This window comes from Marinicella pacifica (assembly GCF_014636635.1).
In the GTDB taxonomy this organism is placed as follows: Bacteria; Pseudomonadota; Gammaproteobacteria; order Xanthomonadales; family Marinicellaceae; genus Marinicella; species Marinicella pacifica.
This window is the reverse complement of sequence record NZ_BMEO01000010.1, coordinates 1-57,671: the sequence shown is the minus strand read 5'-3', so window position 1 is coordinate 57,671 and position 57,671 is coordinate 1. Positions and strand designations below refer to the sequence as shown.

At 45.3% G+C, this 57,671-nt stretch carries 51 protein-coding genes (1 of these 51 running past the window's edge); 29 read left to right on the top strand and 22 right to left on the bottom strand.

Annotated features, from left to right (window positions below; genetic code table 11):
• Together bioA and yaaA are read left to right on the top strand one after the other, a co-directional pair.
• Positions 1-267: the end of an adenosylmethionine--8-amino-7-oxononanoate transaminase gene (gene bioA, locus IEV16_RS10705; protein WP_229728328.1), read on the top strand. 1,020 nt of this gene lie to the left of the window's left edge; the window shows 267 of its 1,287 coding nt (coding positions 1,021-1,287); the start codon falls outside the window, past its left edge; the stop codon is at positions 265-267.
• Entirely contained in the window at positions 264-1,040 is a 777-nt protein-coding gene (gene yaaA / locus IEV16_RS10700) for a peroxide stress protein YaaA (protein WP_188365702.1), read from the top strand. The genes bioA and yaaA overlap by 4 nt, the downstream gene beginning before the upstream one ends.
• Here the strand turns inward: yaaA and IEV16_RS10695 are convergent.
• Together IEV16_RS10695 and gloB are read right to left on the bottom strand one after the other, a co-directional pair.
• Positions 1,030-3,633: an EAL domain-containing protein gene (locus IEV16_RS10695; RefSeq protein ID WP_188365701.1), complete on the bottom strand. Its 2,604-nt coding sequence runs from the start codon at positions 3,631-3,633 to the stop codon at positions 1,030-1,032. The genes yaaA and IEV16_RS10695 overlap by 11 nt on opposite strands.
• 60 nt (positions 3,634-3,693) lie before the next feature.
• Positions 3,694-4,461: a hydroxyacylglutathione hydrolase gene (gene gloB, locus IEV16_RS10690; protein WP_188365700.1), complete on the bottom strand. Its 768-nt coding sequence runs from the start codon at positions 4,459-4,461 to the stop codon at positions 3,694-3,696.
• Between the two features lie 78 nt (positions 4,462-4,539).
• Between gloB and rnhA the strand changes: the two genes are divergently transcribed.
• The 3 genes from rnhA (at position 4,540) to serS (ending at position 7,048) form a co-directional block, all read left to right on the top strand.
• Positions 4,540-5,001 carry a ribonuclease HI gene (rnhA, locus tag IEV16_RS10685; protein ID WP_229728327.1) on the top strand — a complete coding sequence of 154 codons (462 nt, stop codon included), beginning with the start codon at positions 4,540-4,542 and terminating at the stop codon, positions 4,999-5,001.
• Positions 4,998-5,672, top strand: coding sequence for a DNA polymerase III subunit epsilon (gene dnaQ / locus IEV16_RS10680; protein WP_188365698.1), 675 nt, complete (start codon positions 4,998-5,000; stop codon positions 5,670-5,672). Before rnhA ends, dnaQ begins: the two co-directional genes overlap by 4 nt.
• 98 nt (positions 5,673-5,770) lie before the next feature.
• Entirely contained in the window at positions 5,771-7,048 is a 1,278-nt protein-coding gene (gene serS, locus IEV16_RS10675; RefSeq protein ID WP_188365697.1) for a serine--tRNA ligase, read from the top strand.
• 799 nt (positions 7,049-7,847) lie between these two features.
• Here the strand turns inward: serS and IEV16_RS10670 are convergent.
• Positions 7,848-8,783 (bottom strand): transposase, encoded by a 936-nt coding sequence (locus IEV16_RS10670; RefSeq protein WP_188365696.1) that lies wholly within the window; start codon positions 8,781-8,783, stop codon positions 7,848-7,850.
• Between the two features lie 186 nt (positions 8,784-8,969).
• On the opposite strand from IEV16_RS10670, the gene IEV16_RS10665 reads away from it, so the two are divergent.
• From IEV16_RS10665 to IEV16_RS10615, 11 genes are all read left to right on the top strand, one after another.
• Positions 8,970-9,698, top strand: coding sequence for a crotonase/enoyl-CoA hydratase family protein (locus tag IEV16_RS10665; RefSeq protein WP_188365695.1), 729 nt, complete (start codon positions 8,970-8,972; stop codon positions 9,696-9,698).
• 187 nt (positions 9,699-9,885) lie between these two features.
• Positions 9,886-10,686: an FHA domain-containing protein gene (locus tag IEV16_RS10660; RefSeq protein ID WP_188365694.1), complete on the top strand. Its 801-nt coding sequence runs from the start codon at positions 9,886-9,888 to the stop codon at positions 10,684-10,686.
• A 96-nt stretch (positions 10,687-10,782) separates the two neighbouring features.
• Positions 10,783-11,586, top strand: a complete 804-nt coding sequence (locus tag IEV16_RS10655) for an enoyl-CoA hydratase-related protein (protein ID WP_188365693.1) — start codon at positions 10,783-10,785, stop codon at positions 11,584-11,586.
• A gap of 2 nt (positions 11,587-11,588) precedes the next feature.
• On the top strand, positions 11,589-13,055 hold the full coding sequence (locus IEV16_RS10650; protein WP_188365692.1) for a 3-hydroxyacyl-CoA dehydrogenase: 1,467 nt from the start codon (positions 11,589-11,591) through the stop codon (positions 13,053-13,055).
• Positions 13,052-14,263 carry a 3-oxoadipyl-CoA thiolase gene (gene pcaF, locus IEV16_RS10645; RefSeq protein ID WP_188365691.1) on the top strand — a complete coding sequence of 404 codons (1,212 nt, stop codon included), beginning with the start codon at positions 13,052-13,054 and terminating at the stop codon, positions 14,261-14,263. The genes IEV16_RS10650 and pcaF overlap by 4 nt, the downstream gene beginning before the upstream one ends.
• A 55-nt stretch (positions 14,264-14,318) precedes the next feature.
• On the top strand, positions 14,319-15,287 hold the full coding sequence (gene paaA / locus IEV16_RS10640) for a 1,2-phenylacetyl-CoA epoxidase subunit PaaA (protein WP_188365690.1): 969 nt from the start codon (positions 14,319-14,321) through the stop codon (positions 15,285-15,287).
• A complete protein-coding gene (gene paaB, locus IEV16_RS10635; RefSeq protein ID WP_188365689.1) occupies positions 15,284-15,556 on the top strand; it encodes a 1,2-phenylacetyl-CoA epoxidase subunit PaaB in 273 nt (90 codons plus the stop codon). Before paaA ends, paaB begins: the two co-directional genes overlap by 4 nt.
• Positions 15,557-15,571: 15 nt before the next feature.
• On the top strand, positions 15,572-16,324 hold the full coding sequence (gene paaC / locus IEV16_RS10630; RefSeq protein WP_188365688.1) for a 1,2-phenylacetyl-CoA epoxidase subunit PaaC: 753 nt from the start codon (positions 15,572-15,574) through the stop codon (positions 16,322-16,324).
• On the top strand, positions 16,324-16,800 hold the full coding sequence (gene paaD, locus IEV16_RS10625) for a 1,2-phenylacetyl-CoA epoxidase subunit PaaD (RefSeq protein ID WP_188365722.1): 477 nt from the start codon (positions 16,324-16,326) through the stop codon (positions 16,798-16,800). Before paaC ends, paaD begins: the two co-directional genes overlap by 1 nt.
• On the top strand, positions 16,793-17,845 hold the full coding sequence (locus IEV16_RS10620; RefSeq protein WP_188365687.1) for a 2Fe-2S iron-sulfur cluster-binding protein: 1,053 nt from the start codon (positions 16,793-16,795) through the stop codon (positions 17,843-17,845). Before paaD ends, IEV16_RS10620 begins: the two co-directional genes overlap by 8 nt.
• 5 nt (positions 17,846-17,850) lie before the next feature.
• Positions 17,851-19,104, top strand: a complete 1,254-nt coding sequence (locus tag IEV16_RS10615; RefSeq protein WP_188365686.1) for an arginine deiminase — start codon at positions 17,851-17,853, stop codon at positions 19,102-19,104.
• 2 nt (positions 19,105-19,106) lie between these two features.
• Here the strand turns inward: IEV16_RS10615 and mgtE are convergent, their stop codons facing one another.
• The 3 genes from mgtE to IEV16_RS10600 are packed head-to-tail and all read right to left on the bottom strand — an operon-like array spanning position 19,107 to position 23,918.
• Positions 19,107-20,462 carry a magnesium transporter gene (gene mgtE / locus IEV16_RS10610; protein ID WP_188365685.1) on the bottom strand — a complete coding sequence of 452 codons (1,356 nt, stop codon included), beginning with the start codon at positions 20,460-20,462 and terminating at the stop codon, positions 19,107-19,109.
• A gap of 12 nt (positions 20,463-20,474) precedes the next feature.
• A complete protein-coding gene (locus IEV16_RS10605) occupies positions 20,475-22,853 on the bottom strand; it encodes a zinc-dependent metalloprotease (RefSeq protein ID WP_188365684.1) in 2,379 nt (792 codons plus the stop codon).
• Between the two features lie 27 nt (positions 22,854-22,880).
• A complete protein-coding gene (locus IEV16_RS10600) occupies positions 22,881-23,918 on the bottom strand; it encodes a GGDEF domain-containing protein (protein WP_188365683.1) in 1,038 nt (345 codons plus the stop codon).
• A gap of 133 nt (positions 23,919-24,051) precedes the next feature.
• On the opposite strand from IEV16_RS10600, the gene ggt reads away from it, so the two are divergent.
• Entirely contained in the window at positions 24,052-25,740 is a 1,689-nt protein-coding gene (ggt, locus tag IEV16_RS10595; protein ID WP_188365682.1) for a gamma-glutamyltransferase, read from the top strand.
• 15 nt (positions 25,741-25,755) lie between these two features.
• Here the strand turns inward: ggt and arsB are convergent, their stop codons facing one another.
• The 7 genes from arsB to IEV16_RS10560 form a co-directional block, all read right to left on the bottom strand.
• A complete protein-coding gene (gene arsB, locus IEV16_RS10590; protein WP_188365681.1) occupies positions 25,756-26,766 on the bottom strand; it encodes an ACR3 family arsenite efflux transporter in 1,011 nt (336 codons plus the stop codon).
• 14 nt (positions 26,767-26,780) lie between these two features.
• Positions 26,781-27,206: an arsenate reductase ArsC gene (locus IEV16_RS10585; protein ID WP_188365680.1), complete on the bottom strand. Its 426-nt coding sequence runs from the start codon at positions 27,204-27,206 to the stop codon at positions 26,781-26,783.
• Positions 27,206-27,541: an ArsR/SmtB family transcription factor gene (locus tag IEV16_RS10580; protein WP_188365679.1), complete on the bottom strand. Its 336-nt coding sequence runs from the start codon at positions 27,539-27,541 to the stop codon at positions 27,206-27,208. Before IEV16_RS10580 ends, IEV16_RS10585 begins: the two co-directional genes overlap by 1 nt.
• Before the next feature lie 502 nt (positions 27,542-28,043).
• Positions 28,044-30,275, bottom strand: coding sequence for a DNA internalization-related competence protein ComEC/Rec2 (locus IEV16_RS10575; RefSeq protein WP_188365678.1), 2,232 nt, complete (start codon positions 30,273-30,275; stop codon positions 28,044-28,046).
• A gap of 59 nt (positions 30,276-30,334) precedes the next feature.
• Positions 30,335-31,027, bottom strand: coding sequence for a lipoprotein-releasing ABC transporter ATP-binding protein LolD (lolD, locus tag IEV16_RS10570; RefSeq protein WP_188365677.1), 693 nt, complete (start codon positions 31,025-31,027; stop codon positions 30,335-30,337).
• Entirely contained in the window at positions 31,020-32,264 is a 1,245-nt protein-coding gene (locus tag IEV16_RS10565) for a lipoprotein-releasing ABC transporter permease subunit (protein ID WP_188365676.1), read from the bottom strand. Before IEV16_RS10565 ends, lolD begins: the two co-directional genes overlap by 8 nt.
• 117 nt (positions 32,265-32,381) lie before the next feature.
• A complete protein-coding gene (locus IEV16_RS10560; protein WP_188365675.1) occupies positions 32,382-32,861 on the bottom strand; it encodes a YtxH domain-containing protein in 480 nt (159 codons plus the stop codon).
• Between the two features lie 168 nt (positions 32,862-33,029).
• Here IEV16_RS10560 and IEV16_RS10555 point away from each other — a divergent pair, with 168 nt between their 5' ends.
• Positions 33,030-34,862 (top strand): ExeM/NucH family extracellular endonuclease, encoded by a 1,833-nt coding sequence (locus IEV16_RS10555; protein WP_188365674.1) that lies wholly within the window; start codon positions 33,030-33,032, stop codon positions 34,860-34,862.
• A 28-nt stretch (positions 34,863-34,890) separates the two neighbouring features.
• Here IEV16_RS10555 and IEV16_RS10550 read toward each other — a convergent pair whose 3' ends face one another.
• Positions 34,891-36,090, bottom strand: a complete 1,200-nt coding sequence (locus IEV16_RS10550) for a DesA family fatty acid desaturase (protein WP_188365673.1) — start codon at positions 36,088-36,090, stop codon at positions 34,891-34,893.
• Positions 36,091-36,168: 78 nt separating this feature from the next.
• Between IEV16_RS10550 and IEV16_RS10545 the strand changes: the two genes are divergently transcribed.
• The 4 genes from IEV16_RS10545 to pdxH are packed head-to-tail and all read left to right on the top strand — an operon-like array spanning position 36,169 to position 39,471.
• Positions 36,169-36,888 carry an ABC transporter ATP-binding protein gene (locus IEV16_RS10545; protein ID WP_188365672.1) on the top strand — a complete coding sequence of 240 codons (720 nt, stop codon included), beginning with the start codon at positions 36,169-36,171 and terminating at the stop codon, positions 36,886-36,888.
• Positions 36,881-37,645, top strand: a complete 765-nt coding sequence (locus tag IEV16_RS10540; RefSeq protein WP_188365671.1) for an ABC transporter permease subunit — start codon at positions 36,881-36,883, stop codon at positions 37,643-37,645. The genes IEV16_RS10545 and IEV16_RS10540 overlap by 8 nt, the downstream gene beginning before the upstream one ends.
• Entirely contained in the window at positions 37,642-38,820 is a 1,179-nt protein-coding gene (locus IEV16_RS10535) for a motility-associated ABC transporter substrate-binding family protein (RefSeq protein WP_188365670.1), read from the top strand. Before IEV16_RS10540 ends, IEV16_RS10535 begins: the two co-directional genes overlap by 4 nt.
• A gap of 15 nt (positions 38,821-38,835) precedes the next feature.
• Positions 38,836-39,471, top strand: coding sequence for a pyridoxamine 5'-phosphate oxidase (gene pdxH / locus IEV16_RS10530; protein WP_188365669.1), 636 nt, complete (start codon positions 38,836-38,838; stop codon positions 39,469-39,471).
• On the opposite strand, the gene IEV16_RS10525 is transcribed toward pdxH, so the two are convergent.
• Complete coding sequence (locus IEV16_RS10525; protein WP_229728325.1) at positions 39,468-41,132, bottom strand: SulP family inorganic anion transporter; 1,665 nt, start codon at positions 41,130-41,132, stop codon at positions 39,468-39,470. The genes pdxH and IEV16_RS10525 overlap by 4 nt on opposite strands.
• Before the next feature lie 207 nt (positions 41,133-41,339).
• On the opposite strand from IEV16_RS10525, the gene sstT reads away from it, so the two are divergent.
• Positions 41,340-42,566, top strand: coding sequence for a serine/threonine transporter SstT (sstT, locus tag IEV16_RS10520; protein WP_188365668.1), 1,227 nt, complete (start codon positions 41,340-41,342; stop codon positions 42,564-42,566).
• On the opposite strand, the gene IEV16_RS10515 is transcribed toward sstT, so the two are convergent.
• From IEV16_RS10515 to IEV16_RS10485, 7 genes are all read right to left on the bottom strand, one after another.
• Positions 42,567-43,937 carry a M12 family metallo-peptidase gene (locus IEV16_RS10515; protein WP_188365667.1) on the bottom strand — a complete coding sequence of 457 codons (1,371 nt, stop codon included), beginning with the start codon at positions 43,935-43,937 and terminating at the stop codon, positions 42,567-42,569.
• Between the two features lie 141 nt (positions 43,938-44,078).
• Entirely contained in the window at positions 44,079-44,753 is a 675-nt protein-coding gene (locus IEV16_RS10510; RefSeq protein WP_188365666.1) for a choice-of-anchor J domain-containing protein, read from the bottom strand.
• Between the two features lie 210 nt (positions 44,754-44,963).
• On the bottom strand, positions 44,964-45,617 hold the full coding sequence (locus IEV16_RS10505) for a glutathione S-transferase (RefSeq protein WP_229728324.1): 654 nt from the start codon (positions 45,615-45,617) through the stop codon (positions 44,964-44,966).
• A 4-nt stretch (positions 45,618-45,621) separates the two neighbouring features.
• Positions 45,622-45,813, bottom strand: a complete 192-nt coding sequence (locus IEV16_RS10500; protein ID WP_188365665.1) for a YwbE family protein — start codon at positions 45,811-45,813, stop codon at positions 45,622-45,624.
• Between the two features lie 21 nt (positions 45,814-45,834).
• The gene (locus IEV16_RS10495) at positions 45,835-46,551 is read right to left on the bottom strand and encodes an SDR family NAD(P)-dependent oxidoreductase (RefSeq protein ID WP_188365664.1); all 717 of its coding nucleotides are present in this window, start codon (positions 46,549-46,551) and stop codon (positions 45,835-45,837) included.
• Positions 46,536-47,444 (bottom strand): TIGR01777 family oxidoreductase, encoded by a 909-nt coding sequence (locus IEV16_RS10490; RefSeq protein ID WP_188365663.1) that lies wholly within the window; start codon positions 47,442-47,444, stop codon positions 46,536-46,538. Before IEV16_RS10490 ends, IEV16_RS10495 begins: the two co-directional genes overlap by 16 nt.
• A gap of 62 nt (positions 47,445-47,506) precedes the next feature.
• Entirely contained in the window at positions 47,507-48,391 is an 885-nt protein-coding gene (locus IEV16_RS10485) for a DMT family transporter (RefSeq protein ID WP_188365662.1), read from the bottom strand.
• Positions 48,392-48,663: 272 nt separating this feature from the next.
• Between IEV16_RS10485 and IEV16_RS10480 the strand changes: the two genes are divergently transcribed.
• From IEV16_RS10480 to IEV16_RS10455, 6 genes are all read left to right on the top strand, one after another.
• Positions 48,664-51,870 (top strand): amidohydrolase family protein, encoded by a 3,207-nt coding sequence (locus tag IEV16_RS10480; protein WP_188365661.1) that lies wholly within the window; start codon positions 48,664-48,666, stop codon positions 51,868-51,870.
• Positions 51,863-52,522 carry a maleylacetoacetate isomerase gene (maiA, locus tag IEV16_RS10475; RefSeq protein ID WP_229728323.1) on the top strand — a complete coding sequence of 220 codons (660 nt, stop codon included), beginning with the start codon at positions 51,863-51,865 and terminating at the stop codon, positions 52,520-52,522. The genes IEV16_RS10480 and maiA overlap by 8 nt, the downstream gene beginning before the upstream one ends.
• Entirely contained in the window at positions 52,523-53,746 is a 1,224-nt protein-coding gene (locus IEV16_RS10470; protein ID WP_308611187.1) for a BaiN/RdsA family NAD(P)/FAD-dependent oxidoreductase, read from the top strand.
• A gap of 142 nt (positions 53,747-53,888) precedes the next feature.
• Complete coding sequence (locus tag IEV16_RS10465) at positions 53,889-54,710, top strand: rhodanese-like domain-containing protein (RefSeq protein ID WP_188365660.1); 822 nt, start codon at positions 53,889-53,891, stop codon at positions 54,708-54,710.
• Positions 54,701-55,570, top strand: a complete 870-nt coding sequence (locus tag IEV16_RS10460; protein WP_188365659.1) for a transglutaminase-like domain-containing protein — start codon at positions 54,701-54,703, stop codon at positions 55,568-55,570. Before IEV16_RS10465 ends, IEV16_RS10460 begins: the two co-directional genes overlap by 10 nt.
• Before the next feature lie 90 nt (positions 55,571-55,660).
• The coding region (locus IEV16_RS10455) for a hypothetical protein (protein WP_188365658.1) at positions 55,661-57,671 on the top strand (2,011 nt) is incomplete at its 3' end.

Here is a 57,671-nt window from a genome sequence, read left to right as displayed (position 1 = left end):
AAACGCCTGGAAAAACAGTTAACCCGACAACTGGCTGCCTGTGCTGATTTAAAAGGTGTGAAATCAGTACGTGTTCTGGGAGCCATTGGCGTGATTGAATTGCATCAAGAACCTAATTGGTCAGATGTTCAAAACCAGTTAGTGACAAATGGCGTGTGGCTCAGGCCGTTTAAAAATTTGCTTTATACCATGCCACCTTATATCATTAATGAACAACAACTGACCTATTTAACCGAAACCATTTATAAAACACTGAGTCAATTATGATTACTTTATTGTCACCTTCTAAAGGCCAAAATTTTGATCCATCTGAAGTAACAGCACACAGTCAGCCACAACTGTTGTCTCAAAGCAAAAAGCTGATGGTGGCATTAAAAAAAATGTCGCCATCTGAAATTCAATCCCTGATGTCGGTCAGTGAACGCCTGGCGGAATTAAATTATGAACGTTTCCGGCAATTTAGTACACCCTTTAAATTGGGCGCGGCCAAACAAGCGGTGCTGGCGTTTCAGGGCGATGTGTATAGTGGCTTAAAAGCCGAAGATATGGATTATGATGACCTTGAGTTTGCGCAGAATCATCTGAGGATTCTGTCCGGTTTATACGGTTATTTAAACCCCCTGGATCTGATCATGCCTTACCGGTTGGAAATGAAAACCCAATTAGCGGTCAACGGCCATGAAAATTTATACCAGTTTTGGGGCGATATCATCACAGATTGTTTGAATACTGAGTGCTCAGATAAGGATACGGTCATTAACCTGGCATCCAATGAATACTTTAAAGCCGTTAAACCAAAAAAACTGAACAGTAAAATAATCACCATCAACTTTAAAGACACCAAAGACGGTAAAACCCGGGTGGTGGCCATTTATGCCAAAATTGCCCGCGGTGCCATGGCGCGTGCCATCATTAAAAACCGGATTAATCAGCCTGAGGACATCAAGCAGCTGGTTGTGGATGACTACCGATTTCAAAAAGATTTATCAACAGACGATGCATGGGTATTTATCCGTAAACAGCCCAAACCTAAGACTTAAATCGCAACTGAGAAGAGGGTTTTGCAAAATAAAAACCCTGATAAAAATCACAATCCAGCGACTGTAAAAATTCATATTGTGACCGGGTTTCGACACCCTCGGCCACAACATCCAATTGAATAGCTCGGGCCATGGCGATAATGCTTTTGATCATGGCCGTATGTTCTGTGTTATTGGGTACATCTTCAATAAATGACTGGTCAATTTTTATTTTGTCAATCGGCAGTTGTTTTAACTGGGTAAAAGAAGAATAACCGGTTCCAAAATCATCGATGGCAATCCGAATACCCATTAATTTAAGTTGGTTTAAGATGTCAGCGGCCTGTTTACTTTCATACATGGCAATCGACTCTGTTATCTCAAGTTCCAGCATCCCGGGTTTAATGGCGTACTGGTTAATTAATCGGCTGATGTTGTCAATAAACCGGCGGTCTTTTAATTGACTGACGGATAAATTGGCGCTGATATAAAAAGACTGACCGGAATGACTGGTATGATGTTGCTGAATGGTCTGACAAACCCGTTCAAACACCCAATAGCCGAATTCGGGCATCAGTGAAGATTGCTCAATGATGGGAATAAACGTATCGGGCATCAAAAGCCCACGTTTCGGGTGCTGCCACCGCGCTAAAGCCTCCCATCCGTTACAATTATTTTCGCTGAAGGTGACAATGGGTTGGTAAACCAGTTTAATATCATCATTTTTTAAGGCCTGGTGAATATCTGTTTCTAAAGTATGCCGTTCTTTGACCGCCTGTTCCATGTATTGATGGAACACCCTAATGCGACTGCGGCCACGGTTTTTTGCTTCATATAATGCGGTGTCTGCCCGTTGCAACAACAACGAAACCCGGTTACCGTCACGCGGATAGAGACTCAAGCCGATACAAGCGGTAACGTGATAGGTTTTGTTATGATACACAATGGGTTCTGAGATGCGTTCGCAGATAACTTCAGCGCATTTTACCGCTTTGTTTTGAGCCATTTCAGCGTTTTCATTCAGGTTGGAAAGATGAACCAGAAAAACATTGCTGCTGAGACGTCCCACCAGATCGTTGGTTCGCGCTAAATTTGACAGGCGTTCAGCCACTGTTTTTAAAATGATGTCACCCAGACGGTGCCCTTGCGCATCGTTTAGGGTTTTAAAATGGTCAATATCAATAAACAGCAGTGCGCCATGACAGCTTTTATCAGCACATTCATCAATCCCTTGCTGTAAGTGCTGACGAATCAGGTTAATGTTGGCCAGCCCGGTTAATTCATCGTGTTCAACCAAGTGTTTAATCTGATGTTCAAAATTCCTGATATCGGTCATATCGACCGCTACTGTCAGGAGTAGCCGTGATTTTCCGGTGTCATCACTGAGCCAGGTTTTAGAAACCATTAAGTTTCTCATTTGCTCCTGGTCATTGACGACCTTGACATCATTATAAACAATATTGGACGCGGAGTCGTTTTCAATTAAGCCTTTGTATTTTTGGTTTTGGGCAACAAACTGGTAAATATTTAAAGGCCCTGTATCCATAATGGCTAAGCCGAAAAATTCAGATGCACTGTGATTGATAAGCAACACATCGCCCTGGTTGTTGTGCAAAAAGATAAGGTGCGGCATGTGGTTTATAATCTGCCTTAACTGTTTGCGCTGCGCCATAATTACCGCGGTGGATTTATGAAATTTATGGTGGTATAAAACGGCGGCAATGAGGGCGCCCAAGGCCACCAGCAATACTGAAAACAGGCTGTAATACAGCCATTGGGGCAGTGGTTTATCAGATGCGACGTCCAGCCATTTTTGTCGGGTTTTATAGTAAAAGGAATCCGGGTCTTTTTTCCATTCCTGCAAGCTGCGGTCATACAATGCTAAAAAAGCACGGTGACTGTCGGTATTTTGGGTGATAAATACTTTAAACGGATTAAACATAATATTACTGGCAAAAAAGTCATATTTTTTGGCCATATAAAGTCCATAGACATTGTTTGCCACAACCGCATCCGCTTTACCCGATGCCAACAGGTTGAACACTTCATCATAGGAGTTGCTGTAAACGGACTGGACGCTCACTTCAAATTGATTACAATGCCGTAAAAAATTTTCACCATTGATGCCGCCGTTTAACATGGCCACTGTTTTACCGTTCAGGTCCAGAATACTTTCGACTTTTGAATTAATGGGCAAAAAAACCTGTCCCCACACATTGGCAAATGATTCGTTGCTGTAAATAAGTGAGCGCGCCCGTTCTTTTGTGAAACCGAGACCAGGTAAGATGTCGATGGCGCCTAATTTAGCGGCATTCAGTAAATCGGGGAATTCACCATATTGCCATGTGATATTAAGTTTGTGTTGTTGGGCAATATGATTCAACAAGTCAACAATAAAGCCGTCGGGTTGATTTTTTTCATTCAGAAAACCCAAAGGTGGTGCGTGAAAAAAGCCGATGGTCCAATGTTGTTTTTCTAACGCGGTCGATGCAGTGACGTGATTGTTGCTGGAATCTGATGTCTGAGTGAGGGTTGTTTGTTGTTGCGCAAGTGCGACACTGCTTAACCAAAAGCCGAATAAAAAAAGCTTTCGAATGTGCAAAATTCTGCGCACGTTAACCTCATAAGTTCAATTTAATATCATAACCGATTTAGTCATGAAATTGTGGAATTTCTAAAATTCATCTTTCCATTGTCGCAAATGCGCAAAACAATCGACTGCATTGTTAATGGGTCTGTTTAATTGTGACTCAAGCTGTTGCCGAAATATGGGGTTGTGGCAGCGTAAAAACGGATTGATTTTTTTTTCGGTACCCAGTTGAGACGGTAAACTGGGTTGATTACTTTTTCGGATTATATCAACCCTGCGACAAAAATCTGCCAATGCTATGGAGTCAGGTTCCACCGCACGTGCAAAACGTCCGTTGGACTGGGTGTATTCATGTCCGCAATAAACGTTTAAATGATCGGGTAAAGCCATGATTTTATCCAGTGATTCAACAAACATGGCCGGATGGCCTTCGAACATGCGACCACAACCCAGCGAGAATAAGGTGTCACCGCAGAACAGCCAATCATCGTTATAAAAAGCAATGTGACTTAAAGTATGACCGGGAATAAATAAAATTTGCAATCGACGATTCAAAGTATCCATATCAACCCAGTCTGCTTCGCTGAGTCGCCGTACATCGCCGTCAATACGATCATCATCCGGACCCCAGGCCGGACAGTTATGCTGATGTTGTAATTCAACGAGACCACCGACATGATCATGGTGGTGATGGGTGATTAAAATACCCGATAGTGTCAATTGTTTATTTTCTAAATACGCATTCACAGGGCGTGACTGACCCGGATCGACCACATAACAGTGTTGGTCGTTGTGAATTGCCCAAATATAATTATCATTGAAAGCTTCAAGCGGTGTTATCTGAATCGTCATGTTATGATTTTACTTTTTGACAGCGACCTTTATAATGCTCCTAATCTCATCTGCTTGCAAGCCACAGATATAATCGTTTTGAGCGCCTCACTTAAACACATCAGTATTTTTACCGACGGATCCTGCCTTGGAAACCCGGGACCCGGTGGCTGGGCCGCGCTGTTAAAATACAATGGGCATGAGAAATTAATCAGTGGTGGTGAAGAGAATTCCACCAATAACCGCATGGAATTGACAGCCGTCATCCAGGCCCTAAAAAAATTGCGTCATGCCTGTGACATTCAGCTCCACACTGATTCTAAATACGTTATGGATGGCGCCACCCGCTGGATTCATAACTGGCGCCGTAACGGCTGGCGAAACAGCCAGAAAAAACCGGTAAAAAATGCCGAATTATGGCAACAATTAGATACACTGTGTCAAAACCACCAAATCCAGTGGCATTGGGTCAAAGCCCATGCGGGCCATGAATTCAATGAACAGGTTGATGAAGCCGCCAGACAGCAAGCCATGCAAATTCAGCAAAAATCACAATCATGACTGAAAAAAGACTTATTATGCTCGACACCGAAACCACCGGGCTAAAACCCGAAGCCGGTCACCGGGTCATAGAAATTGGTGCGGTTGTATTGGAAAACCGTCAGTTAACAAGACATACGTACCATCAATACCTCAACCCTGAATTTGCAGTCGATCAGGGCGCTCTGGAAGTGCATGGTATCAGCAATGATTTTTTGCAGGATAAACCTTGTTTTCATGAAGTGGTGAATGATTTTATAGCATTTATCCACGGCGCCGTGTTGGTGATGCACAATGCCCCTTTCGACGTTAAATTCTTAAACAACGAACTGAAATTGTGTGGTTACGGACAACAATTAGAGCAGGTGGCTGAGGTGGTTGACAGCCTGGTGATTGCCAAACAAAAATACCCCGGTGCCCGCAATAGCCTGGATGCCTTATGCAAACGCTATGGCATCAATAACGCACACCGCACCTTACACGGCGCGTTGTTGGATGCACAAATTTTGGCGCAAGTTTATTTGGCCATGACAGGTGGCCAAACCAAGTTGGATTTATCGATGCAGCAGGAAGATGCCGCGCAGCAACTCAAATTTAATTTAGCCGACCTGCCGCCATTGGTCACTGTTGAGCCCAGTGCCGAAGAACTGCAACAGCACCAAGCCTGGTTACAAAAACACATGCAAAAATAACCTGACCATCGGCCCGAATTCATGAATGCCTTTTCGCAGGTGTATTTCATCAAATATTCAGGTTAAAATAGAGCGTTTATTTTAACCTGATTAAACACATGTTAGACCCACAATTACTGCGCGACAATCTCCCCGGCGTGGCCAAAAAATTAGCTGACCGCGGCTATCAGTTAGACGTTCAAGCCTGGCAGTCATTAGAAGACCGCCGCAAAGCCCTGCAGATTGAAACTGAATCCTTACAAAGTCAACGTACCCAAATCTCAAAATCCATCGGTCAGGCCAAAGCCAAAGGCGAGGACATGCAGCCCTTACTCGATCAGGTTGCCGGTCTGGGTGACCAATTAGATCAGTCAAAAGCCGCCTTGCAGGACATTTTCGCCGAAATGGAACAGGTAACCCTGTATCTGCCAAATCTGGCGCAGGAAGATGTGCCGGTGGGACAGGATGAAGCGGATAATGTTGAAATCCGCACCTGGGGCACGCCACCGACTTTTGATTTTGCAGTCAAAGACCATGTGGACTTAGGGGCCGTCAGTGGATTTATGGACGCCGAAGCCGCCGCCACCTTATCCGGTTCCCGCTTTACCGTATTATCCCGGGACCTGGCTCGACTGCAGCGGGCGCTAACCCAGTTTATGCTGGACACCCACATTAACGAACATGGTTATGATGAATTTTATGTGCCTTATCTGGTTAATGACCAGGCCATGCTCGGCAGTGGTCAGTTGCCCAAATTTGCTGACGATGCCTTTATCACCGAAGATGGCCGCTTCCTGATTCCCACCGCTGAAGTGCCGCTCACCAATTTAGTGGCCAACCACATTTTGGACAGTGATGCCTTACCGATTAAAATGACCGCCCACACCCCGTGCTTCAGACGCGAAGCCGGCAGTTACGGTAAAGACACCAAAGGCATGATTCGCCAACATCAGTTTGATAAAGTGGAAATGGTACAAATCGTCCATCCCGAAGAATCCAACCAGGCGCTGGAAGACATGACAAACCACGCCGAAAATATCCTCAAAGCCCTAAAATTACCCTACCGTGTCATTATTCTGTGCACCGGCGACATGGGTTTTTCCGCTGCCAAAACCTACGACATCGAAGTCTGGGTACCGGCCCAAAACACCTACCGCGAAATTTCCTCCTGCTCCAATTGCGAAGACTTCCAGGCACGCCGCATGCAAGCCCGCTTCCGAACACCTGAGCAAAAGAAACCACAACTGGTACATACTTTAAATGGTTCGGGTTTGGCCGTTGGGCGAACATTATTAGCCGTGATGGAAAATTATCAAAACCAAAACGGCAGCATCCGCGTACCCGAAGTTTTACAACCCTATATGGGTGGTGAACAAGTGATTAACCGGGCTGAATAACACACACGCAGCAGACAATTGAGTCCTGAGTGGCACGACCTGCCGAGCTAATTAAGGCGGGCGAATGAAATCATATAGTGTTACAAAGAAAAAAAGTTGTCTGCAATTTAAATGTCAGGATTGATTGGGTTTGACGACCTTAATAACCAAAGAATACGGTGAAAAGGTCAAAACGCTGAGTTATGATGCTTTTATTCGTCTCCTCCATGAGACTCCCCCTTTCAAGGCTGGCGATTTTTTGGTAAACCGAGAAACGGAATAAATAATCATGAACAATAATCATGGACAGTCATCATATGAAGGTCGTAAAACGAGCCATGATGCTAAATTTTGACGCAAAATAATACCTGAAACTGGGTGTTTTTGGGGTGTTTAGTTTGATTAAGGTTTGGAATGCCTTGAAAAAATATTATTAGGTGGTTTTCTCTAACAATAATCATGGACAGTCATCATATGAAAACTAATCGGGGACAGGCATCACGATAGGGTGTAAGTTTATAAGCTATGATAAACATGGACAGTCATGATAAACATGGACAGTCATCCGATGATAAACATGGACAGTCATCCGATAAAAATGCGATAAAAATGGACAGTCATCAGTTGAAGGTCGTAAAACGAGCCATGATGCTAAATTTTGACGCAAAATAATACCTGAAACTGGGTGTTTTTGGGGTGTTTAGTTTGATTAAGGTTTGGAATGCCTTGAAAAAATATTATTAGATGGTTTTCTCTGATTCAAGCCGAGCGGCATGGCTTCACGAACGTGAAGTGATGTAAACAAGATGTAGAATTCAGTCTATTCCAAAGCAGGTTTTAGTCGAATTCCAACTGACCATTTGCGCTTGGTTCTGGACGAGTATTCTTTCAACTGATTAACTGTTCCAACGGCAGAGTAGCCCACTGATTTAAAGCCCTTTAATTCATCAATCCATGTATCCGGATTGAGTTCTAATTCGGTCAGCGCAGAGCCTAATTTTTGAGAGATATAACCTGACTTATCCTCTCGTATTACACGCCCAGTTTGGTCAACTAAATCTATATAGCTTGAGAGGTAATAGGGAAGGTCATTATCTTCCTTTCCGAAAGGCAAGAGATCAGTCGATTGAGCTTCAATCCGTTCTTTAATAGAGGTAAATTCAGAATCACCCAAAGACTTCGCCATACAGGCTCTAATTGGATTTAAATCCACATATGCCATACAGGTCAAAAGAGCTCGCTCGTCTAACAATGCTTGACTTTTGAACCTACTTTCCCAGAAATGACCAGTGCATTGATCTTCTTCGTTAGCTTTTCGTGCAATGTGTTCATTAATTGCTTTCATATACCATGATATTGAACACAAACGTTGCCGGTATTCAGTAGCACACTTTTGAACCAGACGCATTGATGAACCATCCAGTTCGTCACCTCGTAAATAGCGCTGACACATCACGGGTAAAGAGTATAAAGATTGCCATGTGATAAGCACCTGTTTATCCGTCCAATTATCATTAGCCCCAATTTTTAAAACCAAGTGAAAATGATTATTCATAATCACATAAGAACAGACATCGATGGCGAATATTGATGTAACCTTTTTGATGCGGTCAATAAGCCATTGTCGGCGGTGCTCAAAGGACCTCCCGGTTAAGGCATCTTCACCACATAAAAAGGCTCTACGGACACATCTAGAAACGATATGATAATAGGGCGTATCTTCAACACAAATTTGCTGGCTTCTTGCTACGGTCATACAATTCTCCAAGTAAAAACACCATTTTGCGGCGTTAAAACTCAAAAATCTGTAGCAATATTCTGATGGCGTGTACGAAAATGACTATAATGAGGTGACTGTCCTCGATTATTGCTGTGTTTTTGGGTAAATGACAGCGTGTCGGGTTTGGGATACAATAAATCCACTTAAATCTGAAGTTTTACTATGTCTCAACTTGTCACCTATGTGATACATCAGGGTATCGCGACCATTACCATGGATGATGGTCATGCCAATGTGGCTTCGCCGGATTTTCTGGATCAGCTTAAGCAGGCCCTGGCTGCGGCTGAGGCTGAACAGTGCGCGGTTATTTTGACCGGGCGGGCTGAGGTGTTTTGTGCCGGGTTTGATTTGAATGTATTGCGCAGCGGGGTGGGGCCGGCGTTTAAGATGTTGATGGGTGGCTTTTGGTTGATCCATCGGTTGATGGCTTATCCGCACCCGGTGGTGGTGGCTTGTAATGGGCATGCCGTGGCTTTGGGTGCGTTTATCTTGTTGGCAGGTGATTATCGTTTAGGTGTGGCCGGTGAGTATAAAATTGTGGCCAATGAAGTGAAGAACGGTCTGACCATGCCCCATTGTGCGCTGGTCTTATGTCGCTATCGCTTGAACCCTTCCCATGTTCAGCGTGCCATGCTGCTGTCTGAGGTGTTTAATGCAGAACAGGCGGTTGAGGCCGGGTTTTTGGATGCGGTTGTGGCGACCGATAAATTGTTACCAAGCGCTGAGCGTTTGGCGAAGGAATACCTTGCACTGAATCAAGCAGCGCACAGTGACAGTAAATTACGCATGAGAAAATCACTTTTGCGCCGGCTCAAACGTGCCATTAAGGCAGACCGACGCGGCTTTGTGTTGATGGGTTTACGGCGTCTGTTGGTGAAAACTAAAAAGTAGTCAAGCCAGGGATTTTAATGAATGCAGCCAAAAGCGTTAAATAATAACAGAAGTGACTAAGGCGGTTTGTTGGACCCGGTTGCACAGATGTGAAGCAGTGTGCTTTTATTGAAGCTCTATGCTTTGTTTTGTTGCTTGATGCCCGGTGTTTGCATATAATAAATATCGACTTATACGGTAAATGATTATGAAACTGCACTTTCCGCACGGCGAACACCCCGACGTTATGTTGGAAAACGGACAATACACCATTGGTGGTGATAATGCCGCTGATATTACCATTGAAGACAAGGGCCTGGCTAATATTCATTTAACCATTACGGTTAAGGGGTCGGATTATTCCGTGTCCATTCCCGGAGAAGCCAGTTTGGTCTCCATCAACGGTAAGTTGGTCAAGGATGAAAAGGAAGTGCGGGCCGGTGACTTATTGATTGCTTCTCAGGTGCATATGAAGCTTATGGATTCTGTGGAAAAAGCGTCTCATGCAGATGACGGTAAAACCCGCATTCGCATGGCCTTACCGCAGTTTATTTTACGCGGGGTGTCGGGGGCTTATTTTGGGAAAACCTATCCGCTGCGCGGTACCACCACCATCGGCCGTCATTCTGACTGTCATATTTGTGTCAATGCCGAAGGTGTGTCACGGCGACATATGCAAATTGATGCCGATGCCACCGGTCTGGTGATCAAGGATTTAGATTCTTCCAATGGTACTTTTGTTAACGGCGAAAAAATTAAGACGCGAGAGTTACAGGTGGGTGATGAAATTCGTATCGATAACATCCGTTTCCTGGTACAGACCCCGGGTATGGGTGATCCCACTTTAGATCAGGGTGGCGGAAAATCCAAACCCAAACCCAAAGCGACTGCGGTAGAACAAGACAATTCGGGAAGTGGTGCCGTTAAATGGCTGGTAACCATCGTGATTTTGGGCGGTGCTGTTGCGGCAGCCTGGTATTTCGGTTACCTGGATGGCCTGTTAAAATAATTCTCAGGGTTACCGATGAGGGCCCTTTTTTTGTTTCAATCTATTTTGCCGATGACTTGGTCGTTTCTGTGAGCAAGTCAAGGCAGTGACAAACTTATGACAGATACCTTAGAAAATTTTGAGACCATTGCGTTGTCTGTGGACGGAGCGGTGGCCCGAATTTATTTGAATCGCCCCGATAAACTCAATGCATTTAATGCACAAATGCATGAAGAACTGCAAACCGTTTTGGCTGAACTGGCCCATAAGGATGACTTGCGTTGTGTGTTACTGAGTGGTCACGGGCGTGGTTTTTGTGCCGGTCAGGATTTGGCGGAACGTCAAACCCATGGGGATAAAAAACTTGATTTAGGCGACACCCTTGATCAGGGGTTTAACCGCAGCATCCGGTTGCTCAAACGCATCAAAGTGCCGGTAGTCTGTGCGGTCAATGGGGTGGCAGCCGGTGCCGGTGCGAACCTGGCTTTGAACTGTGATATTGTGGTGGCCAAGCAGTCGGCGCGGTTTATTCAGTCTTTTTCATCCATCGGACTTATACCCGATTGTAACGGTACCTGGGCTTTACCTAAACTGGTGGGATTGGCGCGTGCCAAAGCCATCACCATGCTGGCAATGCCTGTGGATGCTGAGCAGGCTGAAAGCTGGGGCATGATTTATGCATCGGTTCGCGATGAGGTATTTGATGAGTGGGTGGAAGCGCGTGTGCAGGAACTGGCAAAACGACCGACCAAAGCATTAAGTCAGATTAAAAATTTGCTGGATGAATCTTATCAGAATGATTTTGATGCGCATCTTGAACGGGAGCGTAATGCCCAGCGTTTGTGTGGTTTGAGTCATGACTTTCGAGAGGGGGTGGCTGCTTTTAATGAGAAAAGAAAACCACAATTTAAGGGTCATTGATCATGCGTTTTAACCTGGCTGTTTTGGGTGCCGGCACCATGGGCATCGGTATTGCAGAAGTGGCGGCGGCCCATGGTTGCCGGGTGAAATTGTATGACATTGATTCAAATGCTGTCAAAGCGGCCATCGACGGCTTGTCATTGCGGCTGGATAAACGCATTGAAAAAGGCAAAATTGATGACGCCGATAAACAAGCGGTGTTGGGCCACATCACTTCGGTAAATGATTTGGCTGAATTAAAAGGTTCTGAGCTGGTGATTGAAGCGGTGGTGGAAAGCCTGTCGGTTAAACAAGATCTGTTTAAACAACTGGAACAAATATGTGATAAAAATACACTGCTGGCTTCTAACACCTCTTCAATCTCTATCACGGCAATTGCCGCTGTTTTAACGCACCCTGAACGGGTGTTGGGCTTGCATTTTTTTAATCCGGCACCGGTTATGAAACTGGTGGAGGTGGTGGCCGGCTTAAAAACAGATCAGGCGGTGCTCAAGCAAGCCACTGAGTGGATGCGCGAATGGGGTAAAATTCCGGTCCGGGCCCAATCCACACCGGGCTTTATCGTTAACCGGGTGGCCCGGCCTTTTTATGGGGAAGCCTTAAAAATTAAACAAGAACAACTGGCAGATGTACATCACCTTGATGCCGCTTTGAAAGAAGCCGCCGGTTTTCGTATGGGGCCTTTTAGTCTGATGGATCTGATCGGCATTGATGTGAATTATCAGGTCAGTCAGACCGTTTACAAAGCGATGTTTAATGACCCGCGCTACCGGCCGTCTTTACTACAATCTGAAATGGTGGCAGCCGGTCTGCTTGGGCGTAAGTCAGGGCGGGGGTTTTATTCATATCATCAAAAGGATAGCGAGCAAGCCTCACCTTTTTTATCATCTCAGAAACAGCTGCCGAATCAAATTCAGCTCAACCCGTCAGAACATCCTTTTGAGCAATTACTGAGCCCATTCAAAACGGTCTGTGCGGTGACAAGCGGTTCGTTGAATCAAGTGGGTGAGACGGTGTTGTTTCAGACCGTTGGTCACCGGGCTGAATCCTTAGCGCAGCAACTTAAAAAACCCGTGTGCCTGGTGGATTGGTCATTTGATTACAGCCACGCAGAAGCGGTGAATCTGTGTTTTAGCACCGACGTGAGTGACAATGATAAAAATCACATCATGGCTTTATTCCAGCACATTGGAAAACAGGTGTTGGTGACCGAAGATTCACCCGGTATGATCAACGCCCGGGTGATGTCGATGTTAATTAACGAAGCCGCCGATGCGGTTTTTAATGGTGTGGCCTCAGCGCAGGATGTGGATCTGGCCATGCGATATGGCACCAACTACCCACAAGGACTGATTGATTATGCCGGCCAAATCGGTTGGCAAAATCCGGCATCGGTGCTGACCGAACTGTATCAATGGTTTGGTGACGACCGTTATCGGTTGTCACCGTACATCCGGAGACAATTATGACACCCGTTTATTTATGCGATGGCATTCGCACGCCGATTGGACGATTTGGCGGCGCTTTAGCATCGGTGCGACCCGATGACATGTTGGCGTACGTGATCAAAACAGTTTTAGACAAAAATCCAGACTTACCTAATGATCAGATTGATGATGTCATCGCAGGTTGTGCCAACCAGGCCGGTGAAGATAACCGTAATGTGGCCAAGATGTCGGCACTTTTGGCCGGTTTACCGACCAACGTACCGGGTGTGACTGTTAATCGACTCTGTGCTTCGGGATTGGATGCGGTTGCGATGGCGGCGCGTACCATCGCCTGTGGCGATGCCGAAGTTATTATTGCCGGTGGTGTTGAGTCTATGTCACGGGCACCGTGGGTCATGGCCAAACCCGAGCAGGCTTTTTCACGACAACCTGAAATCTATGACACCACCATTGGCTGGCGGTTTATCAACCCGAAATTACAGCAACAGTACGGCACCGATTCAATGCCTGAAACCGCTGAAAATGTGGCCAAAGCACATAACATCAGCCGGCAAGACCAGGATGTGTTTGCTTATAACAGTCAACAAAAAACCCACCGGGCGCAACAAAACGGCTATTTCAATGATGAAATCGTGCCGGTGCGTATCCCGCAGCGCAAAGGTGATGATAAAATTGTTGCGCAGGATGAACACCCCAGAAGTGACACCCGGTTAGAAAAACTGGCCCAATTACGCACACCGTTCCGGGACAATGGCTGTGTCACCGCCGGTAACGCTTCCGGCGTCAATGATGGTGCGGCAGCCCTGCTGATTGCATCACAACAGGCAGTAGAACAGTATGGTTTAAAACCGATGGTGAAAATCTGTGGTGCCCGGGTGGCCGGGGTGGAGCCGCGGGTGATGGGTATGGGCCCGGTCCCGGCCACTGAACAATTGCTCAAGGCCCACGGCTTGAGCATCAATGACATGGATGTGATTGAACTCAATGAAGCCTTTGCGGCGCAGTCTTTGGCGGTTTTAAGGGCTTTGGGTGTGGCCGATGACGACTCGCGGGTGAACCCCAACGGTGGTGCCATAGCACTGGGACACCCTCTGGGTATGAGTGGTGCGCGTCTGGCGCTGACCGCAGCTCGCCAGTTACAACTGGTCAATGGCCGATATGCGCTGGTGACCTTATGCATTGGTGTCGGACAAGGTATGGCTATGCTGCTTGAACGTGTGATTGACTGAAAATAGACCGCCGTTCTGTTAAAATATATCACCTCATTAATTAGGGTTATTTTTTATGTATTCACAAGGTTTACAAGATGCCAAAGGCGGCCCGGAACCGGAGGGCTTGTTAAAAGCCTTTCAAAAACGCATTGATAATGAAGAAAAAATTGAGCCCCGGGATTGGATGCCCGAAGCCTACCGCAAAACATTAATCCGCCAGATGTCGCAACATGCCCATTCGGAAATTGTCGGGCAACTGCCTGAAGGTAACTGGATCACCCGGGCGCCGACCTTAAAACGAAAAATGATTTTACTGGCCAAAGTTCAGGATGAAGCCGGCCATGGGTTGTATATTTATTCAGCCACCGAAACTTTGGGTATCACCCGTGAAGAAATGACCCGTCAGTTACTCAGCGGTGAAGCCAAATACTCGAGTATTTTCAATTACCCGACACCCAGCTGGGCGGACATGGGTGCCATTGGCTGGCTGGTGGATGGTGCGGCGATTATGAACCAGGTACCGCTCTGTCGCGCTTCATATGGCCCTTATGCGCGTTCCATGATCCGGATTTGTAAAGAAGAAAGTTTTCATCAGCGACAGGGATATGACATCATGACCACACTGGCCCGGGGCAGTAATGCGCAGAAAAAAATGGCGCAGGATGCCTTAAACCGATTTTGGTGGCCGGCCCTGATGATGTTCGGACCCAGTGACAAAGATTCCAAACATTCGGTACAGTCGATGCAATGGAAAATAAAACGCTTCAGCAATGACGATTTAAGGCAAAAATTTGTTGATGTGACCGTGCCACAGGCCGAGCACTTGGGGCTGACCATTCCCGATGAAGATCTGAAATGGAATGAAGAACGGGGTCATTATGACTTTGGTGAGATTGACTGGGATGAGTTTATCAATGTCATTAAAGGCAATGGACCGTGTAATAAAGAACGCTTGCGGGCCCGTCAAAAAGCCCATGATGAGGGCGAATGGGTGCGAAAAGCCGCTGAAGTTTATCAACAAAATCAACGAGATGCCGCATGAAGCTCTATGAAATATTTATCCGCCCAAAATCAGGATTAAATCACCGCCATGTGGGTTCTTTGCATGCCGCCGATGCACGGATGGCCTTGCAAAATGCCCGGGATGTGTACACCCGTAGAGAAGAAGGGGTCAGTATTTGGGTGGTGGAAGCTGCCCACATCACTGCCTCAAATCCGGAACAATCAGAGCCCTGGTTTGACCCGGCAGCGGATAAAATTTATCGTCATCCAACGTTTTATCCGTTGGACAAAGAAGTGGATAATATGTGAAGTGGATAATATGTCATGAACAAAGCACTTGAACATTATTTGTTGCGCCTGGCTGACACCGCCTTAACACAATCCCAGCGACTTGCTGAATGGTGTGGTCATGGGCCGTTTCTGGAAGAAGACATTGCCCTGACCAATGTGGCTCTGGATTTATTGGGTCATGCCAAATTATTGTATGAACAAGCGGCGGAAATTTCTGACCGTGATGTCAGCGCGGATGATTTGGCATTTTTGCGTGATGTGGATGCCTTTAAAAACCCATTACTGACAGAATTGCCACGCGGTGATTTTGCCTACACCACGTTAAAGCAATACTTTCTTGATCAGTTTAATGTGTTGCTTTACGCGGCACTTAAGGACAGTCAATATGAGCCACTGGCCGAAATCGCCACCAAGGCGCTGAAAGAAACACGTTATCACATAACCCGCAGTCGCGACTGGTGTCTGCGTTTGTCGTTAAGTACTGATGAGGCCAAACAAAAAATTCAGGCGGCACTGGATGATTTATATTTTTATACACCGGAACTGTTTGAAACAGACGACGATCTGAATCAACTGATTGCTGAATCCATTATGCCCGATTTATCGGTGTTAAAAGAACACTGGCAAGGACAGGTGGATGAATTGCTCAATGAATGTCAGTTACAGGTGCCCAAAAGTGGCTGGGTGGCCACCGGTGGTTTACGCGGTGAGCATTCTGAACATTTGGGGTATATGCTGGACGATATGCAATTCTTGCAACGGGCCTATCCAGGTTGTGAGTGGTGATGGTAATCGCTGAATCAATCACGGAAAATCTGGTCAGGCAATGGCTTGACGCGGTAAAAGACCCTGAAATTCCGGTGATATCAATACGTGATTTGGGAATTTTATATGATGTTAAGGTTGGCGGAGACGAGGTGGTGGTGTTTATTTTACCCACTTATTCAGGTTGTCCGGCTATGGATACACTGCGACAAGACATTGTTGATGTTTTGAAGCAGCACGGCCTTGAACAGGTTCGGGTCCAGCTTAAAAACAGCCCCCCCTGGACGACCGATCGTATCAGTGAACGCGGTCGTCAGCAATTGCATGATTATGGTATTGCGCCTCCACAAGACAAAAAAGGACAGCCAATCGCTTGTCCTCAATGTGGCTCCAGCCACACCATCTGCATCAGTCAATTCGGATCAACTGCCTGTAAAGCCTTGTACCGCTGTGAAGATTGTCTTGAACCCTTTGATTATTTTAAATGCCATGTCTGAATTTCATACCTTGCCGATTGCGGCCGTCAGCCAACAACCCAATGCCGTCATTTGGCATTTTGATATTCCCGCCGAATGGCAATCTGAGTACCGCCATCAGCCTGGTCAGCATCTCACCTTTAACCAAACCATTGGTGATGAACAGATTCGGCGCAGCTATTCAATTTGTTCATCTACACAACATCCCAATCGTGTCTCGGTGCTGATTAAACATATTCACGGCGGACAGTTTTCAAGCTGGGCACAGCAACAAAAAGCCGGCACTGAAATATCTGTACTACCACCCACCGGACGCTTTATCCTCAAGCCCGAAGAGGGCCAACGTTATGTCGGTTTTGCCGCCGGTGCCGGTATTACGCCGATTATGGGCATGGTTTATGCCGCGTTGGAACAAACCGAAAGCGCTGAATTTATTCTGTTTTATGGCAATAAAACCGCCGGGGATGTGCTGTTACAGGATCAGATTGCGGCATTAAAAGACCGTTATGGTCAGCGATTTAGCGTGCATTATTTTTTAACCCAGCAGCAGGTCGATGTGGCCTTTAATCAAGGTCGATTTGATAACCAAAAAGTGAAGGACATTTATCGACAAATTTTAAAACCCATTGATGTCAGCGGTTATTATGTGTGCGGTCCGGGATTAATGATTGATGACTTGTGTGCCTGTCTGGAATCTCTGGGCATTGAGAAAAGCCGCATCCATAATGAGCGCTTCTTAAGTGAAGGTCAGGCCATCAAAACAGACCGGAATCCGGCCCGGAAAGATGCCGATGTTAAGGTCACCATGGATGGTATCGAACACCAGTTTAACCTGAAAGCCGGCAGTGAAAAAACCTTATTGGAATCGGCTGAAGATGCGGGCATTGTATTACCATATTCATGCCGTGCCGGCGTTTGTGCCACCTGTCGTTGCCGTTTACTGGACGGCGAAGTGGATATGATAAACAACTATTCTTTGGAAGAATGGGAAACCAAAGCCGGTTATATCCTGAGTTGTCAGTCTTTACCCCGATCAAAAAAAATTCACATCTCATTTGACGAGTAAATTGTATGAAAACCACACCGATATCCAATCATTCAGAGATTGGCCGTTTAAATACGGTCATTATTCATGAACCAGGCCCTGAAATGGAGAATATGACCCCGGAAACAGCCCACGAGGTGTTATTTGATGACATTATTTCCTTGGATTTGGCCTTAAAGGAGCACGCCCAGTTATCCGGCGTCTTGAAAAAAGTTTGTCCGAATGTGCTTGAGTTTGAAAATCTACTGGCAGATATCTTAACCGATGAACGCACTAAGTTGGATTTACTCGAGGCGGTGTGTCAATTGCATCAACAACAGTCTCTGGTGGATGATTTAATGGTGTTGGAAGCTAAACCACTGGCCGCACAACTGTTCCAGGGCACTCTAATGGTGAAAAACAATCTGGAGAAATTCCTCAGCCCGTCGCGGCATGCCATTCCGCCACTGCCAAATGCATTTTTCACCCGAGACGCGGTGATGTGTGTATATGATAAAGCCATCATTGGTTCGATGGCGCATAAAGTGCGTTTAACGGAAGCGATTTTGTTGAAGCATATTTTTGATGAACACCCGAAATTAGACAGTCAGGGATTTCATTTTGACGGCACCCGCAAAGATAATAATGACGTCACCATCGAAGGCGGCGACTTACTGGTGATTCGGGATGATTTGCTGGTGATTGGTTTTTCTGAACGCACCTCAGCCAACGGTATTGATCGATTGGCAGAACGCCTTTCTAAAAATAAAGAACAGTTAGACATCGTGGTGGTGGAATTACCTAAAATTCGGGCCACCATTCATTTGGACATGATTTTCACCATGCTGGATGTGGACACAGTCATGAATTTTGCGCCACTGATCACCGGTCCTAACAAATGCCGGGCCTTTCATATGCACTGTGAGCGCGGTGAAATAAAGCATATCAAAGAATATTCAGGATTGCCCAAAGCCTTGCGAAATTTCGGAATGGAACTTAATTTTGTGAATTGTGGCGGCGAGGATGCCTTTACTCAGGAACGTGAACAATGGACCAGCGGTGCCAACTTTTTCACTTTTGCACCGGGTCATGTCATCGGTTATCAACATAATAAAGCCACCATGGAAGCACTAAATCAGGCCGGTTTTGAAATCATCGATGCGTTGGATATTATTCATGATAAGAAGACCTTGCCCAATGGTAAAGCGGCGGTGGCGATGGATGGCTCAGAATTATCCCGCGGTGGCGGTGGTTGTCGTTGTATGACGTTACCGGTACACCGTGACGCTGTTAACTGGTGAGCTCATAAGCCCAAATACCAATTAGCCAGAGAAAAATAAATCAGCACCCCGGAGATATCGGCGATGGAGGTAATCAACGGGGTACTGGCCGCAGCCGGATCCATGCCTAAACGGGTGAATAAAAAGGGCAGGGACAAGCCCACCACGCTGCCAACGATAACGATACAGACCATGGTCATGGCCACCACCGGAATGATATCGGGTGCTCTGAACCCGGCGATTATGGCCACCCCTGCGGCCATTGTCACACCCAAGAGGATGGCCACCTGACATTCTTTTATCAGTAACTTAAACCAGTCTTTCATATAAGCCTCTCCGGTGGCCAGCGCGCGCACCATAATGGTGGCTGATTGACTGCCGGCATTACCGCCTGAATCAATCAATAAGGGCAGAAAGAACACCAAAGCCACCATCGTCTGAATGGTGTCTTCAAAGCTGGCAATGGCTGCACCTGAAATAATATTGACCGCCACTAAAGCCAACAGCCAAGCGATACGTTTTCGATACAAAAAACCAACGCTGGCTTGTAAGGGTTCAAGCACACGGTCTTGTAATGAACCAAATTTATGAAAATCTTCGGTGGCTTCATCTTCAGCCACATCCAGCACATCATCCACGGTCACAATACCGATCAATATGCCCTTACTGTCGGTCACGGGCAGTGCAATACGATCATATTTTTTGAAGGTTTGGATGGCGGTTTCTTGATCGGCATCGGCATGTAAGGACACAAAGCGATTGTCCATCAGTTCTTGGATTTTAGTCTGTGGTTCAGCCAGAATAAGATCTCTGATGCGCAAATCGTCAATTAATTTAAAGTCTTCATTAACCACATAAATGACATTAATGGTTTCAGAGTCGATTCCATGTTTGCGAATATGTTTGAGTGACTGATCGACCGTCCAATGATTTTTAACCGCCACATAATTCGTGGTCATTAAACGACCGATACTTTCTTGCGGGTAGCCCAATAAATGCACCGCAGCATTTTGCTCTTTTTCATTGAGCATGTTGAGTAATTTCTGGGTAATCTCACCCGGTAATTCACCAAAAAATGCGGTTCGATCATCCGGTGACAAGCGATTAAGTAAATCTGCCAGTCGTTTGCGCTTTCCGGCCAGGGCTTGAATTAAAGCTTGTTGTTGTTTAAGTGACAACAGTTCAAATACATGGGCGGCTTTGGCGCGTCTTAATAGCCTAAATAGCACCACCGCTTGTTCATCATCCAGTGTTTCAATTAAGACGGCAATATCAGGAGCAGGCCAATTGTCGGCCTTGCGTCTGATCGCAAAAAATTGACCTGACTTTAAGCGTTCTTTGATTTGTTGATTTAATGCATCGATTGAATTGGTTTGCATAATAATCTCGAATTAATCAGGCATCGTCATTCCAATGGGTGAACCCGGTGGTAATTGTGGCCGTTCTTTTTTATCCGTTGACCACTGACCTTTAAAATAACGTTTGATTTCATCCGCAATCAGTTGCCCCATGTGTTCGCCATGTTTGTTCCCGGCATAGTCATGTAGAAAAGTATCCACCTGGGCTTTTACTTGGGGTGCGGTTTGCTGGTGTTGTGAAAGGTGTAACAGGTTTTGTAAGGTGAGCCAGTTGACACTGTTTTGTAGCCATTGATTGCTGGCTTGTCGGTGTTTTTGTTGCCAGGTGGCTTTAGATAATTGTTGCAATACATCGGACACAGATAAAATGTCTTTTTGACGGGCGTGTTGTTCACTGAGTCGATTCATCCGGTGTGGATGTAACAATAAGGACAGGCTCAAGTCAGCCGCCGCTTCAACCGCTGATGCGGTATCAAAAGTGACGCCACTGCGGGATGTGAAAATTTCCCTGTCCTGGTTATCACCGGCCGGTCTCGGTAACAATAACTCGGCGATATCATCATCAATTTTAAGGGTGTTGACATCAATGGTTTTGAGGACAGCGGTTAAGGCCTTTTGTTGTGTTTCAGCGGAAACTATTTGTGATTCAACCGGTGGCGTTTGACCTTTAATGGCATAGTGATAATCCACCCCGGCAATTAATTTAACCGCCGCTTCAACCTGATAACGATGAAATAAATACAAAGGCACAAATAAACGCTGTAATTCCGCCACGGCAGCACCATCCGGCAGTGTATCCAGACCAAACTGTTCCAGGGCTTTGGCGCGCACTGTTAAGACCTGATTTAATGCTTCGACGGCATCAGCGCCATTGTCCCAAAGATGCGCTTGTGGTTGCGCACCACCGACTGCTCTGGCATCTCGGTCAGCAATCATGACATGTCCGGCTTGTTGCGCTTCATCAATAATTTGTTGAAGTTCTTGATGAACATTTTGGTTTGAGTCAAATTCACGGTAGAGGTAATTTATGGCAATTTTATCCCAGTCACCAATACCGACGTCATAGGCCTGACTTAAATCAATTTCACCCGCTTTAATTTGCACCAGCGGATGTGGATAATCCATCACTGAACTTCGGTTTAGACTGCTGGCATGAAAATTATGAATCAGCCCCAGGGTATGACCCACTTCATGGGCCGATAATTGGCGTAAGCGGGCTAAAGCCATGTTCTGAATGACAGACGTGTCGGTTTGACCGTTTTTAAATGGCGACAATAAGGCCTGAGCAATGCGCATATCCTGGCGTACCCGTAAAGAACCTAAGGTGACGTGGCCTTTGAGGATTTCACCACTGCGTGGATCGACCACACTGTAACCATAGGACCAGCCACGGGTGGCGCGGTGCACCCATTGAATGGTGTTGTAACGAATGTCCAGAGGATTGGCATCCTCTGGTAGCATTTTCACCTCGAAAGCCTTGTTAAAGCCGGCAGAGTCAAAGGCTTCTTGCCACCAGGCGGCGCCTTCCAATAAAGCCGAACGGATTGGCTCGGGTGTGCCGGAATCCAGGTAGTAAACAATGGGTTTTATAACCTGACCTGTGTTATCGGTTTCTAAACGATGGCGAATCGCCCATTGCACCTTCATGTTTTCATCCAAAGGCGCGGCATAGTCATAAAAAGTGAGGGGAATGCCACCGGAACGCGGATCGTATTCTCTGGGTTGCATCACTTGTTCGGGTAAACGCACAAAAGAGTGATGCGTTCGAACAGTGACGGCGGTGTTATCAGGCGTTACACTGCGCAGGTATTGACCGGCATTGTCACCGGTTAAGGTGATTAAAGCCTCAAATTCAGTGTTGTCCGGAAAGCTTTCTGTGTTTGGCTGATAAATGACCGAACGTGATTGATCGATTGAAAACTGACCTTCTTTGAGTTGTTTTAAACGGCTTTGAATATGTTGTGAATCTTGGAGTAAAAACTCGGTTACATCAACCAAGACAGTGTCGTTTTGTTCGGCCACGACCTCAGTGCCCCACAGCACAGAACGGGCAAAACCATCTTCGACCGCTTGTCGTTCTTGGGGATTGTCACTGATGGCACGATACGTTTGGTTGGCCTGTACCAGCAATATTTTGGGTCCATGGCGTTCAAAGTGAACCACCCGGTTATTACCGATTTGTCCACGGTCTAAGCCAATGTCATTGGAACCGACACCGGTTTGTAAATAATTAATGTACAAGAACTCTTTATTATAGTCAGATATTTCCAGAAAGATTTTAGCCTCGCTGTTATCCCAGTAAAAATTAAAAAAACCAGAATGAAGCTGCATGTCCCGAACATAATCATCAATATTATTGGCAGCTATATGGAAACTGATTAGAAGACTGAACAGGGTAATTGTATTTTTCATAAGCGATACTTTTATGAGGTGGTGAATTTATCCAACAACCCGGTTTCGACCTTGTTGTTTGGCTTTGTATAAATTTTTATCCGCAATTTTTAACAAATCTGACATCTCACAGTTTTTATCATAACAGGTGGCCATACCCATGCTCACGGTAACAGTGATATCTTGATGATCGGTTTTCAGACGAATATTTTCGGTGGCACGACGGATGTTCTCAGCCACTTGACGGCAGTTTTGCTGATCGGTACTGGCCAGAATGACACAAAACTCCTCTCCGCCGACACGAAAGCAGGCGCTGTTGGGTCCGGCGAGTTTGTTTAAAATAACAGCAAATTCCCGGATAAATTCATCGCCGGCCTTGTGCCCATAGAGGTCATTGATTTTCTTGAAGTAATCCAGATCAGAGACAAACATACTTAACGGTTTATTGTGGTTGATGGATTTGTTTAATTTATGCCGGTAAATGTCATTAAGCATGGTGCGATTATACAGACCGGTGAGAAAATCATGGCTCGCCTGATGAATTAAATCAGCCCTGACATGCTCATTGGCACGCTCATAACTGAAAGCCAGAATCCAAACCAATGTGGTCACAATCACCACATTATAAAAGCCCAATCTTTCAGTCAAAATAACATGACCCTGGTACTGGTTGATGAAAATAATTGCGGATGACATTAAAAAAATGGCCGTAATGATAAAACCTAAGCGACACCCCAGTAAGAGATGGGCTATCAAAGGCATTAACAGTACAAAAACATAAGCGGTCATGTAAACCTCAAGAGAGGCAAAAACAAGCACCAAAAACAGACAGAATAAAAGCACGTAAGCCAGTGCAATGTGCTGATAGCGTTTAAATCCCGGGTTTTGAATCAGCCAATACAACAATAAAAAGCTAAGACACGAACCAATCAATTCAATCGAAAATAATAGGTATTTTTCGCGAAAATAATTAACCACGGCAAAAATCAGCACGGCCAGACCGCTAAAAATTAACAGCAAAGTTAGCACGGTTCTCTTGTGATTGCTAAAACGATTGTGCAGTGAAAATTTAGCTTGTGAATCCATAATTATTGGTTTTTTAAGCACCATTAGTTTTATTCAATACAACATAGCCAATGGCACAAAAAAATATTTTCATTGTGCGTTCGTCGGCCGATTCTTTTACAATAAAATTAAACCAAACATTATATACAAAACCATGAAGTTCCTCACTGTCTGTTTAAGCATACTTTTATCTACCGGCACAATGGCTATGGATCGTGTCACCGGTTCCACCTTTGCCAGCCGGTCACCGGTTCTGGCTTCTGAAGCCATGGCGGCCACTTCTCAGCCTCTGGCGACTCAGGTGGCGCTTGAGATAATGCGTGAGGGTGGTAATGCCATCGATGCCGCGATTGCGGCCAATGCTTTGCTGGGCTTGGTGGAACCCACCGGTAACGGTATTGGCGGTGATTTGTTTGCCATTGTCTGGGACGCCAAAAGCAATAAGCTCTATGGCTTAAATGGTTCCGGACGTTCCCCGAAATCATTAAGTTTGCAATGGTTCAAAGACAATGGCCATGACAAAATTCCCAGCCACGGGCCTTTGCCTGTGACTGTACCGGGAGCCGTGGATGGCTGGTTTATGCTGCATCAACGGTTTGGTCAATTACCGATGGAAAAAATTCTGCAACCGACCATTGATTATGCCGAAAAAGGATTTCCTGTCACCCAGTTGATTGCTTATTATTGGAACCGGTCTGTTCCGGTCTTAGAAAAATGGCCGGGTTTTACCGAACAAATGACGCATGCTGGCAAAGCACCCAAAGAAGGTGATGTCTGGAAAAACCCAAATTTGGCCAACACCTTGAAGTTAATTGCCAAAGAGGGACGCGATGCCTTTTATAAAGGTAAAATTGCACACACCATTGCAGATTATATGCAAGCCCATGGCGGACACCTCAGTTATGAAGACCTCGCCAGTCATACAGGTGAATGGGTAGAACCCGTTAGTAGCAACTACCGTGGCTATGATATCTGGGAGCTGCCACCCAACGGACAAGGTATCGCGGCTTTACAAATCCTTAATATCCTTGAACAATTTAATGTGAGATCCATGCGTTTAGATTCGGCAGACTATGTGCATCTGTTCACAGAAGCCAAAAAACTCGCTTTTGAAGACCGGGCCAAATATTATGCCGATCCGGATTTTAATCAATTGCCAGTCAAAGCATTAATCAGCAAAAACTATGCTAAAAAAAGAGCTGCACTGATTGATTTAAATAAAGCGGCTAAAAGTTATCCGGCTGGCAATCCGGCCTTAGAAGCGGGTGACACCATTTATCTGACCACAGCCGATAAAGACGGCAATATGGTGTCATTAATTCAGAGTAATTACCGCGGTATGGGTTCCGGCATGACCCCAACGGGCCTGGGTTTTGTTTTACAGGATCGTGGTGAAATGTTTTCCCTGAAAGAAGGCCATGTCAATGCTTTTGAAGGCGGTAAAAGACCCTTTCACACCATCATCCCGGCCTTTATTACCAAAGAGGGTCAACCTTATATGAGTTTTGGTTTAATGGGTGGTGCCATGCAGCCACAAGGCCATGCCCAAATTGTGGTGAATATGATTGATTTTGGCATGGATGTTCAGGCTGCCGGCGATGCGCCCAGAATTCATCACACCGGTTCTTCACAACCCACCGATGAAAAAATGTCTGATGGTGGCATTTTAAATTTAGAAACCGGCTTTTCTTTTGACACCATACGCGGGCTGATGCGAAAAGGTCATAAAATCCAGTTTGCCAACGGACCATACGGTGGCTATCAGGCCATTATGAAAGCGGATAACGGTGTTTATTGGGGCGCTTCTGAAAGCCGTAAGGATGGCCACGCTGCGGGTTATTAGCTATATATTTTCTTATCAAGTATTTGCTTTAAACCAATGCTGTGTCCGGTTAGAAAAAGCCACCAGAGACAACATCACAGGCACTTCGACAAGGACACCAACAACGGTGGCCAAGGCAGCCCCTGAATTCAAACCAAATAATGATATGGCCACAGCCACAGCCAATTCGAAGAAATTAGATGTTCCGATTAAACAGGCCGGTGCAGCAATGTCATATGATAACCGCATACGTTTTGCAATGTAGTAGGCAATAAAAAATATGCCATAAGTCTGAATAAGCAATGGTATGGCAATCAGGACAATAGCCAGCGGCTGGTTAATTATTTTTTCAGCTTGTAAGCCGAATAATAGAATCACCGTGGCCAGCAAACCGATAATAGACCACGGTTTTAGTGTTTTTAACAGGCCGTCGACATTATTTTTAAGCAGCTTTCTGGTCAGCCAGCCGGCCAACATCGGTAACAGGACATACAGAATGACGGATACGGTCAAGGTTTGCCAGGGCACATGAATGTCCGTGACACCCAGGAGTAATGCGGCAATGGGTGCAAAAGCAAAAATCATAATGATGTCATTAATAGAGACTTGCACCAGCGTGAAATTAGGATTGCCTTTGGTTAACTGGCTCCAGACAAACACCATGGCGGTGCAGGGTGCCACACCCAGTAATATCATACCGGCGATGTATTCTGTGGCATCACTTGGGTCCACCCATGAAGCAAAAAACACCTTAAAAAATAAATAACCCAAAGCCGCCATACTAAATGGTTTAATGAGCCAGTTAATAATCAACGTGAGTAATAAGCCTTTCGGATTGTTACCGGTGTCTTTAATGGACGTAAAATCAACCTGAACCATCATGGGGTAAATCATCACCCAAATAAGGACTGCAATAACCAGATTGACATGGGCATACTCTAAAGCTGCCACTGTGGTAAAAATAGCCGGAAATAAATAGCCGAGTGTCACACCAACGGTGATACAAATAGCCACCCATAATGATAAATAACGTTCAAATAATCCCATGGTTTTTTGTTCCTTTAAGTTAAATGTTTTTCAATTTCTTGAATGAATGATTTGATTTCATCACGTACCCGTCGGTAACAGTCCAGAATTTCGGATTCTTCAGTCAGTGATTCAGTCAATTTCGGTGGATCATCAAACCCCACATGGATGACTTTGGCAGATCCTGGAAAATACGGGCAGGTTTCATGGGCATGTCCACAAACTGTGAAGACATAATCAAAATCAACGTCTGCCAGATCATCGAGACTATTAGATTGGTGGTGGCTTATATCTACACCTGCTTCAGCCATCACTTGAACGGCATGGCTGTTGAGACCATGTTGTTCAATCCCCGCAGAGTAAGCGTTAAAATGCGCTTCTTTTAGATGTCGTAACCAGCCTTCTGCCATTTGTGAGCGGCAACTGTTGCCGGTGCATAAAAATAATATATTTTTCTTCATTAGCAATGTTCCTTTAAGCTTGATAAGCTTTTGATATCATCCTTATAGGGTGATTCTTCAGCAGCTTGTTGCAGGCAGGTATGTAATAATTCCCAACGGTTTTCAGGCATATTTTTATTGAGACGGTAATGCACCCATTGATCTTTCTGCTCGGTTGTCACCAAGCCTAAATCTCTGAATTGTTTGAAATGCCTTGATACCATGGTTTGCGAATAATCCAGCAGTTCCATAAAGTCACAGACACAGAGACTGTCCGGATATCTGTAGGCCAGTAAATTAAGTGATCGCAGTCTCACCGGATTTGAAAGCACTTTAAAAAAATCAATTAATTGCATTTAATATGGATATGCGCATATGCGAATGTTCATTATTTATGACTGATTGCGACATGTCAAGTGATGGGTTGAGAATGATGCAGATAATTCAGTGGAAGATAGTTGGAATGCGAGAATCATGATACTGATCTTATCGATAATATACTTTGCATTGTGGATATATTGAGTAAAAGCAGACGAATAGGGTGGTTGCGTACAGTATAAAATTATCTACACCTATGAGAATACATGTGACCTGGTTAAAATATACAAGCATCATACATTGTGAATGTTCGGCAGGTGTCTGAGCAATAATTTCAGCATGCATTTATATTCCATGATGAAGAAATGTTAGTGATGACATGGATAAACAGCTTTCAGTAGTCATATTAATGGCCAAGTATTATGTCTGTTACATTGGGCCTCAACAAAAACGGCTTAGCCGATGATGGCCTGGAAATATTTAGGAATGGTCGTTAATGATATAACTGTATGTGAACTGGTTTGTGTCAATGGCACCACATTATCTACGCCATATTCTTGGGTTTTGATGACGGAATTGAAACGTTTTAAATGAATCAGTTTTATTTTTGGGTGTTATAAGTGTTATTCGGCCGCTGGTTTGGGTGTCGATGATGGGAATTTTTAGATTTTCATAATTAGCTTTGACTTGTTCTGTGGGGTGTTTAAACTGATTGTATGCGCCGGATGAATTGATGGCGAGTTGCGGATTGACTGCGGACACAAATTCTGAGGTGGATGAGGTGTTGCTGCCATGGTGCGGAATTAATAAAACATCCGACTGAATCTGTTGACGATGGTGTTGACTTAATCGGTATTCAACCGCCTGTTCGATGTCGCCGGTAAGCAAAAACGAAAACCCTGAGCCGTTGACTTTAAGCACGCATGAACTGTTATTATTTAAGTAAGGTTGCAGATTATAAGGACTGATGATTTCAAACCGAACCTGATCCCAGGTCCACGCCTGACCGGCGACACAGGGCATGTGGCGTCCGTCGGTGCTAAACGTTTGACCTATTTTTATGGCCTTGTTCAAAGCCGGATAAGCACCGGCGTGATCATTGTCTTTGTGGGACAATATAACACGGTCTAAATAATGGATTCTGTGGTGTTTTAGCAATGGCACAATAGTCGCATCGGCGAAGTTATAACCACTTGGGAAGCGTGCTCCCACATCGTAAAGTATGTGGTGATTGCGGGTTCTGATGAGCACTGATGTGCCTTGACCAACATCCAGAATGTCGGCTCTGAAATGTCCGACCGCTGGTCTATCAGTGGGTGGCCACAGGGCAATCGGAATCAGCAGCAATGCCCAAAACCTTTGGGGAATGGCTTTGGGCATCAATAAAATAATGGCAGCCAGGGTCAGTAAAACCAATGACCAAATGCCATAAACCGACCATGATATTGGCGTCACAGCCATGGTGTCAAACCAATCAAGCAATCGCCAGAACAAACGAGAAACCGAGTCCAGATGATTCACCAAAATCATCGGAACATCAGGACTAAGATGCAGCCAAAAAAGCATAACCAGTAAAAAAGGAATCAATAACACCGTCATAAGTGGGATGGCAATCAAATTAACCAGTGGTGTGAACAACTTTAAATTGCCAAACTGCAGGAAACTTAAGGGCATCATTCCGATCAGCAATAGCCACTGAACTTTGATAAAATTAAGCCAATTGGGCGATGACGTAGGGCGCCCCTGAAAAGCAAAAATAAGCACCGCAACCGCCCAAAAAGACAGCCAAAAACCATTATCAAGAACACTTAAAGGATCGCTAATAAGCACCAGCAATAAACTGACGGACCACACATCCCAGGCATAAGCACTGCGACGTATCCATTTAAAACAGGCATAAACCGATAACATAATCAAAGCCCGTTGGGTTGAGACCGCAAATCCCGCCAATGCGGCATAAGCAATGGCCAAAGACAAGCCAATCATGACCTGAATCAATGGACGCGGTATACGCTGTTGTGGGAAAACAGCAAACAATAACCAGCCCAGACCGCCACCGATGGCCGCCACCATGCCAATATGTAACCCTGAGATGGCAATGATATGGGCAGTGCCGGTGGTCTGAAATAATCGATGATCCTGAGGTTCAAAGCGGCTTTTGTCGCCGATGGATAAGGCATGCAGCAGTGCATTGCTGCGTGAATCAGGAAACAACCGATTTAATTGACCGGATACATGGTGACGCCACTGATTGATCTTGATTGTTAATGAAGTTCTAAAGGCCGGACGTAAATTTTCACTTTGACGGGCCTGCTGAATTGAGCCAACAGCATCAATACCATGGCGAAAAAGCCAGCGCTCTCGGTCAAACCCGACACCATTGGCAGTGCCGTGAGGCGGTTTTAACAATACTTCAAAATGGTATTGTTCACCCGGCTTGTAGTCCGGTATGGGTGTTGTGGCGGCACGGGTCTGAAAACCACGGTAGTGGCTGACAAGAATTTTTTGGTGATCCGCTGTTTCAAGGATAAAACTTGTTTTATGGGGTGAAACCACGGGCAAATCTGTAATAACCGCCTGGATTGAACGGTGTTCCATACGAGTTATTTGTTGCTTTTGTTGTGAGTTAGCCGACACCAGAACCAATAACAAACCACTTAAATAACCCAAGCCATAAGGTGTGAATCTGGACCATAAACGAATTGTGATCGCACATACAACCGCACCCGCTAAGAACCAAATGCCGCCAACAGTGAGGTTGGGCAACCACAAAAGCTGAGCGCATCCGACCAAAAAAGCCAGTGCTAAGCCCGGAGTTATTCGCAGGATGTTTAATCTGGCAATGCTTGTAAGTCTCCGTGTTTAAGTTGATAAGTGGTTTGCATTAACTGCGCCACCTGGCGATCATGGGTCACCACCACCAAAGCGGTGTGGTGCTGTTGGTTCAGATCAATAAATAATTTCATCACCGAAAGGGCGGTGTCTTCGTCCAGATTACCGGTGGGCTCGTCGGCCAAAATACAATCGGGGCTGGTAACCAGGGCTCTGGCAATGGCGGCCCGTTGTCGTTCACCACCTGATAATTGACCCGGACGATGACTGAGGCGTTCAGCCAATCCCACTTGAGATAAAATTTCTGTGGCTTTTTGGCGCGCGGATGATTTGGGTTCACGGCCGATCAACAGAGGCATCATGACATTTTCTAAAGCAGAAAATTCCGGCAGTAAATGATGAAACTGATACACAAATCCGAGGTGTTTATTTCTCACCAGACCGCGCTTTTTGTTGCCAAGCTTTGCCATGTCATGACCACAAACAGACACCCGGCCGCTGGTGGGCATATCAAGTCCGCCGAGAAGGTGCAATAAGGTGCTTTTACCTGAGCCGGAGGCACCCATAATGGCGACACTTTGACCGGATTGAATGTCAAAATCAAGTGCTTCGAAGACGGTGATTTTTTTGTCGGCATCTTCAAAAGATTTGGTGAGGTTTTGGCAGGCAATGATGGTGGCGGGATTATTCATAGCGCAAAGCCTCCGCAGGTTGAACCCGTGAAGCCCGCCAGGCCGGATACAAAGTGGCCAGAATGGACAGACCAAAAGCGATACCAACAATGGTCAGCACATCAGCTGCGTGTAAGTCGGCATAAATTTCACTGATGTAATACACGTCTTTGGCCAAAAAACTGGTGTTAAACCAGCTTTCCAGCGTGGCAATGATGCTGTTAATATTGATGGCGAATAATAAGCCGGCGATGGTGCCGAGCACGGTACCGATAAAGCCAATTAGGGTGCCGGTGACCATAAACACACCCATCACCTGACCGCCGGACAGTCCGAGTGTGCGTAAGATTGCCACATCGGATTGTTTATCGGTCACCAACATCACCAATGTGGATAAAATGTTAAAAGCCGCCACCGCCACAATCATGGACAGTATAATAAACATCACCGTACGTTCGGTTTTGGTGGCCTTAAAATAATTCACATGTTCTTGGGTCCAGTCCCGGATACGATAAAAGCCTTCCAACCGCGGCCCCAATTCTCGCACGATACGTGGCGCCTGCATCAGATCATTAACTTTAATGCGGACGCCTTCAGCCGCACCTTTGGGCAGACGCAACAATGTAGCGGCATCTTTTAAATGAATCAAAGCCAATTTAAAATCATATTCATACATGCCAACTTCAAAAACACCTGTCACCGTAAATCTTTTTAGACGGGGTGTGATGCCAACAGCGGTGGTGCGAAACTCAGGTACATACAAGGTCACTTTGTCGCCGGGACCCACCCCCAAATGGGCCGCTAAATCGATGCCTAAAATAATATTAAATTCACCGGCCTGTAAATCATCCAATTGCCCGTATCGCATGTTGTTTTGAAATTCAGTGACCTGTTTTTCATCTGTCGGCACGATGCCCTGAATTAAAGCCCCTTCGGTGTTCATGCCCTGCAGCATACCCTCGGTACGGATGTAGGGTGCTGCACCGGTCACCTCAGGGTGTGCAGTGACTTTTTCAATGGCATTTTGGTAGTCGTTTAAATGTTCTCCCTGAAAGGCTGAAATGGTGGCGTGAGACACGGTGCTGAGCATGCGATCTTGAAACTCTTTGTTAAAGCCGTTCATCACACCTATGACGACTATTACGGTCATCACACCAATGGCAATACCACCCATTGAAATCAGTGAAATAAATGAAATAAAATGATTCTTTCTTTTGGCGCGGGTATATCGCAAACCAATAAGAAGGGGTAAATTCATAATTGTTTGTCCATTGAAGGTCTTACATTTTGACTGATTCCGGCGATTAACTCAATACGCAGTTTGCATAAAAAAACCACCGGCTAAGCGGTGGTTTTTTGGGGGGTTCTAAAATTTTTACAGGGAAGGGTTGGGATCGTCCAACTCTTCCTCGGCCTCATCCGCCGCTTCTTCAACTTCATCAGCAGCCTCTTTGGCAGACTCTTTTGTCTCATCCATCATATCATTGGCTTTTTGCTTACCTTCTTCATAGAGATCTTGAGCGCCTTCTTTGGCATCATCGTACATGTCTTGAGCACCTTCTTTGGCATCATCGTACATGTCTTGAGCGCCTTCTTTGGCATCTTCATACATATCTTTGGCGCCTTCTTTGCCTTCTTCGTAGAGTTCTTCGGTTTTGTCCGCTGCATCGTCAGCGGCATCGCCGATGGCATCTGCAGCATCATTGGCGGCTTCTTTGGTGGCATCAGCAGCTTGTTTGAGTTCTTGTTTGGCTTCCTGCATGGCATCGCTGCGACCATCATTGTCGTTATTGTCACAGGCCGACAACATTAAACCGAATGCCATCAATATCAGTAAAGTGTTTAGTTTTTTCATGGTTCCTCCTAATAAAATTATAGTGAGTCAATAAATTAGGGTGTCTTCTCAATAAAGTCAATAGTGTTTTTATATTTACACCTCAAAAAAGCTTTTATGTTCTTGGTTTTAACGTGGAATTTACAATTTAGACAAGCGATAATAGGATTTTTATTTGCACATATATTTATGAAATTCCTGTTGTTGTGTTTGTTGTTTTTGATTCATGGGGTTGGGACAGCCGGTTGTGAGGGTGACTTTAAAACCATTGCTGAGATTCAGGGTGTCGGTGACACCAGTCCGCTTCTTGATCAGACTGTTACTGTCAGGGCAGTGGTGTCAGGGGTGTTTGTAGACAGTGGTGAACTGGATGGTTTTTTTGTGCAATCATTGCAGCCGGATAATAACCCAAATACCTCAGAAGGCTTATTTATCTACACCCGACAATGGCAGCCGGCGGTGGCTGTGGGCGATGAGGTGAGCGTTTCAGGGCTGGTTTCAGAACAACATGGTTTAACCCAATTACGCGCAGTCAGCCATATTACTCAGTGTGGACAGCATTCAACATTACCTGAAGCCAGCGTGATTGAATTGCCTTTAGATGATTTGAACCTTGAAACCCTGGAAAATATGCGTGTTGCCGTTAGAGATGCAGTGGTTACCGATGTGTATCAGTACCTTAAATTTGGTGAAATCACGGTGTCGTCTGAGCGCTTGTTTTCGACCACCAGTTTGGTTGCGCCCGGTCCAGCGGTTGAGCCGCTGGCCGCTTCTCAACGCAGAGATCAGCTGGTGGTGGATGATGGGCGATTACAGGCCTATGCCAGACCCTTTGCTGTAGGCCATGACGGCCAATCGCCGGTGTCAGCCGACAATCCCATGCGCAGTGGTTACACTGTTTCCGTCGAGGGTATTTTACATTATGCTTTTGGTCAATTTAAAATACAGCCCACGGCGTCTATAAGTCTTAAGCCGCAATCCAATTTCAGATCATTTCAACCCGATCGTCCAGAAGGTGATTTGACCGTTGCCACTTTTAATATGGAAAACTGGTTCACGGATTTAAATGACGGCCCTGAACGCTGTGGCACCATCATAGGTATGGGTTGCCGAGGTGCCTTTAGTGACAGCGAACAACAGCGACAATTACAGAAACTGGTGGCCGTTATCCAGCAACTGGATGCATCAATTATTGGTTTACAGGAATTACAAAACAATCCCCGGGACTCGCTTAATCAATTGGTTGATGCCTTAAACCAAGCGGCCCAAAAACAACAATGGGCTTATGTGGATGCAGGACAACTGGGACAGGATGTGATTAAGGTGGGATTGATTTACCAGCCGCAACAGGTCATGCCGGTGGGACCTTATGCGGTGTTAAGCCGTGATACGGTTGCGGATTTTGAAGACCACCGCAATCGGGTGGTATTGGCACAAACTTTTCAACACCTCGCCAGTGAGACTCTGCTGACAGTGGCTTCGCTGCATTTAAAGTCCAAAGGTTGTCGCGATGCGCAGGGCGCAGAAATGGCACAGGATGACGGTCAGGGCTGTTATAACCCGACCAGAACCCGGGCTGCTCGTCAGATTGTTCGCTGGATGGAACAAGATCCCACCGGTATGGGGGCAGAGATACGTATGATTGTCGGTGATTTTAATTCTTATCAAATGGAAGACCCCATTCAGGTATTTGAACAGGGGGGTTATGTGAATTTAGCCCGGGAGTTTCTGGGGGTTGAAAATTGGACCACATCTTACCGCGGCAAAGTTGGCTCCCTGGATTATATTATGGCTAATAATGCCGCTTTGGCTCAGGCTGCGGGTATCACCCAATGGCATATTAATGCCGATGAAATACGTGATTTTGGTTACAGCATGACACCCTTAGAGGGTCCTATACAACGACCGGATAATTTTTACCGGGTCAGCCCGTTTTCCTCTTCAGATCATGATCCGGTGATGGCGGGTTTTTATATGTCAAAACACGACGACGAGACGTTAAGTCAAAAAAAGCCGCGCTGACGGCGGCTTTTTTTGGCAATCTGAAGGTTTAGGCCGGTTGTAACTGAAGTCTGTATTTTTGTATGGTCCCGGCAAAATCCTGCAACATTTGAATACCACTGTTTTCGGCTTTCTGACACCATTCTTTCAAAGCGCTTATCATGTCTTCAATGGATTGGCCGTTGTTGTTCCAGATAGATTGTAATTCTTGTTTGAAAGACAATAAAATTTGAACAGTTTCATTATCACTGAATTGGGCATGAAGTTGTTCGCCTTTTCGCTTCAGGTAACGTTTTTCCAATGATAAAAGACGGGTGTATTTTCTCACCTGTCTGCGCATGGCTTTAGAAGTGGTGGCGTATTCCTGATGAAGCTGTGGCTTGATGACATCGTTGATGTATTTTTGCAAGACATTAAATTTGTGGGCCATCAGGGCTTTGATGGTTTCGTTATTTATGGCCTTTGATTGACTGTCCAGGCACAATTGAGGGACTGTTTTTTTAATCTCACACAGGCCGATTTTATTCAGAAATTGAATGGTGTACCAGCCGATGTCGTGTTCACCTTTTTTGTGGGCAAATTTACAGGAAGCTGGAAAAGCATGGTGATTATTGTGCAATTCTTCACCATAGATAAAAAAAGCAAAGCGGGTTAAGTTTCTGGAACTGTCATCGGTGCGGTAATTGCGGTAACCGCTGAAATGACCAAGACCGTTGATCACGCCGGCGGCGAAAAAAGGTATCCAAATCATTTGTATGGCATACACCAACAAGCCGATGACACCGAATAAAACCACATTCAAAACTGCCAGTAGCACAATACCCAAATAGTGAAAGCGGGTGTACAGGTTGCGCTCAATCCAGTCATCGGGTGTGCCGTGACCATACTTGGTCAGAGTTTCTGAATTTTTGCGTTCTTGTGTATATAAAGTTACACCATGAAATAACACTTTTTTTATACCGTGAATTTGGGGACTGTGCGGGTCATCTTCAGTTTCACAATAGGCATGATGCTTTCGATGAATCGCGACCCAGTCTTTGGTCAGCATGCCGGTGGTGAACCACAGCCAGAAACGATAAAAATGGGCGATGATTGGGTGTAATTTAATGCCCCGGTGGGTTTGGTCCCGATGTAGATATAAACTGACACCGGATAAAGTAATTTGAACAGCCGCCAAAGTAATCAGAGTGATTTGCCAGGCCGAGAGATTCAGCAATCCTTGTTCAAGGAAGTCTAAAAAGGTGTACATAAAATAAGGGTTTCGTTTGGTAATGAAGCTCACTATAATGAAAAATGTTTTTAATAGCCAGAAAAAACCTGTCACAATATGACTGAACCGCCGCAAAACATGCTGATTGAGCTCGACAACTTGTCCGTTATTCGTCAAGGTCATCACTTACTGCAAAACATATCGATGTCTTTGCCGACACAAGGACTTGTGGTGGTTTTGGGTGCCAACGGGGCCGGAAAATCATCGCTCTTACGGGTTTTGGCCGGAGTCAGTGAAGCCACAGCCGGAAGCATCAAGTTTCGGTCTGATGTGCGAATCGGGTGGATGCCGGAACCGGCCTGTTTTTTCCCGCAATTGACGGTTCATGAACAACTCTTGTTGTGGGCAGATTTGCAAGCGGTGGAACAAGCCCAAACGGCGGTTGAACAGATGATGACCGATTGGGGGCTTGTCGGGGTCAGAAACCAAACAACCCGTCACCTGTCTTTGGGCTATCGTCAGCGGCTGAGTCTGGCCATGGCTCTGTTACCTGCGGTGGATGTGTTGTTATTGGATGAACCCATGAATGGTATGGATCCGGATTTAATGCAGCAATTTAAAAACCGTTTAACTGAATTAAAACAGCGTCACCTGGTGATTTTGGTCACCCACTTGATGGCTGAAGTCAGTGTGCTGAGTGATTGGGTGCTGGTGATGCAACAAGGTCAAATCATTCTGCAACAGGATGTGCGTACCCAGAATATCGATGCCGTGGGTTTAATGAATCTCTACCAACAAGCCTTTCAACAATGGCAACAACAGCTTAAAAGTGCGTAAGGTGTTTGGACTCTATCAGAAAGAGTGTAAAACCTTGTGGCGACAATCCCGCCTGTGGTTAATCATGGCAGCGCTGGCTTTTCTTATCAGTTGGTTGTTTCTGCATATGCTGGACCGTTACCTGGCGTTACAGCCGGAATTGTTAAAACTCAGCGCACCACCGAATCTGACGGATGCGTTATTGCTGCCGTTAAGCCATAATCTGGTTAAAGTGCTGTTGTTGTTGGTATCAGTCACCGCCGGTACCGCTGTGGCAGAAGAACGCCAGTCAGGCACTGTAACTATGTTGTTGCGTGCCCAAAGGCGGCACTGGTATCAATCTGTGGTGATGTGCAAATTCAGAAGTCATTTATGGTTGCTGCTGTTTCCGGTGCTGATCTTGTTGGTGGTGGCTGTTATGCTGTCATTGGGTGGGGTAATCAATTGGTGGCAGGTGGGTGTTATGTTACTCGGCTGGCTGCTGTTTGGCAGTTGGTTAATTGCTGTGGCTTTGTGGTTGTCCTCACTGACCCGGCAAACCGGCTTTGCGGTACTGCTTTGTCTGGTGGTATTGAGCGGACTGTGGGTGGTTGGTGGCCAGGCCGTTTTTGATGAATATGGAATTAACTGGTTAAATCTGATGTTGCCTGAACATCACCTCAACGGGTTATTCAACGGCCATCTCAATATATCTTCCGTGCTGTATTTTATCGGTGGCGCGGCATTATTTTTATACTGGTCTCAAGCCAATATTCACCGGCTACGTCATCAGTTATGAATCGGTATCATTTCAAACAGGCTTTGTTGGGATTGTTGCTATTGGCTGTTGTGATGTGGTCTGCTTTGATGGTGCCGCCGATTAAACTGACATCGGGTTATTTTGATCAGATCAAGAATCAGGATTTGTCCGCATGGCTACACGAAATACCGGCATTGCAGATTGAAGTGATGGCCGCACATGACAGTACCGCCGGACGTTATGTGGAAAACTTTTTAACACCTCTGATGCCTTATTGGTCTGATCTAACAGTGGATTATGTTGATCCGACCCGACACCCTGAAAAAGTACGCAGTTATGGTATTCAGTCCCGAGGGGACATGGTGATTCACCACCAGGATCGTCACTTTGTATTGTCCAGTCTGTCTTATGAAACCCTGTTTAATGGTCTGCAAAGCTTACTCAATCCACGCGCCGGTTGGGTGCTGGTGTTGGATGATTTTGGGTCTCAGTCACTGGGTTTGGAAACCGTTGGATTGGGTCGGTGGATTAACATGTTGCAACGACTCAATTATCATGTTACCACGATGGCCTGGCGCCCCAACCTCAGTTTACCCAATGATGTTAAAGCCATTGTGTTGGCCGATCCCCAACAGGCACTCCCAGAACCGGCTTTTCAATGGCTGCAACAACAATTGCAAGCCGGTGTCGGCCTGTGGTGGTTGAGCAATCCTGAATCGATGGCATCACAAGCGCGCTTGAGCTTACTGTTTGATGCCTGGCCGGCGCAAAACACCGATAATAACAGTGGCCAAATCAATTATCAGGCCAGCCACCAGATTACCCGTGATTTTACCTACCCAACCATCTGGCAAGGGCTGGCAACTTTTGAAACAGATGGGCAGACCGTATTGAGTACTGAATCGGGCGCGGTGTTTGCAGCCACCCATGAATCACAATTCGGCCGCCTGTTGTTGGTGGGCGACAGTGATTTTATCAATAATGAGTTATTGCAAAGCGGTGGTAATCAGAGCCTGTCTTTACGCATGTTGGATTGGGTGATGGGTTATGATAATCGGATTAATGTGCCGGATTTAAGTGCCGAAAAAAGTGGCTTATTTTTAACCGAAGATCACATTATTTTGATGAGTACAATTTTATTATTGCTGTTGCCGGGTTTTGGCTTATTGACAGCTGTCTGGTTATGGTTCAGCAACCGGCGCCGTAAAACTTAAAACAACTGAGGTTTCATGGATATTTCAGAGATTCGAACAGATTACGTTAAATCCGGTTTACAGCGCCGCGATTTAAATGATGATCCATTACAACAATTTACCACCTGGTTTGAACAGGCCAGGGCTGCTGAGTTGATGGAAGTGAATGCCATGTCTTTGGCCACCGCTGATGCCGCCGGTCGACCGGATGTGCGCACAGTGCTACTGAAGATATTTGATGAACAAGGATATGTGTTTTTCACCAATTATAAAAGCAGTAAAGCCCGGCAACTGGCGGCCAATCCGCAAGCCGCCTTGTTATTTCCCTGGCTGGCTTTGGAACGACAGGTTCGGATTGTTGGTCGGGTGGAGAAAATATCCGGGGCCCAATCTTTAAAATACTTCAGCAGTCGTCCGCGCGGATCACAATTGGGGGCCTGGATTTCTGAGCAAAGCCAACCGATCCAAAGCCGCGAAAAACTCAACCGGTTGATGCAACAAATCAAAGCCCGTTTTGCCGCCGGTGAAATTCCATTACCCAGTCACTGGGGCGGCTATCGCGTGGTGCCGGATCATTATGAATTTTGGCAAGGTCGGGCCAATCGCCTGCATGACCGCTTTAGTTACGATTTAACCGATGCCGGGTGGCAAATAAAACGCCTGGCACCTTAAGGATTGACACTTAAGGACGGGTTGGCGACTTTATAATCCGGGTCTTCGATTAAATTGACTTCCACCAAATCGCCGGCTTTATGCAACAGGCCTTTACATTCCTGACTTAAATGTCGGTAATGCAGGGTTTTACCGCGCCGTTGGTAGCGGTCAGCCAGTTTGTCCAGGGCTTCTATACCTGAATGGTCATACACCCGTGCGTCCATAAAATCCACAATCACATCATCCGGGTCTTCAGCCGGTGAGAAAATGTCCTGAAAATTATGAATTGAACCAAAAAACACCGGGCCAGATAAATGATAGATTTTTGAACCTGTGGTGTTGATTTCGGTTTTGGCATCAATGCGTTTAGCGCCTTTCCAGGCAAACACCAGGGCGCTGACAATGACACCAATAATGACTGCGATGGCCAAATCGGCAATCACCGTGATGCCCGATACCAATACGATAATAAAAATCTCAGATTTCTGAACTTTTGTAATCATGCGTAAACTGGCCCATTCAAAGGTACCGAGCACCACCATAAACATGACGCCCACCAAAGCGGCCAGCGGAACCATCTCAATCCAGCGCGAGCCAATCAGAATAAACAACAATAAAGCGATGGCTGCTGTGATACCCGATAAACGACCACGACCGCCGGATTTAATGTTAATCATACTTTGACCAATCATCGCACAACCACCCATGCCTCCAAACAAACCGGTGGTGAAGTTGGCAATACCCTGGCCCAAACATTCACGGTTACCATTACCACGGGTTTCGGTAATTTCGTCGATTAAACTCATGGTCAATAAGGATTCAATCAATCCCACCGCCGCTAAAATTAAGGCATAAGGCAGAATGATTTTAAATGTTTCCATGGTTAAAGGCACAGCGGGAATGGCGAATGTCGGCAAACCACCGGCCAATGTGGCGGTCGGATCGCCGGACTCACCACGGACATAATCAATCACATTCGGAATCGGTATGTCTAATAAGATAACCAGACCGGTGACCGCCACAATGGCCACCAAAGAGGCTGGAATGGCACGGGTTAATTTTGGCAGGTAATGGATAATTAACATGGTTAAAAACACCATGCCCAACATCCAGTACAAAGTGGCACCGGACATCCACACCCGTATGCCTTCGGCATTAATCACTTTAAACTGACCTAATTGTGCCAGAAAAATTACAATCGCCAGGCCATTCACAAAGCCCAGCATCACCGGGTAGGGAACCATCCGGATAAACATACCCAAACGCAAGATACCGGCCAGCATTTGAATCACACCGGTGAGCACCACCGCGGCAAATAAATATTCAACACCATGTTGAGCCACCAAAGCCACCATGACCACAGCCATGGCGCCGGTGGCACCTGAAATCATGCCCGGACGGCCACCAAAAATAGACGTTAATAAGCCTACCATAAAAGCCGCATACAAACCCACCAGCGGATCCACCCCGGCCACAAAGGCAAACGCCACGGCTTCCGGCACCAAAGCCAGGGCCACGGTGAGACCGGATAAGACATCGTTTTTGACGCTGTATTGAATGCGTTTTGAAAATAAGCTGAACATGGCAAAAGGCCGGCTAAAAAGGCGTGGTATCCTACCTTGATTTACCCAAAAGTCAATCTTTTCAATGGTTTTGACAGCCACAAATGCTTTTACCATAGATTTAATACCCATAAGAACACTGTATTAACAACAAAAATATAAGGGTCTTTAAAAATAATTGTGTGTGCTTAATACAGAACGTTGCGAACTGTGTGGTCAAGAATAATTGTTTAAAACACGTAATTGTTACCAAAAACTGTCGGGGTCTGCTTTACAATACGCCATGGTCATTTATCCTAATCGTTGTATAAGAGAATATAATTCATGACAAGATTTATCAGCTGGCTTCGAACCGGCAGTTTAATCCAGCAAATTATTGTGGCATTGGTTCTGGGTGTTTTATTGGCAATGATTTGGCCGGAGGCAGCGCTGTCCAGTGGTATTTTGGGAAGTTTATTTGTCAGCGCATTAAAATCGGTGGCCCCGATATTGGTGTTAATCCTGGTGGCCGATGCCATTTCAAAACATCAAAGTGACCAACCTTCCAACATAAAAAGCATTCTGGTTTTGTATATTTTTGGGACATTTGCCGCAGCCATAACTGCTGTGGTTATTAGTTTTTTATTTCCAACCACACTTGACTTAAGCCTGGTAGAAAGTGATATTGCACCACCCGGCGGGATTGGTGAAGTGCTCAAAACACTGGCGTTTAATGTAGTGGACAACCCGATTCATGCTTTATTAAATGCCAATTATATTGGCATTTTGGCCTGGGCAATTTTAGCCGGTCTGGCTTTACGACACACCGATGGTACCAGTAAAAAAGTACTGGCTGATGGGGCTTTCGTAATCAGTAAAATTGTCGGTTGGGTGATACGTTTGGCGCCGATAGGTATTTTCGGACTGATTGCTTATGCCATTGCTGACACCGGCTTTGGCGTTTTGGCTACTTATGGTCAGCTAATTGCCATTTTGCTGTCGGCCATGTTGATCGTGGCGTTGTTATTAAATCCGCTGATTGTCTGGATTAAATTAAAACACAATCCGTATCCTTTGGTGTTTCAATGCCTGTCCCAAAGTGGTATCACCGCATTTTTTATGCGCAGTTCGGCGGCCAACATTCCGGTGAACATGAAATTAGCCAAAAAAATGGGGCTGCGGAAGGAAACCTACAGTATTTCCATCCCCTTGGGTGCCACCATCAATATGGCCGGTGCGGCGGTGACCATTACTGTGATGACTTTGGCGGCAGCTCACACGGTCGGTATTGAAGTGCATATTGTCATTGCCTTTTTATTGTGCCTGTTGGCCACCATTGGCGCCACCGGCGCTTCCGGTGTGCCCGGAGGTTCCTTGTTGTTAATACCGATGGCCTGTAGTCTCTTTGGTATTGATGACAGCGTCGCGGCCCAAGTGGTGGGCATTGGTTTTATTATTGGTGTGATTCAGGATTCGGCTGAAACCGGTCTCAACTCGTCCACAGATATTTTATTCACTGCCGCGGCAGATTTGGCCAGTCAGGAACGGCTGAAAAAAGTCGGCACTAACTGATTATTCAAACCCATTGGCAAAGATTAAATCATTCGCTGCCGGTATAATGCATTGCGGCGCAATACTTGCCATCTGCTCCACATGATCACGCATCACATTGGGTACCCGTTCGGGCTGAACGCCGTATGAATGATTTTTTCCCAGGGTCAGTGAAATATTATTGAGTCCGCCGCTGAGTAAGTGACAATAACTCATGATGGTACCACTGCCTTGCCCGGCAGGACCGGGCAGAACTTGGGTACCCGAAAAGCAGCCTGATTCGCCATTGTAGCATTCATCCACCGGATTGGGATTACCGCCAATACCGGCATAACAATGGGTATGGGGGGAATCAAAATTATGACCTAACTCATGCGAAGTGACCACAATATCCCATATGGGTGATGGGTTTCCGGGGTTAAAAGCGCCCGATAAACCACCACTGACACCATATGCACCCCCGTATTTGTCTAAGTCGGGGTAAGGCAGCCCACAATTGTAACTACTGATATTATAATTGAATGGACCGTTGCACAGCACACCTTTCCAGGCTATACCGCCGCCTAAACTTTTACCACTCATAAAATGGGTGGTTGCCCGGTTAATGGCCTGATTATTGTCATTCCAATATTTGCCCAATTCCATCAGAGCACAAGCCGAATTGGTTGCGTTCCAGGGATCACTGGGGGTTGTCCATAAACTGATGTTACCCACCAAAACAAAAGTATTTATCTCGTTGTAGTACATGGACGATAAATAACCGATGAGACCCGTGATGTAGTTAACCTCGGCATTAGTGTCATTGAAAATCTGGTAAAACTCATAATCAGTTTCAATCGCAACAGTGAGCTGATAATCAATGTTGGGACCACGCTGGTGGTTGGTTTGGTCACGTTTTTTTAGGCGCAGAGTCTCAGGTAATTCGAGATAATCTTTGGGGTTGTAGTAGCGGTTGTCTAACAAGGTCAGGGTCTGGGTATCGGGTGATGTGAGCCCCAAATGGTTTTCCTGAACCTGATGAATAACAAACTTTCTGCCGTCAGCCAAATCGAGAACACCTTCTATTTCGCCATTCTCTAAAAAACCGATAAAAATTCGGCTGTTGTCCAGATTTTCGACCTCTCCCATAAAATACACATTATTGGGCATGGGTTCAATACGGGTGCCACCATCACTGTGAACAGTAACCCGGGCATCTGCCGCAAAGACTTTTAATCGCTTTAAATGTAGGGTGACCCTATCGAAATCCCCAAGCTTAACCTGCTTTATATGTAGGGACTGACCCGGTGGGGTGGATTGAATAATAGATAAATGACCACTGTCCGTTAATGAAACTTCATGGCTGTGCACCATGGTGGTGATTAACAATAAACAAAATAAGATGACTTTCATTGGCTTTCCCCGCTGTTGTAATTATTTTAACGGAAAAAACAACCTTGAGCCAGCGAATTTTAATGTTTTGACAGTGTTCGCTGAATTGACTTTCTAATTGGGACACACGTGTTTGCGTGTGCCCCATAGACACATAATTGGTTAAGTACGTTTGTTGTGAATCAGCAGGGTTGATGCAATCATTAATGACATCAATAAGGCCAATGCCCAAAAGCCCAAAGTGGGAACCGGTGCGGCGGGTACCGCTACAACGACTTCATCACCACTGACCAGCACATCATCAATTTGAACATACCAGTCCCAATCGCCATTGTTAGGGTTGTAATAACGAAAGCGAATAATGACATTCGATTGGCCGTCATAGGCACTTAAGTTCAGATTGATGGCTTCACCAGGTGTGCCACGAAAAGTTCCGTGGTCTTCATTCCAACTGAGCTCATTAGTCCATGAACTCCCGCCATCGGTAGACACATCGATATCAAAAAAGTCAAGATTAGCAATATTCTGATAATTGGCCAATAAATCCAAGGTGGTGTTGGAGTACATCGATAAATCCATGGCCGGGGTCCACAGCTCGGTATCGTATTCTGCAGAACCAAAAACATCACTGCTGACACAGGCGGCGTCACCGGTTCCGCCGGTAAAATTGCCAGACTCACCGCAACCGGCCACATTGGTCCAAACCAGGCCGGTACCCTCATTATCAACCACCGTCCAGGTACCGGGGATACCTGTGTTAAAATCTTCTGACATAACCACCGCCGCATTTACCGAGGCAGTCCCCAAGGCGAGCAAAGCGCTAATCAATAGTTTCATATTAAACTCCTACTTTTTAACAATATTGTAATCATAACCTCAACCAAGCACTGTTATGGATTTAACGAAACCATAACATCTCACTTACTATATAGAATTTTACTTATTTTTGGAAGAAAATACGCATAATTTTATAAAATTATCGCCGTTTTAGTCGAAAAACGGCTTTTTGCAACTAAAAGAAGAGATGAAAATTGTCCTGACTACATCTTACTTAACCTCAGCCGGAAATTGGTAGGTGCTGCCGGCATTAAAAAGTTTAAATTTAAGCATCACTTGATGGAAAAGTCGGCTGTTAAGGTGGTGATTCAGCCAATGCTGAAGATGCGGCCAGTCTTGACCATCGAACCAGTTTTTATCGACAAAGGCATATTGACGGATAAAAGGCATAATGGCGATGTCGGCCAGTCTGGTATCATCTGAGATGAGGTTGGCTGACTGTTCAAGTCGTTGATTTAAGGTGTTTAAAAAGGGCAGGGTATTGGCGCGGTGTTTTTCAAAGCTCAGTTCTGGATAGCCAACATGGTATTTATAGCGATCGAGCAGGGGTTTAAATTGCCGGTCGTATTCTTCGATCAGGGCCAGGCTGTGGGCTTTATCAGCCAGCCAGTTTTCAGGATCATTATATTGTAAAACATACCGCATAATATCCAGGCTTTCATCAATAACCTGACCGTCTTGTAATACCAATACCGGCACCGTGCCCTTGGGTGAGGCTTTGAGCATGGCGGTAGGTTTATCTTTAAGGATTAGCTCGCGTAATTCACAATAAAATTCACTGACGGCAATGGCCATCCGGGCGCGCATGGCATAGGGGCAACGACGAAAACTGTATAAAACAGGTAATTCTTGGTTTGACATCATTAAATTAAAGCAAGGATTGAACACGGCCGACCTGACCGCAGGTGAGTTCGACTTTGATACCGTGGGGATGGGATTCCGATTTGGTTAACAGACGTTTAACCCTGCCTTGTGTCAATTCCCCACTGCGTTGGTGCTGCTTTTGAACAATACGGACTTCGCTGCCGGGCTGAATGTCTTTTCTGAGTGGTTTTTGCATGGCTCTGATTATAACAAAGAATTACCAGGGAATGGGCTTACCGGCGTAATCTAAGAACAGGGCTTCTTGGTTTGTTGTGTGGGTATTTTGTTCAATTTGTTGCTGCAGCATCTCGGCGGTTTCGTCCACTGTTTGTAGTTGGCCTTCAGGTAAACGCTGTTGGAAAGGCTTTGACAGAGCGGTGTCGGTGGTCCCCGGATGGAGTAACAGGCACTGAATATTCGGGTATTTGCGCTGCCATTCAATACTTAAGGTTTTAACGCCCATATTAAGAGCGGCTTTACTCATGCGATAGGCATACCAACCGCCTAAATGGTTGTCTTCAATACTGCCGATACGCGCGGAAATGGAGACAGCCACCGCTTGTTTCGAATGACTGAGCAGTTGTTCAGCCTGTTGTAGCACCAGTAAATGCCCGATGGCATTGACTTGGTAGTTATGTTGAAAATTATCGGCTTGAACTTGTTTCAGCGATTTTTCCGGTTGGTAGTTTTCCGTGTGTAAAACACCGGCACAGTTAATCAGCACATCTATGTGTGTAATTTCAGTTTGCAGGTGATCGAAAGCAGCCACGATAGAATCCGGATGCGTTAAATCACAATACAGTTGTTGTGACGATGTCTGATTTTTTGAAAACTGTCGAGATGTCGTGATTACGTGATGGCCTTGTGTTCTGTAACGTTCCGCCATTGCCAGACCAATGCCCTGATTTCCGCCAATAATCAATACATTATACATAGTGCAGACTGGATGCCTTGGTCAATGGTTGGGTTCTGAAATTTGAATCCTGCCTGTTGCAGTTTTTGCGGCATGACCTTGGCATCGGCCAGTAGTAATTCATCGGCCAAATCCTTAAACACCAGCCGTGCCAGGGCTGCCGGCATCGGAATAAAGGCCGGGCGATTAAGCTGTTTTGCCAGGGTTGTGGTGAACACTCGATTACTCACAGGATTTGGCGCGGTGATATTCACCGGGCCGTCCATGGGCTTGTCGAGTAAAAACATGATGGCATGACTGACATCGGCTAAACTTACCCAGGAATAGATTTGTTCACCGGAGCCGATGCGTCCGCCTAAACCCAGTTTAAAGGGCAGTAGCATGTTTTTCAGCGCACCGCCTGATCGATCAAGCATTAAACCAAAGCGTAAGTTGGTGACACGGGTATGTGTATCCGCCAGCTTCTGTGTGGCGGCTTCCCATTGGACCGCTAATTCAGCCACAAAGTTATCACCGGCAGTACTGTCTTCGGATAATGTTTCACCTGGGCGGTGGCCGTAAAATCCAATGGCGGAAGCACATAAAAAATGTTGAGGTTGTTTTGCATGGCTTTGCATTTCATTGACCAGCCATTCGGTACCGTTGATTCGGCTGTCGCGGATAAGTTGTTTATAGTCCTCAGTCCAGCGTTGATCGGCAATACCGGCACCGGCCAGATGAATAACGGCGTGTGGGGATTTGATGCCGAGTTGTTCTAACGTGGACTGGTAATTCCAGGTGGGGTGATGGGGAACGGATTTGTCCCGTTGCAGCGCCAATGGTTGATAGTTGGCGGACAGGTCAGACATTAATTGTTGGCCCAACATGCCGGATGCACCGGTGATAAAAACAATGGGTTTTGCTGAAGTTGACATAATGCCTGTCTTTTTTAAAGAGATTAATGGTATCTCATTGACTGTGAAGTGTGTGTCAAAGCTTAACCGGCCATTTGTAACACCAACAAAACACCGGCGACACTAACCAGGGCGCCTGTTAATTTTCGTGTGTTCATGTCCTCTTTTAAAAACAACCAGCCGAGAATAAAAATAAACACGGCGGCGGTTTCGTTGAGTATTGATGCCACTGAAGCGTCGGTGTATTTATAGCCGGCCACCCACACCATGGTGGACAGGTATTGACCCAGAAATGCCCCGAAAAGTAGCCACCAACGGCCATGACCGTGCCAGGCATTAAGCGGATTCAGACTGCGGTTTAACAAAGCATTAAACACCAGCATCGAAACCAGTCCGCCGACAGTTCGAATAAAAATAATCCAGAAAAATGGTAACTCGGTGGTGATGGGCTTGACAATAACAATGCCTAATGCGGTGCAAAAAACTGCCATCGCCGCAAACACAAAACCAATCACCGGTGGATGGGCGATGGCCAGAGATTTTTTGCGTAGACTAATTATGGCCACGCCGAGCATCACCAGTATCATACCCATAATTTGCCAGCCATTGAGCCGCTCACTGAGGTAAAAAAAGGAAATAAACACCACAAATGGACTGTAAAGTGATCCAGTGATGCCGGTGAGGCCGGCGCCAATCAACTGCAAGGCCCGCAGATAGAACATGTCGGCCAGCATAATCCCGAAAAAGCCACTGATCAAAAGAATCATCCAATCCTCACCACTTAATTCAGGGGGCACAAAACCATCGGTGAAATACAGTGTGGGAATCATCAACACAAAGGTCAGGACAATTTTAAACAGGTTCATGGCACTGACACTGCTGTGCTCACCGGCTTTGCGATAGCATATCACCGCAATCGCCCACAGTAAGGCGCACAATAAAGACAGTATTTCACCTAAACCAAACATTAGTTTATATTTATCGAGACCTCTGCATAAGTCGTGAATTAAGTAAAAATGTCTGAAATCCTGAATTTCTACGTCAGAAAACTTAGCAATAGCTATTGCTATTACTTGCGTTTCCTTCCTTGAACTTCAGAATTTCAATCATTTTTTCAATAACCCAGACTTATGCAGAGGTCTCTATCAGGAATTAATTGTAAAAAGTCGGGATTGTAAGCGATATTTTTATTCAAACCATTATAATTATGCACTTTGCATACATATTTTTGAGGTTAATCATGACATCAGGCTTAAATAAATTAATGTGTTCAGTTTGTCTGCTGGTAATGTGCTTATCGGTACAATCAGCGGATCAAGAAGACAATAAAGATAAATGGGATGTAAATAACCCGCCCGGCGAAAAAGTCATGGTGGATATTAACACCGAAACCGGCACCTGGATGAACCTGGATGTCAGTCCTGACGGGCAAACCATTGTGTTTGATTTATTGGGAGATATATACACCATGCCCATTTCAGGTGGGGAAGCCACTAATATTACCAATTCTATGGCCTGGGATATGCAACCGCGTTTTTCACCGGATGGCCAACAACTGGTGTTTACCTCGGATCAGGGTGGTGGTGATAATATCTGGATTATGAACACCGATGGCAGTGATGCCCGGGCGGTGACCGATGAAAAGTTTCGATTGCTCAACTCGCCAGCCTGGTCACCGGATGGTGAGTATATTGTGGCGCGAAAACATTTCACCGGTATGCGCTCCCTGGGTGCCGGCGAAATCTGGCTGTACCATAAATCAGGCGGTCAGGGTGTGCAACTTAATAAACGGCCCAATGAACAAAAGGATTTAGGTGAGCCCATTTATACGCCGGATGGAAAATACGTATTATTTTCTCGTGATTCTACACCCGGTCCGATATTTGAATACTCTAAGGATTCTAATAACCAGATTTATGAAATCTTTGCCATTGAACTGGCCACCGGCGAGATTAAGCCGTGGGTGTCAGGACCGGGTGGGGCGGTCAGACCAACACCGTCTCCGGATGGTGACTCACTGGCTTTTGTGCGTCGAATCCGTGCTGACAGTGCGCTGTTTGTTCAGGACCGCACAAGCGGTGAATTAACACCCATATACACCGATTTGACCCGCGATATGCAGGAAACCTGGGCGATTCATGGGGTTTACCCGAATTTTGCCTGGATGCCTGATGGCAAAGACATTGTGTTTTATGCCCAAGGCGGTATTCACCGCATTAATGTGGCATCCAAAGAAGTGACACAAATTCCTTTTAAGGTAACAGATCAACGCGAAATCCGTAAAGCCGTGACGGTTAGCAATGAAGTGGCGAAAGATGAATTTGATGTCAAAATGATGCGTTGGTTACAAGTCCGTCCAGATGGTCAGCAAGCCCTGTTTCAGGCATTGGGTTATATTTACACAGTTGATTTGCCCGATGGTCGTCCGCAACGCTTAACCAAACAAAGTGAACATTTTGAGCTGTATCCACGTTACAGTGCCGATGGAAAACACATTATTTACACCACCTGGCATGATCAAAAACTGGGTACAGTGCGATTGGCCAGACTCAATGGTCGCAGTGAACAACTGACAAAAACACCCGGCCATTATGTTAATCCGGTGCTGTCGCCCGATGGCAAAACAGCTGTTTTTGAGGCCATCCAAGGCGGTTACCTCACCAGCCCCTTGTATTCTCACGATACCGGTATTTTTAAAGTGAATGTTCAATCAGGCGAGCGTACCAAGATTGCGGATTCCGGCAGTGAACCCTTCTTCACCAACCATAACGAACGCATTTATTTTACCGGGATGGACAAAAACGGTGAAGTCTTGACCGGTCAGTTATATTCCACGGATAAGAACGGCAACGACAAACAAAAACACTATCAGGGCCAATGGATCAATCATTTTAAAGTATCGCCTGATGAAAAATGGCTGGCATTTATTCAGAATTTCCAGGTCTATGTCACACCTTTTGTCAGAAATGGACAATACATTGCCACCGGTTCAGGTGCCAAGAATTTACCGCTGCAAAAATTCTCCACCTATGCCGGTAAAAATCTGACCTGGTCGAAAGATTCTAAGGAATTGAGTTGGGCCATGGGACCGAAATTATATCAACAGCCTTTATCTGCGGTGTTTGATTTTCTCAATCAGGATGAGACCGAAGAGAAACCCGAGCCACAACAAACCACCATTCAATTAACAGCTCAAACGGATAAACCCAGCGGGTTGGTGGCACTTAAAGGCGCTCAAATCATCACCATGGAACAAGTTGATGGTGAGCAACAAGTGATTGATAAGGGTGTCATTGTGATTAAAGACAACCGCATTCTGTCAGTGGGAGCCGATGTTGAGATACCGGAAGGTGCTAAAGTGATTGATGTCACCGGTAAAACCATTATCCCCGGTCTGGTGGATGTCCATTGGCATGGCCCTTATAGTAATGATCAAATTATTCCTCAGGAAAACTGGAACGCCTATGCCTCCCTGGCATTTGGCGTCACCACCACCCACAACCCATCGGCCGATACCCAGGCGGTGTTCGCCGCTTCAGAAATGCAACAAGCCGGCTTAATCACCGCACCGAGAACCTATTCAACCGGCACAATTCTCTATGGAGCCACCCACTTTTTCACTGCCAAAGTGAATACCTTAGAGGATGCGCTTTCGCATTTAAAACGCATGAAAGCCGCCGGCGCCTTCAGTGTTAAAAGTTACAACCAACCGCGCCGTGACCAGCGTCAACAAATTTTAGAAGCCGCCCGTGAAACCGGCTTAATGGTGGTGCCCGAAGGAGGCTCTTTGTTTATGCACAATATGAGCATGGTGGTGGATGGTCATACCGGTATTGAGCATTCCATTCCGGTGGCCGCTATTTACGATGATGTGAAACAACTGTGGGCCGGTACGGAAACGGCTTATGTGCCGACTCTGGGTGTCGGATACGGCGGTATCTGGGGCGAGCGTTACTGGTATGATAAAACCGATGTCTGGAAACACCCGATTTTATCAAAATACGTGCCTGCCAAGGTTCTGGAACCGGCTTCTGTGCGCCGTTACAAGGCACCGTTAGAAGATTACAACCACTTTAACAATGCGCGGGTTGCCACCGAACTGCAAAATGAAGGTGTTGATGTGTTATTGGGCGCGCATGGTCAACGTGAAGGCCTGGCAGCCCATTGGGAAATGTGGATGTTCGGGCAGGGCGGTATGGAACCTTTAAATATCATTAAAGCCAGCACCATCGATGGCGCAAAATATATTGGCATGGATAAAGACTTAGGTTCATTAAAAGCCGGTAAACTGGCCGACTTAGTGATTCTTAACCAGGATCCGCTCAAAGACATCGAAACCAGCGACGACATCCACCAGGTCATGCTTAACGGCCGGCTTTATGATGTCGACAGCATGAATCAGATCTATCCAAAAGAAAAACAACGCTGGGCTTTTTATTTTGAGTAAATTAACGTTATATAGCTACTGGCGCAGTACGGCAGCTTATCGGGTTCGTATTGCTTTGAATCTGAAAGGCTTAGACTATGAAACAAAAGCCATTCATCTGGTTAAAGACGGTGGTGAGCAGCATTCTGATGCTTATCGAGGTGTCAATCCGCAGGGTCTGGTGCCGAGTTTGGTAACCGCTGAGGGTGATGTGATCACCCAGTCGATGGCCATTATGGAATACTTAGACGAGCTTCAGCCTGAACCGGCTTTGTTGCCCGAAAATCCGGTGACCCGGGCACAATGCCGTGCTGCGGCACAAACTATTGTCTCGGATATTCATCCTTTGGATAATTTACGGGTATTGCAATATCTAAAAAAACAAGGTTGGCAACAAGACCAAGTTGATGACTGGTATGCGCACTGGATTCATCAGGGTTTTAAAGCCTTAGAACAACAGGTCAAAACCGGTACAACGGATTATATGCACGCCGATCACCCATGCATTTCGGACATCTGTCTGGTGGCGCAGATTTATAATGCCAATCGCTTTGATGTACCGCTGGATGATTACCCACGATTGACTGAAATTAATCGGCGATGTCTGGTGTTGAATGAGTTTGCCAATGCCGCCCCGGAGCAGCAACCTGATGCGCCTGAGGTATTGAGTTAATTGAATAACGCAAAAAATACCGGTGCTTATGATGTGATTATCCTGGGCGCCGGTGCCGCAGGTTTAATGTGCGCCAAAACAGCTGCTGCACGTGGCTTACAGGTTCTGGTGCTGGAAAAGTCCAATAAACCGGGTAAAAAAATCCTCATGTCCGGTGGTGGGCGCTGTAATTTTACCAATATGTACTGCGCGCCTGAATACTTCTTATCGGCCAATCCGCATTTTATGAAGTCGGCGCTCAGTCGTTATACCCAATGGGATTTTATTCAGTGGGTGGAAGACAAGGGCATTGCCTACCATGAAAAAGAACTGGGGCAGTTATTCTGTAACCGCAGTGCCAAAGATTTATTGAATGCTTTATTGGCAGATTGTGAAGACCAGGGTGTGACCTTGCATTGTGATGTCACCACCGAACAGGTGGTCACCGGATCAACCATTAAAGTACAAACCACGCTGGGCGCATTCACCGCACCGCAGTTGGTTGTGGCCACCGGCGGCTTGTCGATTCCGAAAATGGGTGGTTCTGATTACGGTTATCAACTGGCCCAACAATTGAGTCTGGACATCTTGCCCAAACGGGCCGGTCTGGTGCCGCTGATGTTTTCTGACGAGCATAAACAACTGTTTGCAGATTTAAGTGGCAGCAGTGTACGCGCTGAAGTCACCGCCGAAAACGGCCAATCTTTTACCCATCAGATCCTGTTCACTCACCGTGGTCTCAGCGGCCCGGCAATTTTGCAAATTTCCAGCTACTGGCAACCCGGTGAGAGCATCATCTTGAATTTAATTCCTGATCATGATTTTCTGGCGAATTTAATCGAAGCCAAACTAAACACACCCCAATTATCCGTGTTGCAGGTGCTGCAACGGTTTTTACCCAAACGTCTGGCAGAAACATTGGGCAAATTTATCAGTGGTGCTGATTTACATCGGGAACTACAAACATTCAGTCAAAAGCAACTCGCCGTCCTGGCTGAAATGTACACTCAATGGGTTCTGAAACCGGCAGCCAGTGAAGGCTACCGAACCGCCGAAGTGACTTTGGGTGGTGTGAATACCGATGGCTTGTCATCAAAAACCATGGCTGTCAAAGATCAGCCTAATATCTACTTTATTGGCGAAGTGGTCGATGTGACGGGCCATTTAGGCGGCTTTAACTTCCAATGGGCCTGGTCTTCGGGTTATGTGGCAGGGATGAGCTTAGAGACTTTTTACATTACTTGAGCAAATGTTATGGGATTTGATAGTGACCTTTAACACTTTAACCGATTTCTGGTTTCTAATTGTTTAATTTGACTTTTATGTATAAAGAGTCATTCTTCTTATCTATAATATATGCCTTCTAAAATATTATTTTTTTAAGTTTGTGAAGTTATTTCTTTTGGTGTTGTTTATTATTCAAAGTTCTGTTGTATTGCCCAATAATAAAGTTTGTGAGTTTGAATCGAGCTCATTAACTGGTATTAATAATGGTTTTGGGAATTGGAAGAGAAATATTGAATATTATATTTCTGTCCAACAGCTTTATGCCTTAATTCAAAAAAAAGCTTCACTTTTTATGGTCGATTTAAGAGTTGGTAGAAATTATGATCTTTACCATATTAATGGTTCATATAATTTTCCACGAGAAACTTTATTAACACGACCACAATTAAAAAATAAACACATTGTGCTTATTAACGATGGTATAGATTATAAAAGGTCGGAAGAATTATTACTTAAATTGAAAAAGATTGGTTTTAAGGAGGTTATTATCTTAGATGGTGGAGTCCCATATTGGTTAACAAAAATGGAAAAAGGTAATGAAATACTATTCAATAATAATGTGAGTTTTGATGGTTTATTTAATGAAGATTTAACTGATTGGACTATTTTTAATTTGACCGAAGATGTGTTTGATCTTTCTCAACATACTAATAATGTTTCTATAAAAAAAGCCAATAAGGATGCTAATCCTGCAAAGCTCAAGCAGCTTATAGGGAATTCAACCTCACTTGTTGGAAATGTTCTCCTGATAGCAAATGATAACTTTATAGATCTTTACAAAAATTGGCAGTCTAAATTGGATGCTAATATTTTTGTCATGAGTGGATCTGATTTTAAGTCTGGATTGAATAAGAAAGATTTAAATAAAAGAATAAACCGATATAAAAAGCGAACAGATGGAGCTAGTTTTGCATGCGAATAGCCATTTTTATCAGTATTTTGGCCATTATGGCGACAGTTGTATTTCTCAAATATGGTCAAAGATCGGAGATTGTCATAGAGCCTGTGTGGGATGGAGTAAAATCTATTCGATATGGTTTTGAGCTGAAAAACAAGGGTTCTAAGTTGGCAAAGGATATTGTTTTTAAAGCCTACGCGCCTGTTTCATTGACCTCAAGTCAAAAAGTTAAAGCCATTAAAAGTAGCCACGAGTATTTGATTGAAAGTGATGAAATGGGGAATCAGCTCTTGGTTTATTCACTTCCTGAAATCCCGCCCTTTGGGACTTTAAATATACAAATAACGGTTGAAATTGAAACATCTGACATTGTCGCTCAAGGTTACAAAGATGATGCGTTGTATTTTAGTGAGCAGCCGGGTATTGAAATAAATAATGAAAATGTGATGCAAGTCGCTAATTATATTAGCAATAAAAGCCATAATGCACCACAAGAAATTTATAATTGGCTGGTCGAGAATTTAAATTACACGGGTTATGGTTACACTGATAAAGGTGCAGCCTATGCAGCTGAGTATCTTGAAGGTGATTGTACAGAATACGCCTATTTAGGAACTGCAGTCGGACGTTTATTAAGTATTCCGAGTAGAGCCGTAAATGGATATGTCGTTGTTAATGATGCTAAATTAAATATATCAGACTATCATACTTGGACGGAAATGTGGTTCGACGGCGGTTGGCAGGTTATGGATGCCCAGAAGCAAAATAATTTTGACAAGCAGTCTGACTATATCGCGATGTCAATTTATAACGATAGTTTTAAACGAAAAGGTTTCCAGCAGTTCTGGATATCGAACAATGATATAAAAGTAATGATGAAGTAGAACAATAATAATTAAAAGCTTCATATAAAAAACAATAAAAAGAGTTGGATTATGGAAATAAAGAGAGGACGGTTGTTGGCATGCTTGCTCATGCTTTTTGCTTTATGTCGCGTGGACGCGGTCACATTTACTTCAGATACTTCAATAGGTGTAACCGATACAACCTATGATGGAGATTCATTAATTGTCGATAATGCCGTTTTAACCATAGATGGTGTTCATCAATTCCAATCAATTGATCTAATCAATGGTGCTACTTTAACTCATAGTGAAGGTGTCTCAGGCGTACATCTAACAGTTACGGATGTGGCAATAAGTGCTGATTCATCAATTGATGTGAGTGGTAAGGGTGCGGCGTATGACTCTAATGCTATTCCTGCTTATGTAGGTGCAAGTTACGGTGGTTTAGGGGGTTTAAATAATGTTAATGATTCCACAAACTCAGTTTATGGTGATTTAAGACAGCCTGTAGATTTGGGCACTAGTGGTTCATTTAATCGAGGCGGTGGTTCATTGCGTTTAACGGTTAGCAATGTTTTGAACTTGTCAGGAACCATAAAAGCTGATGGATTAAATGAATACCCCCATAATAGTGGTGGTAGTGGTGGTTCCCTTTGGTTAGAGGTTAACGAAGTAACCGGCATAGGAACTATTAGTGCTAATGGATCAAAAGCAAGTAGTAGTTCGGGTGGTGGCGGACGAGTAGCCGTTTATTATGACACTTTAAATGGTTTTAATTTAACTAGTCAGGTACAAGCCTTTGGTGGTTATGTAAGAGTTCCTCCCAATAAAAACCATCATAACGGTGGAGCCGGAACGATTTACCTTAAAGACAATGCAGCCCCTTTAGGCGAGATTATTATTGCCAATGATGTTGATTGGATTGAAGGGGCAGCGTCACCGCTTGAAACCCCAACTTCGGGTGTGATTGTCGAACCGATTACCATAAAACATGCCCGGGTTGATATTGGCTCGTCAGTGAGTAATTTACTGTCAATCACCGCTGAAGACAGTGTAATTAATCAACCACATGATCTGGTTATCGATAGTCTGATACTGACTAATGACAGTCATTGGGTGCAAGGTGGTGAGCTAACTGTTAACAACACCTATGATATCCAGAATTCCAGTGTGGATCACCAGGCGAGTTTTACCATTCCTGAAACCACGCCTTATGTTATATCGAATGGCGCACATGAAGTTCTCAATGCGGTGCATCCGGCCTGGACTGAGATAAGTGTCGAAAGTGGTGCGCATCTACAGATTAATGTTAACCAGCCACAACTTATTGATTTAAGCATTGATTCGGCTGAAGTCGAGATTAATGTGCCACAAACACTCACCAATTTGGATTTAAGCAATGGCGCCATACTAACGCACGGTCAAGGTGTCTCAGGCGTACATCTAACAGTTACGGATGTGACAATAAGTGCCGATTCATCTATTGATGTAAGTGGTAAAGGTGCGGCTTATGATTCAAATATTATTCCTGCTTATGTAGGTGCAAGTTACGGTGGCTTAGGAGGTGTTGACAACACTTCTAAATCCAGTAATCCAACGTATGGCGATTTAAGACAGCCAGTTGAGTTAGGTACCAGTGGTAATTACAACCGAGGTGGTGGTTCTATTCGCTTAACAGTGAGCAATATTTTGAACTTGGCAGGAAGCATTAAAGCTGATGGATTAAACGAATACCCTCATAATAGTGGTGGAAGTGGTGGTTCAATCTGGTTAGAGGTTAACGAAGTAACCGGCATAGGAACTATTAATGCTAATGGATCAAAAGCAAGTAGTAGTTCGGGTGGGGGCGGACGAGTAGCCGTTTATTATGACACTTTAAATGGTTTTAATTTAACTAGTCAGGTGCAAGCCTTTGGTGGTTATGTAAGAGTTCCTCCCAGCAAAGATCATCACAACGGCGGTGCCGGAACGATTTATCTTAAAAACAACGCTGAACCCTTGGGTGAAATTATTATCGCCAATGATGTTGATTGGATTGAAGGGGCAGCGACGCCGCTTGAAACCCCGGCTTCAGGTGCGATTGTCGAGCCAATAACGATTAAACATGCTCGGGTTGATATTGATTCTTCAGTGAGCAATT

Coding starts and splice junctions, on each gene's coding strand:
- paaB (WP_188365689.1), top strand. CDS start 15,284: ATGAAGCTCTATGAAATATTTATCCGCCCAAAATCAGGATTAAATCAC.
- IEV16_RS10505 (WP_229728324.1), bottom strand. CDS start 45,617: ATGATGTCAAACCAAGAATTACCTGTTTTATACAGTTTTCGTCGTTGC.
- IEV16_RS10600 (WP_188365683.1), bottom strand. CDS start 23,918: ATGGATTCACAAGCTAAATTTTCACTGCACAATCGTTTTAGCAATCAC.
- IEV16_RS10605 (WP_188365684.1), bottom strand. CDS start 22,853: ATGAAAAATACAATTACCCTGTTCAGTCTTCTAATCAGTTTCCATATA.
- IEV16_RS10560 (WP_188365675.1), bottom strand. CDS start 32,861: ATGAAAAAACTAAACACTTTACTGATATTGATGGCATTCGGTTTAATG.
- pcaF (WP_188365691.1), top strand. CDS start 13,052: ATGACACCCGTTTATTTATGCGATGGCATTCGCACGCCGATTGGACGA.
- IEV16_RS10550 (WP_188365673.1), bottom strand. CDS start 36,090: ATGTACACCTTTTTAGACTTCCTTGAACAAGGATTGCTGAATCTCTCG.
- IEV16_RS10555 (WP_188365674.1), top strand. CDS start 33,030: ATGAAATTCCTGTTGTTGTGTTTGTTGTTTTTGATTCATGGGGTTGGG.
- IEV16_RS10515 (WP_188365667.1), bottom strand. CDS start 43,937: ATGAAAGTCATCTTATTTTGTTTATTGTTAATCACCACCATGGTGCAC.
- IEV16_RS10565 (WP_188365676.1), bottom strand. CDS start 32,264: ATGAATTTACCCCTTCTTATTGGTTTGCGATATACCCGCGCCAAAAGA.
- lolD (WP_188365677.1), bottom strand. CDS start 31,027: ATGAATAATCCCGCCACCATCATTGCCTGCCAAAACCTCACCAAATCT.
- IEV16_RS10585 (WP_188365680.1), bottom strand. CDS start 27,206: ATGAAGAAAAATATATTATTTTTATGCACCGGCAACAGTTGCCGCTCA.
- IEV16_RS10580 (WP_188365679.1), bottom strand. CDS start 27,541: ATGCAATTAATTGATTTTTTTAAAGTGCTTTCAAATCCGGTGAGACTG.
- IEV16_RS10660 (WP_188365694.1), top strand. CDS start 9,886: ATGAAACTGCACTTTCCGCACGGCGAACACCCCGACGTTATGTTGGAA.
- IEV16_RS10490 (WP_188365663.1), bottom strand. CDS start 47,444: ATGTCAACTTCAGCAAAACCCATTGTTTTTATCACCGGTGCATCCGGC.
- arsB (WP_188365681.1), bottom strand. CDS start 26,766: ATGGGATTATTTGAACGTTATTTATCATTATGGGTGGCTATTTGTATC.
- IEV16_RS10665 (WP_188365695.1), top strand. CDS start 8,970: ATGTCTCAACTTGTCACCTATGTGATACATCAGGGTATCGCGACCATT.
- paaD (WP_188365722.1), top strand. CDS start 16,324: ATGGTAATCGCTGAATCAATCACGGAAAATCTGGTCAGGCAATGGCTT.
- IEV16_RS10655 (WP_188365693.1), top strand. CDS start 10,783: ATGACAGATACCTTAGAAAATTTTGAGACCATTGCGTTGTCTGTGGAC.
- serS (WP_188365697.1), top strand. CDS start 5,771: ATGTTAGACCCACAATTACTGCGCGACAATCTCCCCGGCGTGGCCAAA.
- paaA (WP_188365690.1), top strand. CDS start 14,319: ATGTATTCACAAGGTTTACAAGATGCCAAAGGCGGCCCGGAACCGGAG.
- dnaQ (WP_188365698.1), top strand. CDS start 4,998: ATGACTGAAAAAAGACTTATTATGCTCGACACCGAAACCACCGGGCTA.
- IEV16_RS10495 (WP_188365664.1), bottom strand. CDS start 46,551: ATGTATAATGTATTGATTATTGGCGGAAATCAGGGCATTGGTCTGGCA.
- IEV16_RS10545 (WP_188365672.1), top strand. CDS start 36,169: ATGACTGAACCGCCGCAAAACATGCTGATTGAGCTCGACAACTTGTCC.
- sstT (WP_188365668.1), top strand. CDS start 41,340: ATGACAAGATTTATCAGCTGGCTTCGAACCGGCAGTTTAATCCAGCAA.
- ggt (WP_188365682.1), top strand. CDS start 24,052: ATGAAGTTCCTCACTGTCTGTTTAAGCATACTTTTATCTACCGGCACA.
- gloB (WP_188365700.1), bottom strand. CDS start 4,461: ATGACGATTCAGATAACACCGCTTGAAGCTTTCAATGATAATTATATT.
- paaC (WP_188365688.1), top strand. CDS start 15,572: ATGAACAAAGCACTTGAACATTATTTGTTGCGCCTGGCTGACACCGCC.
- IEV16_RS10670 (WP_188365696.1), bottom strand. CDS start 8,783: ATGACCGTAGCAAGAAGCCAGCAAATTTGTGTTGAAGATACGCCCTAT.
- IEV16_RS10500 (WP_188365665.1), bottom strand. CDS start 45,813: ATGCAAAAACCACTCAGAAAAGACATTCAGCCCGGCAGCGAAGTCCGT.
- IEV16_RS10615 (WP_188365686.1), top strand. CDS start 17,851: ATGAAAACCACACCGATATCCAATCATTCAGAGATTGGCCGTTTAAAT.
- IEV16_RS10525 (WP_229728325.1), bottom strand. CDS start 41,132: ATGGTAAAAGCATTTGTGGCTGTCAAAACCATTGAAAAGATTGACTTT.
- IEV16_RS10460 (WP_188365659.1), top strand. CDS start 54,701: ATGCGAATAGCCATTTTTATCAGTATTTTGGCCATTATGGCGACAGTT.
- IEV16_RS10480 (WP_188365661.1), top strand. CDS start 48,664: ATGACATCAGGCTTAAATAAATTAATGTGTTCAGTTTGTCTGCTGGTA.
- yaaA (WP_188365702.1), top strand. CDS start 264: ATGATTACTTTATTGTCACCTTCTAAAGGCCAAAATTTTGATCCATCT.
- IEV16_RS10620 (WP_188365687.1), top strand. CDS start 16,793: ATGTCTGAATTTCATACCTTGCCGATTGCGGCCGTCAGCCAACAACCC.
- IEV16_RS10485 (WP_188365662.1), bottom strand. CDS start 48,391: ATGTTTGGTTTAGGTGAAATACTGTCTTTATTGTGCGCCTTACTGTGG.
- IEV16_RS10535 (WP_188365670.1), top strand. CDS start 37,642: ATGAATCGGTATCATTTCAAACAGGCTTTGTTGGGATTGTTGCTATTG.
- IEV16_RS10510 (WP_188365666.1), bottom strand. CDS start 44,753: ATGAAACTATTGATTAGCGCTTTGCTCGCCTTGGGGACTGCCTCGGTA.
- IEV16_RS10650 (WP_188365692.1), top strand. CDS start 11,589: ATGCGTTTTAACCTGGCTGTTTTGGGTGCCGGCACCATGGGCATCGGT.
- pdxH (WP_188365669.1), top strand. CDS start 38,836: ATGGATATTTCAGAGATTCGAACAGATTACGTTAAATCCGGTTTACAG.
- mgtE (WP_188365685.1), bottom strand. CDS start 20,462: ATGCAAACCAATTCAATCGATGCATTAAATCAACAAATCAAAGAACGC.